The following is a 57,671-nucleotide window of genomic DNA, read 5'->3' on the forward strand; positions in this document are numbered from 1 at the left end:
AAGTTCATGTCCCACACCGACGAGGCGATCAGCGAGCGCGGCAGCACCTCGCCTCGGCGGCGCAGGAAGAGCTCGAGCAGGGCATACTCCTTGGCCGTGAGCTCGATGCGCTGCCCCGCGCGCGTCACCCGGCGACGCAGCAGATCGACCTCCAGATCGGCGGCCCGCAGCACGGACGGCTCGCTCGGCGCGCGGCCGCGGCGCAGCAGGGTGCGCACGCGGGCGAGCAGCTCGGCGAAGGCGAAGGGCTTGACCAGATAGTCGTCGGCGCCCAGCTCGAGCCCCTTGACGCGATCCTCGACCTGATCGCGCGCGGTCAGGAAGAGCACGGCGAGATGCGGATGGCCGCGACGCAGCCCCTGGAGCACCTGCCAGCCATCGAGACCGGGCAGCATCACGTCCAGCACGACGAGATCGTACTCGCCGCTCTCGGCCTGGTGGAGCCCATCGAAGCCGTTGTCGACCAGATCCACCACGTAGCCGGCCTCTCCGAGGCCCTGACGCAAGTAGCTCCCGGTCTTCGGCTCGTCCTCGACAATCAAAATCTTCATCGTCTCTCCGATCTGTGACGCGGCGCCGCGGGCCGTTGCGGGCACGCGGCGGGGTCCGTCCGGATGCGTCCAAGGCTCGATGACAGCCTTGTCATCCTCCTGTCATGGCGTTGTGCGGGGTCGCGTCCAAGACTCTGAGACGACGATGACCGGCCGCTCGATCAGGGACGCCGGTCATGTCCGGGGCGAGCCCCGCACGACGAGACGGCGCCGCGGCCCGGACGACAGACCGCGCACCGCTCGGCTTCCATCCTATGAGACCTCGGGAGAGACCGATGAACGCATTCCGATGTATCACCCCCACTGGCCTCGCGCTGACCACCGTCCTGATGCTGCCCGGACTTGCCGCGGCCGAGGCGAGCGCGCCGGCGGCGAGCGCCGCGCCCGCCGCGCAGATGCCCGCCATGATGCAACGAATGACGGCGATGCAGGAACGGATGCAGACGATCCGCGCCACCCAGGACCCCGGCAAGCGGATGGCGCTGATGCAGCAACAGATGCACGACATGCAGGCCAACATGGACCAGATGTCGACCGCCATGAGCGGATGCAACATGGTGCAGAAGCGCGGCCACATGGACATGATGTCGGGCGGCATGTCGGGCGGCATGGGACCATCCGGCGCCGGACGGGGACCTCACGACCACGCGGGAGCGGGCGCCTCCGAGTGATCGCCGCGCGGGCGGAGGCGATACCGCGTCCAGTCGCCCGGTGGCACTGAGTCGCGCCGAGCGACCCGGCGCTCGCGCCCGGCCCGACGCACGGGGTCGGGCTCGGGCGGAACGATGTCCGCGTGACCACGCCGTGCCCGGCGGGCACGGCTCATCCTGACGCCCCGGCCCCGAGCAACACGCCCCTTCCCCACCAGTCGACCGCACACCCGCCCCGGCCCCACACCGATGACGGGCCCCGCCCGCGCGACAGGCACCCGCGCGCAGGCGCAACCGGCGCGCCGCCGGTTTCCCGCAGCGATCCTCGCGCCCCGCCCCGCGGCGGCTCGATGACAACCTTGTCATGCTCGCGTCATCCGCGCGTTTGCGACCGAGCGGCAGACTGTTCCCCAACGACAGGACGTTGACCCTGGGCCATCGGCCATCACGGGACATCCGGGACACCTGTTCATCTCGTCTGCAATCGCAAGGGGCTAAACCCGATGAAGACTCAACTGACCGCACTCACGCTCGCGCTCCTCGCCGGCCAGGCATCCGCCGGGCACAGCTATGGCGCCTTCGGCACCGGCAACCCGGACCTCGAGGTCGGACATCCCCAGCCGGTGGTCCAGACCGCCCGGGCCGGATCGGACCAGGCGCCCTTCGACTTCCACCAGGGAATGTCCAGCCCGGACATCTCCCCAGTGCCGCAGCGGGCAGATGCCTCGGCGCGGGCCGAAAGGGCATCGTTCGACGCCTATCAGGGCCTCTCCAGCCCCGACATCGCGCCCTGAGGTTGGCTGGCCGTCGAGGCGTGCGGCTCCCTGCCCCCGCGCCGTGCCCGCGGCCCCTGCGACCGCCACCCTTCGGGCTATGCTCACCCCGGCGCAGCGCGCCCGGGGCGATGGGCGAATCAGGCGAAGGCCGGTGGCGGCGCGCCGTCACACACCGACTGGAGCGGGCGGCCATCGTCCGGTCGTCGCTCCGCGACACCACTCGAAACGGAGGAGATCACCATGATAGGCAGCGGATTTGGCGCGGGCGTCGGGATTCACGGGCTGGGCATGGTCCTGTTCTGGGGCTTGCTGATCCTGGGGATCGTCTGGCTGGTGCGGGGCCTCTCGGGACGGGGACCGGCCACGAACCGCGGTGAGCGCAGCGCCCGCGAGATCCTCGACGCGCGTTTCGCCCGCGGCGAGATCGATGCCGAGGAATACGGGCGCAAGCGCAAGCAGCTGACTCGGGACACGCGCATGACCGGCGCGGATCACTGAACTCGACACGGGGGAATCGAATGAGCCAGACCTTCACCTGCCCGATGCACCCCGAGGTGGTCCAGGACCACCCCGGAGACTGCCCCAAGTGCGGCATGGCGCTGGAGTCCGTCGGGGCGCCGCCCGCCCACACCCGATACGTCTGCCCGATGCACCCCGAGGTGGTCCAGGACCACCCCGGGGACTGTCCCAAGTGCGGCATGGCGCTGGAGCCGAGCACCGCCGCGCCCGGGGAGACGGCCAACCCCGAGCTCACCGACATGACCCGGCGGTTCTGGGTGAGCACGGCCCTCGCCCTGCCGCTCTTCGTGCTGGCCATGCTCGCCGACCTGGCGCCGCAGTGGCTCCCCGCCGGCGTCACCATGCGCCAGGTGCAGTGGATCGAGCTGTTCCTCGCCACGCCCGTGGTGCTCTGGGGCGGCTGGCCGCTGCTGGCGCGGGGCTGGCGCTCGCTCGTGACCTGGAATCTCAACATGTTCACCCTGATCGGGCTCGGCGTCAGCGTCGCCTGGTCCTACAGCCTGATCGCACTGCTGCTGCCCGAGCTCTTTCCCGCGCTCATGCGCCGCGCCGACGGCACGGTCGCGGTCTATTTCGAGGCCGCCGCGGTCATCACCACCCTGGTACTGCTGGGACAGGTGCTGGAGCTGCGCGCGCGCTCACGCACCAACGACGCCATCAAACTCCTGCTCGGTCTGGCGCCCAAGACCGCCCGCCTGATTCGCCCGGACGGGACCGAGGAGGACGTCCCCCTGGATCGGATCGCCCGAGACGACCGGCTGCGGGTGCGCCCAGGCGAGAAGATCCCGGTCGATGGGGTGGTGCTGGAGGGCAGCAGCCGGGTCGACGAGTCGATGATCTCCGGCGAGCCCGTCCCCGTGCCCAAGCAGGCCGGCGACCGGCTGATCGGCGCCACGCTCAACGAGACCGGCGCCCTGGTGATGCGCGCCGAGCAGGTTGGCGGCGACACCCTGCTGGCGCGGATCGTCGCGCTGGTCAGCGAGGCGCAACGCTCGCGCGCGCCCATCCAGGGACTGGCCGACCGGGTCGCGAGCGGGTTCGTGCCGGCGGTGGTACTGGTCGCGCTGATCACCTTCGGCGTCTGGTCGCTGTGGGGACCGGAGCCGCGTCTGGCCCATGCCGTGGTCAACGCGGTGGCGGTGCTCATCATCGCCTGCCCCTGCGCCCTGGGACTGGCCACGCCCATCTCCATCATGGTCGCCACCGGACGCGGCGCGGGGCTCGGCATCCTGGTCAAGAACGCCGAGGCGCTCGAACTGATGAGCAAGGTCGACACCCTGGTGATCGACAAGACCGGCACCCTCACCGAGGGGCGCCCGAGTCTGGTCTCGATCGAGGCCACGGACGGATTCGATGAGGCGGAGCTGCTGCGCCTGGCCGCCAGTCTGGAGCAGGCGAGCGAACATCCGCTGGCCGCCGCCATCGTGCGCGGCGCCCAGACGCGCGAACTCACGCTCGAACCGCCGGAGGACTTCGCCTCCCACACCGGCCAGGGCGTCACCGGCCGGGTCGCGGGACGCATGGTGGCGGTGGGCACCGCGGCACTGCTCGAGGGGCTGGGCATCGACGGACGTCCGCTCCGGGAGGCGGCCGAGACGCGGCGCGGACAGGGGCAGACGGTGATGCTGGTGGCGCTCGACGGCCGCGCGGTCGGTCTGCTCGGCGTGGCCGACCCGATCAAGTCGACCACCCCCGAGGCGCTCGCGGTACTGGCCGCCGAGGGCGTCGAGGTGATCATGCTCACCGGCGACCACCGGGCCACCGCCACAGCGGTCGCCGAGCAGCTCGGCATCGCACGCTTCGAGGCCGGTGTGCGGCCCGAACGCAAGGGCGCGATCGTCAAGGAGCTACAGGCCGAGGGGCGGATCGTGGCCATGGCCGGGGACGGCATCAACGACGCCCCGGCGCTGGCCCAGGCCCAGGTCGGCCTCGCCATGGGCACCGGCACCGACGTCGCCATGGAGAGCGCCGGCATCACCCTGGTCAAGGGCGATCTGCGCGGCATCGCCCGCGCCCGCCAACTCTCGCACGCCACCCTGCGCAACATCCGCCAGAACCTGATGTTCGCCTTCGGCTACAACGGCCTCGGCGTGCCGATCGCCGCCGGCGCGCTCTATCCGTTCTTCGGGCTGCTGCTCTCGCCGATGATCGCCGCGGCCGCCATGAGCTTCAGCTCGGTGTCGGTGATCACCAACGCGCTGCGGCTGAGCCGGGAGCGGCTGTGACATGCGCAGGGAGCTGTGACATGCGCCGGGATTGGCGCGATTGCCGCGGGGCAGGCGCATCGGGCGCTCGGCCCGACCTGGGCGACCGGGCCGCCTCTCCCGCTTCCTGTTGGAACGGGCCCCGTGTGACAGGCGGGGTGTTCCAGCGCGGCGCTTGTCCGGCCTCCCCTTGGGACTTCGCACTGGGACAATGCCGGCGTGCAGGGATGATCCGCGCATAGGTGTCCCAGAAATCGGGGTAGACGGGAGCGGAAGTCTGATATTGCGTCGGGATGGAATCCCACAGAGCCTGTGCGGAGCGCTCTGTACGATCGCCAACATGGACCCCGACGATACGCCGAGTCGGGCGATCCATGGCGAGCCAGATCCACTGTTTGTTCAGACGTTTTCCGACAAGGGACCACAGCTCGTCGCACTCCAGGATCACTCCGCGAGGGTGTGGTGTTTTTTTAGCTGTTACGTCCCGTGTGATCATATTCCCCGTCGAAGCTATCCATTGTTCCGAGCCCGCGAGGTGCTTGAGCTTCTGCTTCACGAAGCAGCCACCGCTCGCGCAACAGTCCACAGCCCGGGAGCCTGATCGTCGAGGGACATCCGCCTGCACCACCCCGGCGATTCGTCGTGAGCTGCAGACCTCGACGTTGCCGACCATGGTCTTGGCTGAGCGCTACAACCTCTCGCCCCTGACGGTGCACAAGTGACGTCGAGGACGCCTCGCACCGCCCGCACCGACTCTCCACGACGCTCTCGCCGGCGCAGGAAGCTTTGGCGCACTGCGGCCAACGACTGGCGCAGGAAATCGAAAGGGCCGCCAAGGAGAAGGATCGCGAGGCGCTCGCATCCAGCCTGCTCGAGCTGCCGAACGTCGCCGAGACAAGCTTCCAGCTGCTGCGCCAGGCATGCGAGCAATGGCGCACAAAATCCCCCGCTGTTCGGGGCGGGGAGACATAGCGCCGGGATAGACATCACCTTGCAGAGCAGAGCTTCATCGCCTCACCGACAACCACGGTGACAGGTATCTTTCATCGTCGAGACGTAACGGCCGTCTCTTGCGATCGGCGCCTTCCATCGGCATTTCGTGCTGATGGAGCGCGGCCCCGGGAGCCAATCCGACGGGATGGCGTCCTGGCCCGAAGACAGCAAAGCGCTGTTCGTCTGGAACGGATCATCGGAACGTGCGGACATCAGGATGCGAGACAGAACCCACCCCTCCCCGAAGCGCCTCGCCCGGTCCGCGCGGCCCAGCAGCACGAACAGCCGTCGCTATCTCGCCTGGATCGTGCTGCTGGCGGCGCTGCTGCCGGTCCTGCTGGCCTGGCAGGGGCTGATCGAGCAGCGCCAGCTGATCGCCGACCGGCAGTTCGATCTGCTTAGCCAAGAGATCCGCGAGGCGATCGACGAGCGTCTGCACGACCACGAGCAGATCCTGCTCGGCGGCGCCGGACTCTTCGACGCCAGCGAGACGGTCTCTCGCCAGGAATGGCATACCTATGTGGAGCGCCTGCGCCTGACGGAGAACTATCCCGGCATCCTCGGCGTCGGCTACAGCCAGCTCGTCCGACCCGACCAGCTGGCCGCCCATGTCGCCGCCGTGCGCGCCGAGGGCTTCCCGGACTACCGGCTCAAGCCGCCCGGCGAGCGTGCGCTCTATACCGCCATCGTCTATCTGGAGCCCTTCTCCGGGCGCAACCTGGCGGCCTTCGGCTACGACATGTTCTCGCAGGAGATCCGCCGCGCGGCCATGCAGGCGGCCGTGGACACCGACGCCACCACCATCTCGGGCAAGGTCCGGCTGGTGCAGGAGACTCACGGCAGGGAACAGGCCGGATTCCTCATGTACGTCCCCATCTATCGGCCCGGTCTGCCCCTCGACACGGCGGCGGAGCGCTGGGCGGCGCTGCGGGGTTTCGTCTACAGCCCCTATCGGGTCGACGACCTCATGGCCGGGATCCTCGGCAAGCGCAGCCTGGCGATCGACTTCAGGATCTACGATGGCGAGGGCACCGATCCGGACGCCCTCATGTACGACTCCGTCGAGCAGCACGACCCGGAGCCGAACCCGAACCCGAGCCACACCGGCCTGCAGCGGATTCAGGCCTACGGCCGCACCTGGACCCTGAACCTCTACAGCCGGCCGGGCTTTGCCGCCGAGACCGACCTGGCGACCATCTGGCTGGTGCTGGGACTGGGTATCGGCATCAGTCTGGCCCTGTTCGCCGTGACCCGGCTGCTGCTGGACCGCCGCGCTCAGGCGCTGGCACTGGCCGAGGAGATGACGGCGCGACGCCAGGAGTCCGAGGAGCGCTTCCGCTCGGTCTTCCTGCACCTGGGCCAGGGTGTGGTCATCCACGACGCCGAGGGCCGCATCCTGGATGCCAATCCAGCCGCCCAGCGCATCCTCGGCGCCGCCCTGGAGCAGATGCGCGAGCTCACCTCGATCGACTCGCTCTGGCAGGTCGTTCGCGAGGACGGGGGCGCCTTTTCCAGCATCGATTACCCGGTCATCCAGGCCCTGCGGCTCGGCGCACCCGTCACCGGCGTGGTGATGGGGATCCGTCACGCCCGCGCCACCCCCTGGCGCTGGGTCCAGGTCGACGCCTACCCCAGGCAGGACGCCTCCGGCGCCGGGGTGTACCAGGTCTACGCGGTCTTCACCGACATCACCGCGCGCAGGCAGGCGGAGTTGGCGCTCAGGGACCAGTCGCAGCACACCCAGGCCATCCTCGACAATGTGATCGACGGCATCGTCACCGCCGGTCCCGACGGCACGGTGATCTCCTTCAACCCGGCCGCCGAGCGCATCTTCGGCTATACCGCCGCCGAGGTGGTGGGCGGCAACCTCAGCATGCTGATGCCGGAGCCCTATCGCAGCGGCCACGACGGCTACATGAGCCACCACCTGCGCACCGGTGACAAAAGGGTCATCGGCGTCACCCGCGAGCTCAAGGGACGGCGCCAGGACGGCACCGTCTTCCCCATGGAACTGGCGGTCTCGCGCATCGAGCGCGGCGGCCGGCCCTTCTTCATCGGCATGATCCGCGACATCACCGAGCGCAAGCAGCTCGAGCGCATGAAGAGCGAGCTGATCTCGACCGTCAGTCACGAGCTGCGCACGCCCGTCACCTCCATCCGCGGCGCGCTCGGGCTGGTGGTCGGTCGCTACGCCGAGACCCTGCCCGAGAAGGTTCGCACCATGCTCGAGATGGCCGAGCGCAACAGCGCGCGCCTGACCCTGCTCATCGACGACATCCTCGATCTCGAGAAGATCGCCTCCGGGCGCATGCACTTCGATCTCCACCCCACCGATCTCGCCGCCCTCGCCCGCCAGGCACTGGAGGCCAACGAGGGCTACGCCCGCCAGCTCCAGGTGAAGCTCACGGGTCGTGTGGAGCTCGAGCGCGCCCCGGTGCTGGCGGACGACAATCGCATGCTGCAGGTCTTCGCCAACCTCATCTCCAATGCGGTCAAATACTCGCCTCAAGGCGGGGAGGTCCAGATCGGGCTGCGGCGTCACGCACAAGGATTCCGCGCCCTGGTCGAGGACCAGGGCCCAGGCATTCCCGAGTCCTTCAAGGATCACATCTTCCAACGCTTCGCCCAGGCCGACAGCTCCGATAGCCGCGAAAAGGGCGGAACCGGCCTGGGGCTCTCGATCACCAAAGCGATCCTGGAGCGACACCATGGATGCATCGGCTATACCTCTCGGGCAGGCGGGGGCACGACCTTCTACTTCGATCTGCCCGAATGGAGCGAAGACCGCGCGGATAGCCCCGCACCGACAAACGAGGACGATCCGAATCCCAGGAGCACGCCATGACACTGCACATTCTGCACATCGAGGACGAGTCCGATATCCGGCAGATCGCCGAGTTCGCGCTGGAGGAGGATTTTCGGCTGACCCAGTGCGCATCCGGGGACGAGGCGCTGAGCCGCGCGCCCGAACTCGCGCCGGACCTCATCCTGCTCGACGTCATGATGCCGGGCATGGACGGTCCGACCACGCTCCAACGGCTGCGCCAGCTACCCCATCTGGCCCAAACCCCGGTCATCTTCATGACCGCCAAGGTCCAACCGAAAGAGTGCGAGCAGCTCGCAGCGACAGGGGCGCTCGGAGTGATCTCCAAGCCTTTCGACCCCATGCGCCTGGGCGATGAGATTCGCGCCCTCCTGGGGCACTCGGCTGCCTGACCCCATCTCTTAGCCATCATGGAGGCGCTCATGTCGACATCTCAGACGAGCCGTGGCGAGAGACTGCGCCGAATGCGGGAGCGCTTCCTCGCGGAGCTTCCGGAACGAATCGATGAACTGGAGCGCGGCTGGTCGCATGTGCTTGAGACAGCAGGCCGCCCGGCCGCCCTGGAGGCATTTCACCGGCCGGTGCACAGCCTGGCCGGAACCGCGGGGACATTCGGGCAGCCCGGGCTCGGCGACCAGGCCAGGGAGATCGAGGACGTGCTCGAGCGCCTCGACCAGAGCGAAGAAGAATCCGTCCGGTTGGAGCTGCTCGAGCGCATCGGTGCCCGCCTCAAGGCCTTGAGACGGTATGCGTTGCAGATCCCGGAGGCCCTCGAGACCGCCGCAGCGGTCGAGCCGGCACGCCTCGAACCGATCCCGGCGGAGACCAGGGGGGAGGCCCCCTCCTGTCTGCTGCTGATCGAAGAGGATCGGGCGAGTGCCGAAGACCTGGTGGAGCAACTTGGCTACTACGGCTGGGATGTCATCTGGTGCGAGTCATTAGCACGGGCTCGAGCGGTGTTGGAGACGCAGCGGATTCGGGCGATCGTCTCGGATTGCTCGCCCCTTCCCGAAGGGGGGGTATCGGCAACCCCATCCAGCACCTCGCCAAACCGGACCGGCACCGAGCCTCCACTCATCATGGTGTCCAGTCACTGGAACTGGGACAGCCGCCTGGCCGCGGTGCGCAGCGGCGCCGATGCCTGTCTGTCCAAACCGATCGACGTCCATAGTCTGGCCGACCTGCTCGACAAGCTGACCTGCACGCACGCCTCCGACCCCTACCGTGTGCTGATCCTCGACGACTCGGTGCCACTGGGAGACTACTACGTGGCGGTGCTCAGAGACGCGGGCATGCTGGCATACGCGATCAGCGAGCCGAGCGCATTGCTCGACAGCATCGCCACGTTCGAGCCCGAGCTGATCCTGCTGGATCTCTACATGCCCGACTGCAATGGCATCGAGGCCGCACGCGTCGTACGGCAGGAGGAGCGCCATGCCGGCATCCCCATCGTCTTTCTGTCCGGCGAATCCGATCGCCAGCAGCAACTGTCCGCGATGGGGACGGGTGCCGACGACTTCCTCACCAAGCCCATCCCGGACGTCGATCTGGTGAGGGCGGTCGAGCTGCGTGTCTCACGCTTCCGCTCGCTCACCGCGCTCATCCGTCAGGACAGTCTGACGGGACTGCTGAACCGCATCGCTTTCGACCTGCATCTCGAGACCGAGGTCGCCCGCTCGAGCAGAAGCGACGCTCCACTTGTGCTCGCCATACTCGACATCGATCATTTCAAACAGGTCAACGACACCTATGGTCATCCCGTTGGCGACCGGGTCATCAGAAGTCTGGCGCAGATGTTGCGCAAACGTCTGCGACGCCACGACGTCATCGGCCGCTATGGCGGCGAGGAATTCTCGGTGCTGATGCCCGACACCACGATCGCCGCGGCCGAGAAGGTCATGAACGCCCTGCGCGAGCAATTCGCCCTGCTGCGTCTGCCCAACGCAAGCGGCCATTTTCAGTGCACCTTCAGTGCCGGACTCGCCGAGCTTGACGACCATTATTCCAGCATCGCATTGACCTCAACCGCCGACGCGGCGCTCTACCAGGCCAAGCGACTCGGGCGCAATCGCGTCGTGTGCGCCAACGGAGACAAAGAATTAGCGGCGCCTCTTTGACGGCACGAATCCTGAAACCGATAGCCTCAGGGTTCAGCGACGCGACAACGCTCACAACAGCGCCCATCGAGCGGCATGAGCCGGCTTCATGCTGAATCTGTCGCGTACCTTCGCATCCCGTTTGGAGAGCACGCGGCAGAAGATCCCGCAGCGGAGATACGCGCGGGAGTGCAAGGAGCAGGTGGTCAAGCCGGTGTAGTCGGGGCGCACGCGAGATGGGCCTGGTGGAGCAGAGGGTGCGCAACTGGGCGCAGCAAGGCCGGCAAGCCGGTGGCGAGCGCAGGCAAGGCGGTGATACCCGAGGAAATGGCGCTGTGACGGCTACGCGCCGAGGTTGCCGAGCTTTGCGAGGAGAACACGCTCAGACCGGACGAAACACCGTCTTAAGTTCGCTAACGCACTGAAGAAGCTGCCTATTCGGCATAGCGTCCACATCACGGGTTGCGATCCTTGGCAGACACCAACCCCGCAGATGCCCCCGAGTCCCCTCGGAGTGACTTGCACACGCCCCAACCCGCGACGCAAGAAACCGATGCCTGAAGGTCGTCGATAGGCCTGCGCCGCCCCCTTGGAAACCGATGGCAACAGGATTGACCGACGGTGGCTCAACACCAACGGATGGCATAGACACACAAGAGGTGATGGTGATGGAAAAGCTCGTAGCACTGATTCTTCTGATCGCGCTGGTCGGCTTGCCCGGCTGTAATACCATCGAGGGCGCCGGCAAGGATATCCAAAGCGGCGGTGATGCCGTGAGCGATGCGGCCAGGGACGTCAAGAAAGAGATGTGAGTCGGCACGGAGGCCAAGATTGAGCTTCCCCGCTTTTTGGTCCGTCCCCCAAGGGGTTGGGCTCATGCGGTCGTCTGGTCGTGACTCTGGCTCGCCTGCCAATGCTGCATGAACTCGACGAGGCAACGATCGCCGAGTGTCGAGTGCAGTCGCTTGCGCCTGTAGAAGGCATCGATGCTGGAAGGCGTGGCTGACGTACTGGCTACCCCGGCCGGAGTGCCCCGGTGGCGGTCGGCGCCGGGCATCGGCCATGTCGAGGGCGCTGATGACCCGCCGACGACCTCGCGGTTGAACAGGTCGAGGACGACGGCCAGATAGCGCCAGCACTCGTCAGTGCAGAGTTCAGTGATGTCGGCGGGTTCGGGGCATTGGGCCGGAAGTCACGGGCGAGCACGCAGGTTCTTGGCCACGGGAAGACGGTAGCTCAAGTCGGTCGTGACGCGGTCGCGATGCCGGTGACACCCCCGTCGCCCGTCGTGCGCACGCAACAGCCATTCCACGCGCGCCTTCCCGGCGCTCAGGACATGGGCGCGAAGTGCCCGCGCTATCCGCGGACTGCCGTAGGCGCCACCAGTCTCGGCGTGGATGCCCTGCGGCAGCAGCGCCAGCTGCGCGTCACTCACCCCCCTGGCGCTGGCCGCCGCGCGGCCAGGCCCGATAGCCGCTGACGCTCATCCCCAGCAGCGCACAGCCAACGCAGACCGTGCGCGCCGCGATACACGTCGATCCGGAAATGGTGGGGTGCGACCAGGATGCGTGGTGACGAAGACAGCCGGGGCCGGTCAGCCCCGCCGCCCACTGCAGAATCTCAGCTCGACCGCATGCTCCAGACGGTCGTCCAACAAGGGGATGACGGCATCGTCGCGCGGGATTCCGTCCACGATCACTCGTGGTCCGTCTTCCCCTTCGGGCGTCTGTGTCACAGCGATGCGGTAGAGCGTCTCGCGATAGCGGTACTGCAAGGTGAACCCCTCCCAGTCCGCGGGCAGACAAGGCTCAATGCGCAGGGTCTCCCCTTCCAACCGCAACCCCAATAGGGATTCCAGGATCAATCGGTACATCCAGCCCGCCGAGCCGGTGTACCAGGTCCAGCCGCCGCGCCCAACATGCGGGGAGACCGCATAGACATCGGCCGCGACCACATAGGGCTCGACCTTATAGGTCTTAACCTCCGCGGGAGAGCGTGCATGATGGATCGGGTTGATCAGGTCGAAGAGCTCCCAGGCGCGCGCCCGATCGCCCAGTTGCGCAAAGGCCATCGTCGCCCAGATGGCCGCATGGGTATATTGCCCGCCGTTCTCGCGCACGCCGGGGACGTAGCCCTTGATGTAGCCGGGATTCAAGGCCGACTGATCGAAGGGTGGATCCAGCAATTGAATCAGCCCGGCATCCCGACGCACCAGACGCGCATCCAGCGCATCCATCCCCAGCCGCGCCCGCTGCCGACCGCCGGCCCCGGAGAGCACCGACCAGCTTTGGGCGATGGAATCGATCTGGCAGTCGGCCTGACCCGCCGAGCCCAGCGGGGTCCCGTCGTCGAAGTAGGCGCGCCGATACCAGCCACCGTCCCAGCCATGCGCATCGAGGCTCTGGCGCAGTTGCTCCGCCTCCCGCTCACAACGCTCGACGAAGGGCTGATCGCCCCGCAGTCGCGCAACCTGGCTAAAGCCCATCAGCACCTCGTAGAGGAAAAAACCCAGCCAGACGCTCTCGCCCCGGCCCTTGATCCCCACCCGGTCCATGCCATCGTTCCAGTCGCCCGAGCCCATCAGCGGCAAACCATGCTCGCCAAACCGCAGGCCGTGCAGAATGGCGCGCACGCCATGATCGTAGAGGCTGGCGGATTCGTCCGACAGACCGGGAAGGTCGTAGTAGGCGTCGTCCTCGCCGCCGACCAAGCGGCCTTCCAAGAACCGCGCCGACTCCTCCAGCACCCCGGTATCCCCGGTGGCCACGACATAGCGAGAGGTCGCCAGCGGCAGCCAGAGATAGTCGTCCGAGCAACGGGTCCGCACCCCTCGGCCCGAGGGCGGATGCCACCAGTGCTGGACATCACCCTCGCGGAACTGGCGGCTGGCACAGAGCAGCAATTGCTCGCGCAGGCGCAGCGGCTCGGCATGGATGAGCGCCATGGCGTCCTGCAACTGGTCGCGGAAGCCGAAGGCGCCGCCGGACTGATAGTAGCCGCTGCGCGCCCATAGCCGGCAGGCCAGGGTCTGGTAGAGCAGCCAGCCGTTGGCCAGGATGTCGAGCGACGGATCGGGAGTCTGCACCCGCACGGCGCCCAGGGTGTGCGTCCACTGCTGGCGCACCTTCTCCAGCGCCGCCCGCGCGGCGCTCGCCCCCCGGCAGCGATGCACCAGGGAGCTGGCGTCATCCATGCCGCGGCGCCCGACCACGCCGAGGCGGAAGACCGTCTCGCGCGTCTGCCCAGGCTCCAGCTCGAGCGTCGACTGAAGCGCCGCGCAGGCATCCAGCGCGGCCCCGACCTTGCCCGAGAGGCGCACGCGCTTCAGCGCGGCCGGAGCGCGCGGGGTGCCATTGCGCCCGAGGAACTCAGTCCGGTCGCCGCTGACGGCTCTGGTCGGATCGTCCACGTCGAAAAAGGCGATGCGGTCGGCGAACTCGGTGTTGTAGGGATTGCGCGCGAACAGAGCGCCGCTGGTCGCATCGACTTCGGTGATGACATGGAGGTTGGTCTTGGGGCGCAGATCGCCGAGCACCCACTCCACATAACCGGTCACCGAGAGCCGGCGCGACTGATTCGACCGATTGCTCACCTTGAGCACCGAGAACTTGATGGGTGCATCCACCGCCACGTAGACCCAGAGCTGCGAGTGGATGCCGTCCTCGGTGTGCTCGAAGACGCTGTAGCCGAAGCCATGCCGGCAGACGTAGTCGGACCGGCCGCCGGCGGGCAGCGGCGTCGGCGACCAACAGTGGCCGCTCTCCTCGTCGCGCAGATAGAAGGCCTCGCCGCTGGCGTCGCTCACCGGGTCGTTGTGCCAGGGCGTGAGGCGAAATTCGTGAGCGTTCTCGCTCCAAGTGTAGGCCGTGCCGCTGGCGGAGATGACCGTCCCGAAGTGTGGATTCGCCAGGACATTCACCCAGGGCGCGGGCGTCGTCTGGCCGGGCGCGGTGGTGATGACGTACTCGGTCCCATCCGGGCTGAAGCCTCCCAGCCCGTTGTCGAACAGACGAGCGGGACGATCGTCACTGTCCGCTGCGCGCTGCCCACCGCTCACTTTCTCGTCCCCCCGGCTCCATTCGGAAAAGCGGGTGCGGGTCGGGCGCAGACGCGGCACGCTCGGCTCCATGGGGCCGCGCCGGTTGAGCTGCTCCGCCAAGGTGCCCCGGGTATCGCTCAGGATCACCCGCGCCACCGTCTGGAAGAGGATGCGGTCCTCCTGGCTGATCTGATCGGCCGGGCGGATGAAGATACCGCCGGGCCGGTCGATGACATGCGCCTCGACGCCTGCCGAGATCAGGCCCAGGATCTGGTCGTGGAGCTGCTGGCGATATCCGGCGCGATCCTCGTTCCAGATCACCAGGTCCACAGTCAACCCCTTCAGGCGCCAATAGGCGTGCGCCTGCACCAGCTGATGGACCAGTTCGATGTTGGCCGGATCGCCGATCTGCACCAGCACTAGCGGCACATCACCGGAGACCGCGTGGCTCCAGAGCCCGGATTGGCCGCGGCGGTTCTGGCCGAGGATGCTCGGCTCGGCCCGCAAGGAGGCGTTGGCATAGAGGATGGAGTTGGCCAGGCGCCCGTAGAGCTGCACGTCGGACTGGCTGGCATTGATCTGGCGCAGCACCACCTGGCTGTGGGTCCAGGCGAGATCGAAGACGCGATCGGCCAGGCGCTGATCCTGGTACTTCTCGACCAGACTCAGGGCGATCGCACGACTCTCGCCGATGCCGGTGACCCGGTCGAACGTCGCGGTCTGGTCGGGATCGAGGGTCATCGAGCAGCGGATCGCGACGATGGGATCGAGCACCGAGCCGGCGCTGCCAGAGAGGGTCGTATCCCCCTCCATCGCCCAGGGATCAGCGACCGTGCGGTCGCGTCCGATGAAGCGCATGCGGTCGGTTTCATAGGACATGGCGTCGCAGGGTGTCCCGCGCAGCACCATCTGGTGAAACATCCAGGGCACGGCGTCGCCGCTGGAGCGTGGCCGACGGGTACAGAGGATCGCCGGTTGCGGATGCAGGATCTCGGTCTGCACGAAGAGGTTGCTGAAGGCCGGATGCGCGGCGTCCGCGGCCGGCGGGGCGAGCACGACCTCGGCGTAGCTGGTGACCTCGATGACCCGGCGCACCCGTGAACGGTTGGTGAGGCGCACCCGGCACAGCTCGATGTCGTCCTCGGGCGAGACGGAGATCTCGGTATAGGACTCGATCTCGTGGTCGTGGCGGCGGAACTCGGCGCGTCCCTCCGAGAAGATGGCCTCGTAGCGTTCCGGTGTTTTGAGCGTGGGCTGATAGGCGGTCGACCAGAGCGCCCCGCTCGCCAGGTCGCGAAGATAACAGAAGCTGCCCCAGGCATCGCGGGTGGTGTCTTCGCGCCAGCGGGTCACGGCGAGATCCTTCCAGCGGCTGTAGCCGCCACCGGCGTTGGTGACCATCACGTGGTAGCGCCCGTTCGACAACAGCTTCACCTCGGGGGTCGGGGTGTGCGGGCTGGTGAACACCCGCATCTGCGACTCCTGACCGCTGGCGGTAGTGCGGATGTCGGTGGGCTCGCCGCTGGCGTGGGTGTAGAAGGTCGGCGTTTGGGGGATACGCTCCTGCAGCAGCAGGGCGGTCGCCTGGAACAGTGGCGCCGAGGCGAAACGGCGCTGCATCGGACGCTCCAGCAACAAGTAAGCCAGGGAGAGGAAGCTCATGCCCTGGTGATGGGCCATGAAGGAGCGCACCACGGAGTTTGCCTGGCCACGGGGCAGGCGCGAGGGGGTGTAGTCAATAGCCTCGTAGAAGCCGTAACGGCCTTCGAAACCGCTGTTCGCGAGGCGTTGGAGATTCTGGCAGGCGGCCTCCGGCGCGACCATGAGCGCGAGCGCCGAGGCATAAGGAGCGACCACCAGATCCTCCGCCAGCCAGCGCTTGAGCCCCAGTCCTGGCACGCCGAAGGCGCGGTACTGGTAGTTGAGCTGCAGGTCGACCATGTTGAAGCCGGACTCCGAGACGCCCCAGGGCACGCCGCGCTCCTTGCCATAGGCGATCTGTCGCGCCACCGCCGTGCGATAGGTCTGATCCAGCAGGGTGTGCTCGTAAGTCGGCATCACCAGCAGCGGCATCAGGTATTCGAACATGGAGCCGCTCCAGGACAGCAGCGTCGGCTCGCCGACGGCGAGGGTCAGCAGACGCCCCAGGGCGAACCAGCTCTCCTGCGGCAACTGCCCCTGCGCGATCCCCACGAAACTGGCCAGACGCGCCTCGGAGGCCAGCAGGTCGTAGTAACTCGTGTCCTGGCGGCGTTCGCTGACGTTGTAGCCGATCGCCAGCAGCTGACGCGCCTCGTCGAAGAGGAAGTCGTAGTCCATCGCCGCCAGCTCGCCAGCCTGCTGAGCCAGCCCCTCGATGACCGCAATCCGTTCCCGGGCGCGCCGACCGGCGACCTGGATCTTGTCGTCCTGACTGTGCTTACTCTCCTTTGCATCGTCCGAAACCAACCCTGCCCGCCCCAACTCCCGCAGAGTCGGAATCGCACCAAGCCCAGCCACCGCATCAACCGGCCCCAAACCCGGCTCATCCTCGAGCCAAGGCACCAGAAACAGCAGATCTTCCAGGATTCCCCGACACTGCCGGGCCAAGGACCCCGCCCAGGCGATCACATCAGCCTCGGTGCGCGCGCTCAGATCCAGTGCCGCCGCCTCGGCCGCCGTCGCCAGCGCCCCAAGACAATCACGCGTCGCCACCAGCCCGGTTGGCCGCGCCTGGATGGCCGACTCCAGCCGCTGCCGGAAAGGCACCAACGCATCGGGCAAGGCCAAGACCGGCTTCCTGCGATGCTCGGAGCCCGCTGCCAGCGCCTCCACCAGAATGCGGAAGCTGTCGTCGATCCCCTCCAGCCAGCGCGGGCTGAGGATGGGTGCGTCGATCAGCCCCAGCAGACCCGGTTGCAGAGTCAGCAGATGACCCGCGAGGTTGCCGCTGTCCACCGAGGAGATATAGAGCGGCGGCAGTGGCTTGAGCGTCCGGGTGTCGTACCAGTTGTAGCAATGACCGCGATAGCGCTCCAGAGCGGACATGGTGCTCAAGACACCGCTCGTACGCGCGATGAGCCCGCCAACGGTCGAATATCCGAAGTCATAGGCCGCCAGATTCGCGAGCAGCGAGAGCCCTATATTGGTCGGCGAGGTGCGATGCGCCACCACGGGCGCGGGATGCTCCTGGTAGTTGTCCGGCGGCAGCCAATGGTCATCCGGGCCGACGAAAGTCTCGAAGAAGGCCCAGGTCTTGCGCGCCACCCGGCCCAGAAACTGGACCTGCTCGCACGTCAGGCGGGCCTCGCGATGCGTCAGCGGCTGACTCAACCACCAGGCAATCGCCGGCGAACTCAGCCAAAGCGCCAAGATGGGTCCCGCCGCCCAGAGCACGGCTGGCCAGACAGCGACGGGGTTGGCCATCGCCAGCCCCAGGGCGGTGACGGCGGCCAGCGCGGGGCCGACCCACATTCGACGATAGAAGGAGGCGACACCCCAGCCCTGGTGATCCTGATCGGCGGAGGAGACCCATTCCAGCAGCCCGCGGTGGGAGATCCACAATCGCCAGAGGGTGCGCAGCATCGCGTCCAGACCGAGAAAGGCCTCATAGGGGAGACAGACGAGCGAGAAGAGCGCCTGCGCGACTTGCCGCACCACCGCGCGGAGACCCGCTGCGAGATGGGTGTGCCAGTGCACGTCGCCCGGCTTGCGCACCAGGTTCAGCAGCGCGGTCATGAGCGCCGGGAGCAGCAGGATGCCGATCACGGCCAGGGTCCAGAGAGCGGGCGCCGGCAGCACGACCCAGCCCAGGACCAACGAGAGGGTCAGGGCGGCGGGCACCAGACTGCGCCGCAGGTTATCGGCCAGTTTCCAGCGCGACAGGGACGAGAGCGGATTGCGCCGCGCACGTCCATCGACCCCGGGAGCCCACGGCAGCAACCAGTGCGCAATCTGCCAGTCCCCGCGCATCCAGCGATACTGGCGGCTCGCGTCGGCGCCGTAGCAGGCAGGGAAGTCCTCGTACAGCTGCACGTCGGAGAGCAGCCCGGAGCGGGCGTAACAGCCTTCAAGCAGGTCGTGACTGAGGATGCGGTTCTCGGGAAAGCGCCCCGCCAGCGTCTGCTCGAAGATATCGACGTCATAGATGCCCTTGCCGATGAAGGAGCCTTCCTGGAACCAGTCTTGGTAGACGTCGGAGACGGCGTGGGTATAAGGGTCGATCCCGGCATCGCTGCCGTGCAGGCGCGCATAGCGCGAACGGCTGACGCCGGGCAGGCTCACGGCCACCCGGGGCTGCAGGATGCCGTAGCCTTCGCGCACGCGCTGGCGGTCGCGGTCGTAGACCGCCCGATTGAGCGGGTGCGCCATGGCGCCCACCAACTGGCGGGCTGCGTCACGCGGAAGCTGGGTATCGGTATCCAGGGTGATAACGTAGCGCACGTCGGCAAGGATCGCCGTCTCGCCCACGATCGAGTCGAAGCGCTCTCCCGCGTCGCCGCGCAGCAGCGCGTTGAGGTCGGCGAGCTTGCCGCGCTTGCGCTCGTAGCCCATCCAGATCCGCTCGCGCGGATTCCAACGGCGCGAGCGGTGGAAGAGGAAAAAGGTGTCGCCGCGCGCACGCGGGTACTTGGCATTCAGCGCGGCGATGCGCTGCGCGGCCAACCCAACCAGCGCCGCGTCTTCCGGCTGCGTTGCCGCCGGCCCATCGCGAAAATCGGTCAGCAGGCCAAAGTGCAGACCCTCGTCGCGATTGGCCAGAAAGCGCACTTCCAGCGCCTCGACCAGTGACTCGATGCCCCCGGCGCTGGTGAGCAGCGTCGGGGTCACGACCAGAGTGCGCCGATCCGGCGGAATGCCGCCCGAAAAGTCCATGCGCGGCAGGGGCTCGGGGGTCGCCAGCAGCGTGGCCACCCAGTTCACCAGGGCCACCGCCAGTTGACTGGTGCCCAGCAGGGCGGGCAACCCCAGCACCGCGAGCACCCAACCCGGCAGTCCCTCGGCCCGCACGGATGCCAGCAAGCCCGTGGTGAAGAGGACCGTGAGCAGCGCAATCGCCCCCAGATACAGCGACAAGGGGAACTGGCGTCCCTGTCGTCGCAATGACTCCAGGGGACCGGGACTGGCCTGCATCCGGCGTTCGAGCAAGGGCAATCCGCGACCGATCAGGTAGAAGCCAACATGCGCCTCGCGCGCGGCCGCGTCGGGACCGCGCGCACCCTCGCGCGCCAGCTCGACCGCCGCCTGGGCCACCTCGGCCTCGGCGCTTTGGCTGTCCTTCGCGACCGTCTCCACTACATGGCGATAGCGATCACGCGCGGCGAACTCCATGTGGGTATAGACCCCGCCGGGATCGCCGCGCAACGTCTGCTCGACCACACTCATGGTCTCGACGAAGGCGCGCCAGTCCGTCGCCCCGAGGGCGCGCAGACTGCCGATGCTGTTGCCGATGGAGACTTGGTCGGCGGCCTGTTGCTGGTTCTCGGCCTGCACCAACTGCTCGATCGTGCGGTCCGACTCCGCGAGCTGCTGCTCGATCCAGGTCAGCGGCAAGGCGAGTGCGGCGCTCTGGCCCTGAAGTCGGCGCGCCAGCTCCGCGACGAACGTGCCGGACATCGGCGGATCGGAGCGTGCCATGTCCGCGATCACCAGGATCAGGTTCTTGGGATCGCGCTCGGCCATCGCGAGCATCCGGTCGGCCCAGGCGTCGGCCAGATTCTGATCGGTGCGGCTGGCGGCGATCCACGACGCGACACGCCGGAGATTCTCGATCAGCGCCAGACGCAGCATGATGGGGATCGCCCAGAGCTCTCCGAGCTTGAGTGTGGTGACCCTCTGATAGGCGGCGACAAAACGGTTGAGGTTCTCCAGGTCGACCCGGCCATCGCCGTGGGCGATGCTCTCCAGCGCCAGGTCATAGACGCGCGGCAGACCCGCCGCGAAACCCTGGCGTAGACGCGGCAGCGCCCGGCTATAGCCCTTGGGGAGATGTCGCTTGGCGGTGCGGATCTGGTCTTCGATCAGATAGAAATTATCGAGCAGCCATTCGCCGGCCGGGGCGATCCGACGATTCTCCGTGACCGCAACCATCAGGAGCCGGCAGACATCCTGCAGAACTCTTTCATTCGCGGTGAGACGTGCCAGCAGCCGGTCCGGCGGATGCCCTGGCATCAGGAGGTGTGCGGCGGCAAGCTCCTTGCCATGCTGCTCCATCTGAACGGCACTGAACAATTCCGAGCGCAAGGGTGGCTCCGCGCCGATGGATTGACCGATCACGCGGCCATCGGGGAGCCGCACCCTCAGGTTGAGCAGGACTTCACGCAGGGACGGGCTGCTCAGATTCAAGGTGCAGACTCCTTTTTCGAGGGCATGCCCTCTCCGGACCCGATGCCCGGAGAGATATTCAGAACCTGCGCGCTCTCTTCAGGTCGGCTTGCCGCAGGGGGGGCTATTTGAAATGCGCCGCGAATGCCTGATAGGAGTCCTTGAACGCCTCCCAGACATTGTCGCTTTCCCGCTTGACCTGTTCCCAGGTGTTTTCGGAGGCGGCCTGTACCTCCTTCAGCTTTTTCTCGCCTTCCGCACGCTGAACGCGCAGCGCAGCGAGCTGTTCCTGATATTTCACCTTGGCTTCTCCCTTGATTTCATCCCCCTTCTCCTCCATGGCAGCAATGCTCGCATTCCATTCATCGAGCTGCGACTTCATTTTTGCGACATAGTCATCTTTTGACGAAAACATGAGAACCTCCTGTTTTTGATCATTCGCCCGGCGGGCTGCCGGAATACAACGACCTAGTCATCGCATGGGCGCGGCATCTGCATCGCCGCCATTGGCTTACCGTGCCCTGATACAATCACCACGCTATCGGTCCAAAAAACCCAAAGGCGCCAAGCACGAATGGCACCGCGATGACGACGACGATCGTATTCGCGACCTTCCTGACGGTCGCGTTCATTGGGATATGCACATTCACTGCCCAGAGGATGGCTGAGAAGGCGATCAGGTTGATCATGAGCTGGATGTAGGCCACGACGTGACTCCTTATCAAATCCATTTAGAGGAACTCTATGGCACACCAGCAGCGGCGTCTGTTCGCCAGCGTACAGAGGACGAAAAAGGCAGCAGGATCGATTTTCGAATCGCACGCCGTTCCCACCGACTGGCCGCACTCATGGCCAAGGCCGAGCCCTCTCGCCCCTATCTTTTCCAGTAGAAATCCAACTTGGATGGATTCGCCCCGTCGAGATGCACGGCCTTGCGCTGGATCTGGTCTTCGCCTCGCTCGCCGGAGGGGATAACCTCCACGCTGTAGTCCCCAGGCGGCAGTTGTGCGTAGAACCAGGGACCTTGAGAAACGGCCGTCAGCACAGAGCCATGACGCCCATCAAGAATGTTCACCCGCATCGCCGAGAAAGACTCACCGCTGCCCTGCGTCGCAAACATCAGGTGCAGGTTGAACTGGCTGGACAGGGCATTGAGCTCACTGCGCTCGCTCTCGCCCACGCCGCCCGAGACGTAGCGAATGCCGCCATCGGTCTTGATCTGTGACGACTGCCCGTCTGTCGGCACCCCCTGGGCCTGGCGGCATCCGCGCCCTGCGAGATGGGATTCGCTTCTACGACCGGGCGAATAGCCCATTCGCGCGAGGCATCCGCCAACTGCACCTCTCCTCCACCGAGGGTTAGCTGGGCCGGTGCTTCATACCCCGGATGCGCGCCGACCGGCTGACAAAGGCCAGCGCCCAAGACCAATCTCGTTGCCATCAAATTGATTCCGTGCAGATGGAACATGGTGATATCCGCCCGTGGTTGATGGATTTTGGTTGTTTCACCGTGACATGCGCGAGCCGTCCAACGGACACTCTATTTCAAGCCATGACTCAACCCTGCTGCAACAGACTGCGCAGATCGGTGATCGCGGCATTGACCCGTGAGATATAGGAGGCGCTCACCAGCGAATGATTCGCCATTGGCCCGTATCCAGTGCCGTTGAGAATCAGTGGGCTCCAGATGGTGTTCTGGGTATTTTTCAATTCGCGGGTGATCTGCTCCACCGAAACCACGGCATTCTTGTCCTTGAGCACCGGGGCGAAATCGATCTGAATCGCCTGCAGCACATGTAGCAAGGCCCAGGTATAGCCGCGCGCCTCGAAGAAGATGTCGTCGATCTTGGTCCAGGGGGTCTTGGTCCGCGTCTGAGTGGGAACCGGCTTTGACTGACGAGCACTAGGATCGCCGGCCAATGCGGTATCGAGACTGGCCTGGCCGACCGCGTAGGACAGACGCTGCGCGAAGCTGCCGAGGCGCTTTTCGACCACTTCGAGATAGGTGGTCAGATTGTCGGCGCGGGCATAGAACTGGGAATGGGTGACTGCGGTGTCTGAGAGTCCCTGGTTATACCGATAGAGAGCGGCGATGCCTTTACGGTACTCGGACTCGGTGGAGGGTAGGATCCATGAATCCGATTGGTAGTTGGACTGGGGTTGCGCGATGGCCAGATCCTTTTCCTCGACCGACTGCGACTGAGCTCGACTGAAGTCGTTGCGCAGGGCGTTGAGCAGATCGCGCCACGCGGTCAGGGCACCAAATTCCCAGTTGGGCATGTTATCCAGGTAGAGACCCGGAGGACTGATGTCGTTGGTCAAATAACCGCCGGGCTTGTCGAGCAGGGTCTCGCCGATGCGGATAGCGGTGGCCGTGGTGGCCGTCCCGGTCACCAGTTGGTTCTCGTCCTGATTCACCAAAGACAGCGCCTGCTCGCGCACGTCATAAACGCCTGGCGAGCGCGACCAATAGATTCCAAGGATGAAGACGACAATCAGATAGGTAACCAGAAACAGCCCGCCGGTCCACCAGACACCCTTCTCCTTCCAGGTGCGGGGATGGTAGTAAGTGGCGACCTTGGCGGCTTTCTTGGTCAGCACCTGACTTTTAGATAATGTATCGGCGTTCACGGCAATCTCCATGGCCCTCCCAAAGGAAGGCGTGATGTGTTCTATACCATCAGTCGCGCCTGGATTTCTTGGGCACCACCAGCAACCACGGTAGCCGCCATGCCCGCCCAAATCGCAATGCCGCTCTACTACTGGCTATTCACATTCAACTCGACTGACCCCACCATGGCCTGCTGCGATTCCCGCGTATAGCCGAATCCGTCACAACCCAAACTCAAGCCTGCGATGATGATCAAGACAATCGCGGCAATCTTGATGGCATTCGCTTTGCTACCTTTTCAATGGCTGAAACGTCACTCACCAAGCGCTACCCGATCCGCATTCCCGATATCGGCGTTATGAGTCCAAAGACCGACAGCAGCCAAAGGATCACAACAACCACGACAATCAAATTCAAGATCTTTTTGATCTTTCCATCCATCGGGATGTAGTTGTTGATTCCCCAAAGAATCAGGCCTACGACGACGAGCGTAACGATCAATGTTATTAAAGACATGGCGCTTCCCCTGTCAGACGATATAAGCATTGGGTACGCGTCACGATGGCCCCTGCCATTGGCCAGCGTCTGTTCGCTAACACACAAAGCCATGTACTTTCGGTCAGGTGCGCCCTCGCCTGTCCGACCCTGGTATCAAGCGTGCGCTATGTTTGCCAGCGTACCGACTGGACGGATCATTGGGCGTATTGCTCACCCATCACAGCCGATTTGCGAACAATCCGTCCTCTGGTGTTGGCTGTTCTTCGACCATCGCGGATCAACAAGGAGCGCGCACGTGCCACCGGATTCCGAGAAGACACCCGCCCGCCTTGAGAATCGGCTCCTGGCCGCGCTGCCAACACGCGATCGGCGACTGATCCTGTCACGCAGCGAGCCTGTCGAGCTGCGTCGTGGCGAGGTGATCAGCGAGCCGGGCGAGCGGATTCGCAATGCCTATTTCCCCACCGACTGCTTCCTCTCCCTCGTGACCCCGCCCGCGGATCACAGTGGCCTGGAGGTGCGACTGGTCGGCAATGAAGGCATGATCGGGACACCGCTCATACTGGGGGTCGAGATCACCCAGATCCGAACCTTCGTCCAGGGCGCGGGGCCGGCTTGGCGTCTGTCTAGCGAAGGATTTCACGAGGCGCTGCGCCAGAGCGAAGCCCTAGAGGCGAGGCTCCACTGTTATCTCGACGTGTTGATGAACCAGTGCACGCAGTTGCTCGCCTGCACACGCTTCCACCTGGTGGAGGCACGCCTCGCCCGCTGGCTGTTGATGTCGCAGGATCGGGCGCATTCGGACCACTTCCATGTCACCCATGAAATCCTGGCCCTATTGCTGGGGGTGCGCCGCGTTGGCGTCACCAAGGCGGCGAGCGCGCTGCAGGCGCGCGAGCTAATTCACTACCGGCGCGGGGAGATCACCGTACTCAACCGCGCCGGCCTGCAAGGCACTGCCTGCGGCTGTTATGGCGCGGCGGAGGCGTTGTATGAGCAGGTCTTGGGTTGAGGCTGCAGGGCGCGGAAGCGCGAGCGGGCGAGTCTCTTGTTGAAAGGGCAGCATGAGCTGCGATGCCCCCTTCCTGACGGTGTTCACCGTGACGACTGCGCAGACGGGCGCCAACGACCAGCGCGATTCGGCGACCTCGGGCACGGACACAGTCTCCCGCGTGGCGCCGCGCCCGTCTCGCCGTCGATGTACAAGGTGTGGCGGTGGTTGCCATGGCCTTGTTCGCGCGCAAGAAGAGCACCGTGCAGGTCCTCGGTGATATCAATCGTTCGTCCAGCGCTATATGCACATGCTGCTGATCACCAACCTGTTGGTCGCGCTGCTCGGCTGGATCGCATTCCGCTGGCTCGCTCTGGACAACGCCGGGGCCTGGATCGTAGCGCCGGGATGACCGGGCGGATCGCCCGCATGAATTCCGCGGCAGTGTTCATCTCGCTGCTTTTCTGGGGCATCTGGAGCATGCAGCTCAGCGTGCTGATCATCGTCAAGGTCGTGTCCAAGCATGTCGAGCCCTTGCAGCCGATGGCGGAGTTGCTGGGCGAGTAGCGGACGCTACCGGCGACCTTCGGTCTGTACGCCTGCGTACACACTGACCGTATTGACAACGCGCCGTCACCAGGGATGCAATACACGCCGTCCGATCCTGGAGTTGACGCATGGCCAGCACGCCTGATCGACCACCTCCCAGCCCACGCCAAAACCATCTGCTCGCCGCCCTGCCCGAGGGCGAATACACGCACATGAGCGCCGAGCTGGAGCTGGTCCAACTACCACTCGGCATGGCCCTCTACGAGCCGGGCGTGGAATTGAACCATGTCTATTTTCCCACCGACGCCATCGTCTCGCTGCTGTACGTCATGGAGAACGGCGCCTCCGCCGAGATCGCCGTGGTCGGCAACGAGGGCATCGTCGGCATCGCCCTCTTCATGGGCGGCGGCACCGTGCCGAATCGCGCCGTGGTGCAGAGCGCGGGCCACGCATATCGCCTGAAGGGACGGGTGCTCAAAGAGGAATTCAGCCGCTTCGGCGGGCGTCGTCATGGGGCGCTGCAGCCGCTGTTGCTGCGTTACACCATGGCCTTGCTGACCCAGATGGCCCAGACCGCCGTCTGTAACCGCCACCACACGGTCGACCAGCAGCTCTGTCGCTGGCTCTTGCTCAGCCTCGATCGCCTGCCCGCTAACGAGCTGCACATGACTCAGGAGTTAATCGCCAACATGCTGGGGGTCCGGCGCGAGGGCGTGACCGAGGCGGCCGGACGTTTGCAGAAGGCCGGGTTGATCCGGTACAGCCGGGGGCACATCACGGTGCTGGATCGACCGGGTCTGGAGGCGCGCGTGTGCGAGTGCTACGAGGTGGTCAGAAAGGAGTTCCAGCGCCTGCTTCCCGAAACGCCCGGGAAATAGGGCGTTTTACTGAAGGCACTCAGCGGGACGACGTCTTCAACCCGTGCCGCACGTGACCGCTGGCGGCAAGGCGGCGAAGTTCAAACCCTTTCCGACGAGGCGACAGGCAAGAGATTTTCCCCTTCCTGCAATGGCCTTGCCTCTCGTGCCTGCTCCTCGATGACGATCGATTCGCTGTACAAGCCCGCTTCCGCTTTCGTCGACACCACTTCAAACTCTTCGGGCAGCGATTCGGCGGGGAGCCGCTGTCCCGGCACGGGACTCTGAGCGTCCGCCGGTTTCTCGGCGAGCATGGCGACAGAGCAGCCGCGAGGAAAGGCGACCTCTCGGGCCTCGGCGGGCATCGAGATGCCTTGGTTCTGAAAGGCTCGCTTCACCAGCCGGATGACCGAAGATCGCACCTTCAGCCAACTGTGCGCGCGCCCGTTCAGCCAAAAGTAAACGCGCAGGTTGACTGTCACGCTGCCGAGGCTGTCCGCCAGCACCGAGGGCTCCGGGTCTTTCAGCACCGCCGGGTGGTTCGCCAGCACCTTGCGCGCGATCTCCTGAGCCTCGTGGATCGCATCGTCGTAGCCGATGCCGACAACGAAGTCCTCGCGCCGGTTGGCGTTGGTCGTGAAATTGCTGAGGATGCTCTTGTAAACGGTGGCGTTTGGGATCTGCGCGAGGTTGCCATCGAGGGTCATCACGATGGTCGTGCGCATATTCAACTGCTGCACATACCCGGTCACGCCGGAGATCTCGACCAGGTCACCCGCCTCGAACGGCCGCTGGATGCTCAGGAAGATGCTGGACAGGAAATTCTCGGTGATGTCGCGGAATGCGATACCGAGGACCAAGCCGATCAATCCGGTCCCTCCGACCAGCGTCAATGCCAGTTGAGTCAGGCCGGCGACCCGCAGAATCAGATAGGCGCCACAGAGGATCACGAGCCCGCCTACCGCGCGCGCGATCACATTTTGCAAGAGGTTCGTTCGAACCCTTTGGCGGAGCAGTGCGCGGACGCCTCGTGTCACCAACAGAGCGATCCCCACCGACAGCGCCAGGATGAGCAATCCGAAAAGGACAAAGGGGATCGCGCGAATGAAATCACGCCAGAGAGCGGAGATACCGCTAGACGCTTGGCGAAAATCCCAGGCCGAGGGCTCCGGTACCTCGAGCCGGTTGGCAACGGCGACGACGTCCTGAATATTGCGCGCCAGATCGCCAGCCCATGCTCTGAGCTCCTCCGACGCTACCTGACCATTGAGAAAGACGACGCCTTCCTCAACCCTGACCCGAGGGTCGGTGAACCAGTCGGTCGCGTTCAACACGGTTTGCAGCCGTTTGCGAATCTCTTCGTCTTGCGCAACGGGTTTGACGTCAACCTGGGCGGCTGCTGGGGAAAGCTCCTCCTTGGTGGGGGTGATGAGTTTGTGCGGCGACGCTCCGTTGTCGACCGCTGCCTGCGCCATGACGGCATCAATGCCTCCGCTGCACATGGATCCGAGCAATATCGCCAGCACACAGGACCTAGCCCCGCGACAGCGCCATCGTCGCACTTGAACGCCCTCCATCGGACGCGGGGGATCCCAGAGACCCCGAGGGTACTTGCCCGCCAACGTCTTGCTGTTTCTGCGGTCGGCCGGGCATGGATTCGTGTGTGCAGATCCATGCGTCGCGGATTACGCTGGGATTGCTCGTTCTGGCACCTCGGTGAGCACGCGTCTGGTCGGTGCCTGAGCCTACGGGCGTCCCTGCCGATTCTGATCTCCCGCCGATCCCCGTGAGGACCAGCCGAAAAAGTCCAGCCCCTATTTGACAACCAGGTTGTTCTCCACCGATTTCACACCCTGATGATTGCGTGCCACTTCCGTCACCCGCTCACGACTGAGCGGCGAATCGACGGTTCCGCTCAGCGTCACCACGCCGTCGGTGGTGGTCACGTCAATCTGCAAGACCTTCAGCGCCGGCTCTCGAAGGATTGCGGCCTTGATCTTGGCGGTGATCGCCGCGTCTTCCAGATAGCTGCCGCCGCGGGCGGCCTTTTCGTCCATGGACTCCTTGGTCGCCTCAAGCTGATCGCCCATTCGCTCCGCGGCCAGATCCATCTTGCGGCCGGCCTCCTCGGCGCCGCCCTCCTTTTCACAGCCAGCGAGCCCGAGACTGACCGACAGGCAGGCGGCCACGACCACGATTCCCGATAGGGTCAGCAACGACGAGCCCCTGGCTGCTTCGTACCGGCCTTCAATCTGAAGGTTGCTGATCTGTTCTTGGTTCATCTGTTTATCCTGTCAATGCATTGCGCCATCACATCGGCGTGAAATCTGATTTCCCTTTACCGAGGATAAAAATACGCGAACGACGGATGGCGTTCGGTTCGGCAACGAACATAGACGTCACATTTCTTATGTTCGCGACCGAACAGACGAACAAGAACGTCTCGGGCAGGCTCGAGGTGGAATCGAAATCCACGACACCCACTTGACGGCCGTGACCGGGCAGAGCATCTGGCCGCGGGCTGACCAAGCGGGTGCCGGCCCTACCCTGCGGAGGCACCCTCGATGAGCCAATGCGCAACCTTTTCCGGGGCTTCGGCCCACGACCGACTCGCTCGCCTGATTCAGAAACGGGTCTTCGGCGACCGGGTCAAAATCCCCTTGGAAATTCGCCTGTGGGGCGGCCGAACCTATCGCTTCGGCGATGCCGAGCCGGCGGTGAAGATCCTGGTGAAGGATCGCCAGGGCTTGAGCGCGCTGCGCCGGCTCGATGAGCTACGCATCTGCGAGGCCTATATGAACGGGAGTCTGGATGTCCAGGGCGACATGCTGGGCTTCGCCAGTCTGCGCCCCGGCTTGCATGACCGTCACCCGGTCCACCACCTGTGGCAACGGGTCGCCCCCTGGCTCGCCGGCAGGATCACGACCGACCGGCACGCCATCGCCGCGCACTATGACTTCGCCAGCGACTTCTATTTCCAGTTCCTGGACCCGACCCGCTGCTATTCGCAGGCCCTGTTCGAGCGCGATGACGAGCCCCTGGAGACGGCACAGCGCCGTAAGCTGGATGTCGCGATCGACACCTGTCGACTCGCGCCAGGGGATCGTGTGCTGGATGTCGGCGGCGGCTGGGGGAGCTTCACGGAACGGGCCGGCGCCCGCGGGATTCAGGTCACCTCACTGACGATCTCCCGCGAGTCGGAGGCCTTCCTGACGGAGTTGATCGAGCGGCGCCAACTGCCCTGCCGAGTCGTCAACCAGGACTTCCTGGCCTACCGCTCGCCCGAGCCCTATGACGCCATCGTCATTCTGGGCGTGATGGAGCATCTGCCCGATTATTCGGCGGTACTGCGACAGTTCCGGCGGTTGCTGAAACCGGGTGGGCGCGTCTATCTCGATGCCAGCGCCTCGCGGGAGAAGTACGACAAGCCCAACTTCATCGCCCGCTATATCTTTCCTGCCGACCACGCCTTCCTCTGTCTGCATGACTTCCTGCGCGCGGTAGCGAAAAGTCCGCTGGAGGTGCTGAAGGTTGACAACGACCGCTACAACTATTTCCTCACATGCAAGGCATGGGCAGAGAATCTGGAGGCTGCCCGCACGGACATCATCGCCCGCTGGGGCGAGACGCTCTACCGCCGCTTCCGACTCTATCTCTGGGGCTCGGCCCAGGCCTTTCTGAGCTGCGGCGCGGAGGCCTTTCGAGTGGTGTTGGAGCTTCCGCGGGAGACATAAGGGTCGGGCGGACCGCTTCGGGTGACGGCTCCACGGCGGGACGGAGCATCCTACGACAGCCGCACGTCACTTTGTGTTGTGATCCCCGCACTCAACAGCTTGATTTGCAAACACACTGAAGCACAGTGAGGCCTCTGCCTGGGAGGCAGAATTGGATGTGCTCCATCAGCGGTTGACGGAATGTGTTCGTCGCCCCGAGCCGTGCGCCCGCGCCGGGGTTATCTGCAAGGGCTGCTGACGACGACGGTGTCGCGCAAGAACGGTTGGCAGCTGACCGAAACCTTGGGCGAGCGGCGTCCGGGCAGGGTGCAAGGTTGCTCAATACGGCGCGTTGGGACGCCGAGGCGGCGCGCGAGGTACTGCTGTGGCGCGAACGCGCCCCGCCGGAGGCCATCATCGCCTAGTCGGATCGGCGACGACGGCATCAGGCGCATGTCAGGGCGTGTCATTATCGAGCGCGTGGGGCTGGGGCGCCGTGAAAATGTGCGACTGTAGTACTAATATTTCTTGGGGACACAGCCAGGAGCAGCACGCGCTTCTCGAGTTCGCAGAGACGAGAACGTAACCCCGCAACAGAAGCGTATGCGAAGGCTAGAAACAAGCAGGAAGGCAGGCCGTGGAGATCTTGATCGAGGGATCTAAAGGCTGAGCACCAATCCAGGTACCACCGCAGGACGCGGTTTGAGACAACTGACGCGCATCCATGCGCGTCTAAGTCTTTGAAATTTGGTGGCTACGCCCTGACTCGAACAGGGGACCCTCGCATTATGAGTGCGATGCTCTAACCAACTGAGCTACGTAGCCTCAAGAGACCGAGAATGTTACGGACCCCGGCCTCTGCTGTCAACCCCTTTTTCAGACGTTGAAGCGGAAGTGGACGATGTCGCCGTCCTTGACCACGTACTCCTTACCCTCGGAACGGAGCTTGCCCGCCTCCTTGGCGCCCTGCTCACCCTTGCAGGCGACGAAGTCGTCGTAGGCGATCACCTCGGCGCGGATGAAGCCGCGCTCGAAGTCGGTGTGGATCACCCCGGCGGCCTGCGGGGCCTTGGCGCCGGCGGGGATGGTCCAGGCACGGGTCTCCTTCGGGCCGGAGGTGAAATAGGTCTCGAGACCCAGCAATTGGTAGCCGGCGCGCACCACGCGGTTGAGTCCGGGCTCGTCGAGTCCCAGCTCGGCGAGGAACTCGTCGCGCTCGGCGTCCTCCAGCTCGACCACCTCGGCCTCGATCGCGGCGCACACCGCGACCAGCTCGGCGCCCTCCTCGGCGGCCAGTCCACGCACCGCGTCGAGCAGCGGATTGTCCTCGAAACCGTCCTCGGCGACGTTGGCGATGTACATGGTCGGCTTGGCGGTGAGCAGGAAGAGGTCGCGCAGCTCCAGCTGCTCGTCCTCGTCGAGCCCCATCGCACGCACCGGTGCACCGCCGTCGAGCTGCGCGCGCACGCGCTCGAGCAGCTCCTTGCGCGCGAGCACCTTCTTGTCGCCGGTCTTGGCCATGCGCTGGGCACGATCGAGCCCACGCTCGACCGATTCGAGGTCGGCGAGCGCCAGCTCGGTGTTGATGACCTCGATGTCGCGCAGCGGATCGACGCCGCCGGCGACGTGCACCACATCGTCGTCGACGAAGCAGCGCACCACATGGGCGATGGCGTCGGTCTCGCGGATGTTGGCGAGGAACTTGTTCCCCAGCCCCTCGCCCTTGGAGGCGCCGGCCACCAGACCGGCGATGTCGACGAACTGCATGGTGGTCGGCAGCACCCGCTCGGGCTTGGTGATGCCGGCGATCACGTCGAGCCGGGGGTCGGGCAGTGGCACCACGCCGACATTGGGGTCGATGGTGCAGAAGGGATAGTTCTCGGCCGCGATCGATGCCTTGGTCAGGGCCTTGAAGAGGGTCGACTTACCGACGTTGGGCAGGCCGACGATACCGCATTTGAATCCCATGGCGAGGTCTCGCTGGAAAACCGCTCATTTTACACCACCCATCAAGGGGATTGAACCGCGATCAGCCGCCAGCCGCCAGCCGCCAGCCGCCAGCCGCCAGCCGCCAGCCGCCAGCCGCCAGCCGCCAGCCGCCAGCCGCCAGCCGCCAGCCGCCAGCCGGGAGGATTGAACCGCGAGGACGCGAAGAGCGCAAAGGCATGGGATATTCAAGACTCCGGCGCCGGCGTTGCGCTCCACTGGAAGCCGGCGGCTGGCGACGGCTGGCCGACTCAGCAATCGCTGGCGTCGCGGTTGTAGCGGTCCTCGTAGCGGACGATATCGTCCTCGCCGAGATAGCTGCCGGACTGCACCTCGACCAGCTCCAACGGGATGGTGCCGGGGTTCTCGAGGCGGTGGCGAGTCCCGACGGGGATATAGGTCGACTGATTCTCGGTGAGCAGGAAGGTCTCCTCGCCGCACGTCACCCGCGCGGTGCCGGAGACGACGATCCAGTGCTCGGCGCGGTGGTGGTGCATCTGCAACGAGAGCGACTCGCCCGGCTTCACCGTCAACCGCTTGACCTGGTAGCGCGCGCCCTGGTCGATCGACTCGTAGGCCCCCCAGGGGCGGTGGACACGCTGGTGATGACGGTACTCGTTGCGCTGATCACGGCGCAGCGACTCGGTCACCGCCTTCACATCCTGGGCGTGCGCCTTGTCGGCGACCAGCACCGCGTCCGGGGTCTCGACCACGATCAGGTCGTTCACACCGATGACCGCGAGCATGCGATGCTGGGCGATCAGCAGATTGTCGGCGGCCTCGTGGACGAAGGTGTCGCCGTCGCGCACATTGCCCTCGGCATCGCGCGCGCGCACCTCCCACAACGCCGGCCAGGCACCGACGTCCGACCAACCGACGTCGAGCGGCAGCACCACCGCCGGCACCGACTCACCCTCGGCGGTGAGGCGCTCCATCACCGCATAGTCGATCGAGTCGCTCGGACAGGCGGCGAACAGCGCCGGATCGACGCGCTGGAAATCGCCGTCATCGCTCACCGCCGCGCAAGCGCGAGTCACCGCCTCGGCGATGTCGGGGCGGAAGCGCTCGATCAGCGCCAGCCAACGCGAGGCGCGGAGCACGAAGATGCCGCTGTTCCAGAGATAATCGCCGCTGGCCAGATAGGACTCGGCGGTGGCCGCATCAGGCTTCTCGACGAAGGCATCGAGCCGGTAGGCCGCCCCATCGAGGCCGTCACCGTGATAGGGTTGACCGCGACGGATATAGCCATATCCGGTCTCGGGCTTGCCGGGGACGATGCCGAAGGTGACCACGGCCCCGTCGCTGGCCAGCGCGAAGGCGTCGGAGACCGCAGCGCGGAACCCCGGCTCGTCGGCGATGGTGTGATCGGCCGGCATCACCAGCAGCACCGGATCGGCGCCCTCGACGACGGCGATGCGTGCGGCCAGGGTCAGCGCCGGGGCGGTATTGCGGCCCTCGGGCTCGAGCACGATCGCCGCGGCGCGGCGCCCCACGGCGCGGAACTGCTCGGCGACGAGGAAGCGATGTGCCTCGTTGCAGACGACGATGGGGTCGACCAGGCCCGCCCCCTGACGCGGATGCTCGCGCTCGAGCCCGTCGAGACGGCGCACCGTCTCCTGGAGCATGGTGTGCTCGCCGGTGAGCGGCAGGAACTGCTTGGGGTAGGCCTCGCGCGAGAGCGGCCAGAGCCGTGTCCCCGAGCCTCCAGACAGGATGACGGGTTGCAGAAGCATCAACGGGTACCTGTTGCTGAAGTTGAAGGACTTGGCCCGTAAGATTACACCAATCCGGGCCAGACTGGGCCAGACCGGGCCAAACCGACGGACGGAGAAAGGAGGTCGCATGAGACCCGATCCGATACGACTGGGCGCGCTGCTGCGCGAGGTCGCCGGCACCGAGATCCTGCCCCGCTGGGGACGGATCGAGGCCGACACCAAGGGTGACGGCAGCCTGGTGACCAGCGCCGACCTGGCCGTGCAGCAACGCCTGACCGAAGCGCTGGCGGCGGAGTATCCGGGCATCCCGCTGCTCGGCGAGGAGATGTCGGAGGCGGCGCAGCAAGCGCGCCTGAGCGAGTCGCCCGAGGGCGTCTGGGTGCTCGACCCGATCGACGGCACCGGCAACTACGCCTGCGGCTTCCCCGGTTTCGCCATCTCCCTGGCACTCGTCCGTCACGCCCGGGTGGAACTCGGCGTGGTCCTCGACCCGGTGCGCGACGAGTGCTTCAGCGCGGTGCGCGGCGCCGGGGCCAAGCTCGACGGCACCCCGATCGCGCCCTTCGCCCCCGGCCCGGCACTGGGCGACTGCATCGCCATGGTCGACTTCAAGCGCCTGCCGCCGAAGCGCGTTCCGGCGCTGCTGCGTCCCGGCGGCTTTCGCTCGCAGCGCAACCTCGGCGCGGTGGCGCTGGAGTGGTGCTGGCTCGCCTGCGGGCGCTACCAGCTCTATCTGCACGGCGGGCAGAAGCTGTGGGACTACGCCGCCGGGCGGCTGATCGCACACGAGGCCGGCGTGGCCGCGCGGCTCTACCGCCCCGGCGGCGTCAGTCCGGTCGAGACGCTCGATCTCGAGCCGCGCGTCGCCCTCGCCGCCGCCGATCGGCGATTGTTCGAACTCTGGCACGCGTTCGTCGCCCTACCCTTGATCGAGACCTGATCCCCCAACAACCGAGGTGTATCCAGGGCTGGCATCACACCTCGGCTTGCGTCAGCATTGCTGCTCGGGATCGCGTCCACCGAAGACAGGGCGCGACTCGGACCCGAGCGCGGACAGTCACGGAGTCTTTCAGCATGAGCGATCGAGACGACATGCAAGGGCTGGACATGGATCTGGCCAGCGGTATCGCCGCCTTCGAGGCGCGCCAGTTCACCAGCGCCACCAGCCTGCTCGCCCCGCTGGCCGAGGGCGGCAACCCCGAGGCCCAGTACCGGATGGCGATCATGGCGCAGAACGGGCTCGGCATGGCCGCCAACAGCGCGCTCGCCTATCGTTATATGCACGCCGCCGCCGAGGCCGGCCTGGGGCTGGCGCAGCACGGGCTGGGCTTCATGTACATGCAGGGCGAGTGCGCCGAGCAGGATCACGCCGAGGCGGCGCGCTGGTTCCGCAAGGCTGCCGACCAGGGCCTGATCGGCTCGATGACCACCCTGGCGATGCTCCACGAGGAGGGGCTCGGCGTCGACAAGGACCCGGAGGAGGCCAAGCGGCTCTATCGGCTGGCGGGCTTCGAGGAAGGCGGCTAACAGGGACTGGCGCGCACGCGCATTGCGCCTTATAATTGTCCGCTGCGTTGCCGGGGTGGCGAAATTGGTAGACGCATCAGACTCAAAATCTGACGGTGGCAACACCGTGCCGGTTCGAGTCCGGCTCCCGGTACCAGACCGATTCCGAAAAAGGCCAGACGCCCGTCTGGCCTTTTTTGCGTGAGCGCCCGCGTCGGCGCCTCATCCGTGGACAGCGCGCGAGGGACCCCGTGAGCACCACCGCCACCATCGTCACCGTCCTGCTCTATCTCCTCCACCTGTCGCTGCAGATCACGGTGCTGGTCCGGGTGCTGCTGCGCCCACACCGTCAGCCGGCCTCGCGCGTGGCCTGGGTGGTGGTGGTGCTGGTCTTCCCGGTAGTCGGCATGCTCGCCTATCTGTTCTTCGGCGAGGTCGGTATCGGCCGCAGCCGTGTCGCACGGCTGCGCGCGGTGCTCGCGCGCCTGCCCGCCCCGCCCCCCGGACATCCGCCCGACGTACCGGAGCGCTACGCGCACCTCTTCCGACTCGGCGAGTCGATCTGCGACTATCGCGCCGTCGGCGGCAATCGTGGCCAGCTGATGGCCGACTCCGACGCCACCATCGACGCCCTGGTCGCCGACATCGACGCCGCGCGCGATCACGTCCACGTGCTCTTCTATATCTGGCTGGCCGACCGCAACGGTTGCCGGGTCGCCAGCGCGCTCTCGCGCGCCGCCGCGCGCGGCGTCACCTGTCGGGCGATGGCCGATGACCTCGGCGCGCGCGCGCTGATCCGCTCGCCGCACTGGCGCGCGATGCGCGAGGCCGGGGTGCGGCTGGCCACGGCGCTGCCCATCGGCAACCCGCTGATGCGCCCGATCAAGGGCCGCATCGACCTGCGCAACCACCGCAAGATCGTCGTCATCGACGACCGCATCACCTACTGCGGCAGCCAGAACTGCGCCGACCCCGAGTTCCGCGTCAAACCGCGCTACGCCCCCTGGGTCGATGCGGTGATCCGCTTCGAGGGACCGATCGCGCGCTACAACCAGCACCTCTTCGCCAGCGACTGGATGAGCCATGTCGACGACCCGCTCGACGAGCTGCTCGCCCGACCGCTGCCGCAGGCCCATCCCGACGGCTTCGCCGCGCAGGTGATCGGTACCGGACCGACGGTGCGCTACTCGGCGATGCCCGAGGTGTTCGAGACGCTGATGCACACCGCACGGCGCGAGCTGGTCATCACCACCCCCTACTATGTCCCCGACGAGTCGATGCAGGATGCGCTCTGCGCCGCCGCCTACCGCGGCGTGGCCACCACCCTGATCCTGCCGGCGCGCAACGACTCGCTGATCGTCGGCGCAGCCAGCCGCAGCTATTACGCCGGACTGCTCGAGGCCGGGGTGCGGATCTTCGAGTTCGAGCCGGGGCTGCTGCACACCAAGTCGCTGACCCTCGACGGCGCGGTGGCGCTGATCGGCTCGGCCAACCTCGACCGCCGCAGCTTCGAGCTCAACTACGAGAACAACATCCTCTTCCACGACCCCACGCTCACCGCCGCGCTGCGCGCGCGCCAGCAGGACTATCTCGCCCAGTCGCGCGAGATCACCCGCGCGGCGGTCGCCGCCTGGTCGCTGCCGCGCCACCTGGTCAACAACGCCGTGGCGATGTTCGGCCCGGTGCTCTGAGGGCCGGCTCAGCGCCCGGTGTCGAGCTCGAACATCGGTCGGCTGGCCGGACCGGGCTCGTGGAGGCGGGGGCTGAGCGAGGGCAGGTCGAGCGTCGGCTTGACCTTGAGCGAGAGCAGCGAGGGGTCGAGATAACGCTTCATCAGCCGTCGCGCGCCCCCGGCGTGACGCATCCCGCGCAGCGCGCGCACCTGACGCAGCGCCGCCTGGGTCGGCGCCCGACCGCCGTTGCGGACGTACTGCAACAGCACCGCCTCGGTATAGTTGAGGGTCTCGAGATAGGTCACCCGGCTGTTGGTGCGATCGACCACGCCCTCGCCGGCGTTGTAGGCCATCACCGCGCGCCCGTAATCGTTGTCGTACTTGTTGAGCAGGCGCTTGAGATGGCGGGTGCCGACACGCAGGTTGGTGCGCGCGTCGAACAGCGACTCGACCGAGCCGACGCCGTAGTCGGCGGCGGTCTCCGGCATCAGCTGCATCAACCCGACGGCGCCGGCGTGGGAGACGGCATGGGCGTTGAAGTTCGACTCGGCGGCGATCACCGCCAGCACCAGCGCCTCCTCGACCCCGCGGGCCTTGGCGATCTCGGGGACCATCGCCTCGACCTCGGCGCGGCTCGGACGCGGCACGTCCGGCGCCACCGGCAGCAGACGCTGGCCATCGGAGAGCGAACACCAACCGGCAGACGGCAGGATCAGCAACAGCACCAACAGCAACGGCATGGGTGGAACTCCCCCGAGCGGATGATCTCGGCCAAATGCATGCGGCTAGGTTAACAGAGCCCGGACACGCGGGCAGCGTCACCCATCCGGTTACAATGACCGCCTTTTGCGCCCCGACCCGACACGCCCGATGAAGCTCAGCACCCGTCGCGACCTCTTCGAGCGGCTGCGCGCCGCCAACCCCCACCCCACCACCGAGCTGATCTACGCCAGCCCCTTCGAGCTGCTGATCGCGGTGCTGCTCTCCGCCCAGGCCACCGACAAGAGCGTCAACCGCGCCACCGCCGGGCTCTTCGCCGCGGCCAACACCCCGGCGGCGATGCTCGCCCTCGGCGAACAGGGCGTGCGTGAGCACATCCGCAGCATCGGCCTGTTCAACACCAAGGCGCGCAACATCATCGCCACCTGCCAACGGCTGATCGAGCACCACGCCGGCGAGGTGCCGCGCACCCGCGCCGCCCTCGAGGCCCTGCCCGGGGTCGGGCGCAAGACCGCCAACGTCGTCCTCAACACCGCCTTCGGCGAGCCGACCATGGCCGTCGACACCCACATCTTCCGCGTCGCCAACCGCACCGGCCTCGCCCCCGGGCGCACCCCGCTCGCCGTCGAGCGCGGCCTGCTCGAACAGGTGCCAGAGCCCTACCTGCACGACGCCCACCACTGGCTGATCCTCCACGGCCGCTACACCTGCACCGCCCGCGCCCCCCGCTGCCCCACCTGCCCCATCGCCGACCTCTGCGAGTATCCGGAGAAATCGGGAGGGGTGAACCACGAAGGCGCGAAGGACGCGAAGGGGGATTGAGCGGTCAGGCGACAGCGACCAGCCACCAGCGATCAGCCTCCAGCCACCAGTGGGCGCGATCATCCGACGGCAGCGCGGACCCGCACCGGACCCGCACCGTCCACGACCGCACGCCGTCATCACGCATCAGTCTCTTTGCGCACTTCGCGGCTTTGCGGTTGAAAAGACGTAGGCTGGGCAAAGCGCAGCGTGCCCAGGAGCCGCCAGTCGTCAGCAACCAGCCACCAGTGGGCGCAACCACCCGACGGCGGTGCGGACCCGCGCCGTCCGTGGTCGCACTCCGTCATCGCACCTCATCCCCTTTGCGCACTTCGCGGCTTTGCGGTTGAAAAGACGTAGGCTGGGCAAAGCGCAGCGTGACCAGGAGCCGCCAGCCGTCAGCGACCAGCCACCAGTGGGCGCAACCACCCGACGGCGGTGCGGACCCGCGCCGTCCGTGGCCGCACGCCGTCATCGCACCTCACCCCCCTTTGCGTACTTCGCGGCTTTGCGGTTGAAAAGCCAAGGGACGTAGGCTGGGCAAAGCGCAGCGTGCCCAGGAGCCGCCAGCCGTCAGCAACCAGCCACCAGTGGGCGCAACCACCCGACGGCGGTGCGACCCCGCACCGTCCGTGGCCGCACGCCGTCATCACACATCATTCCCTTTGCGCGCTTCGCGCCTTTGCGGTTCAATCCTGGCGGCTGGCGGCTGGCGGCTGGCGGCTGGCGGCTGGCGGCTGGCGGCTGGCGGCTGGCGGCTGGCGGCTGGTACAGCGCTGGGCACGCTGCGCTTTGCCCAGCCTACGAACGGCGCCTTGCCCGGCCGCGCTTCCCTTGTCCCCCAGTCCTATGTGAAATTATTGGGTTGGACCATAAGAGCCAGGACAGATCCCGCCATGTTCTCCAACGATCGACAGAGCTATCGCAGTGCCTTCGTGACCGCCTGGCGCAAGGCCGCCGAGGAGCAGCCGCTCGACCCCACCGAGACGCAGATCGTCACCGTCGCGCGCAACCACCCCGAGTACCACGCCCTGCTCGAGGCCGGCGAGGACGCGCTCGATCGCGACTTCCTCCCCGAACACGGGGAGACCAACCCCTTCCTCCACATGGGGCTGCACATGGCGGTGCTCGATCAGTTGAGCACCGACCAGCCGCGCGGCATCCGCACGCGCTACCAGACACTGGTCGCCAGGCTCGGCGACACCCACGCCGCCGAGCATCGCATCATGGAGTGTCTGGCGCAGACGATGTGGCGGCTGCAGCGCGAACCCGGCGCCACCTTCGACGAGACGGTCTATCTCGACTGCATCGGCAGGTCGCCCAAGCCCGGCAAGTCGCGGAAATCCCGCAAGTCCCGCAAGTCCCGTAAGTCCCGCTGAGTCTTCGCGCGGGGACGCGCCACCCACTCTCGATTTCCTCGAAATCCATGCGTTGAATTCGCGTTCGACGCAGCCACTCTCTTAATCCCGACCTTGAAGGTCGGATATAACGGTCGTTCCCGACCACCCGCAGACGCGACGCTTCATCCACGATCGAGGATCGAGACCATGTCCGACATCAAGACCAAGACCACCCTGACCACCGCCACCGGCCTGCTCGGCGCCGCCCTGGTCGGCAACCTCGCCGCCATCGCCCCGGCCAGCGCCGAACAGAACCCCTTCGCCGCCACGGTGATGGAGAGCGGCTACATGCAGCTCGCCTCGGCCGACAGCGAGGGCAAGTGCGGTGGCGCCGGTGGCGACAAGGATGGCGAGGGCAAGTGCGGCAGCAGCGACGACGGCAAGGACATGGAGGGCAAGTGCGGTGAGGGCAAGTGCGGCGGCGCGAGCTAGCCGATGATCACCGGACCCGCGAGCCTCCACGGCGCCGGTCTGGGGCTGCGGCGCGCCTTCGTGCGCGCCCTGCTCGACACGCCCCCGGCGGCGGTCGACTTCTACGAGATCGCCCCCGAGAACTGGATCGGCATGGGCGGGGCCAACGCCCGGCGGCTGCGCGCCCTGACCGAGCGCCACCCCTTCGTCTGTCACGGCCTGTCGCTCTCGCTCGGCGGCCCGGCGCCGCTCGACCTGGAGCTGGTGCGCGCGATCGGCGACTTCCTCGATGTCCACGACATCGCGGTCTATTCCGAGCACCTGAGCTACTGCAGCGACGACGGTCAGCTCTATGACCTGCTGCCGATCCCCTTCACCGAGGCGGCCATCGATCATGTCGTCGCCCGCATCGGTCAGGTGCAGGATCTCCTCGGGCGGCGCATCGCCGTCGAGAACGTTTCCTACTATGCCGCGCCCGGCCAGGAGATGACCGAACTCGACTTCATCGGTGCGGTGCTCGAACGTGCCGACTGCGAGCTGCTGCTCGACGTCAACAACCTCCACGTCAATGCCGTCAATCACGGCTACGACGCCCTCGACTTCCTCCGCGCCCTGCCCGGCGAGCGCATCCGCTACGGCCACGTCGCCGGACACCGGGTGGTCTCGCCGGAGCTGTGCATCGACACCCACGGCAGCGCGGTGATCGACCCGGTGTGGTCGCTGCTGGCGGCGGCCTATGAGCATTTCGGCGTCTTCCCCACCCTGCTCGAACGCGATTTCGACATCCCGCCGCTGGCACAACTCGTCGAAGAGGTCGAGCAGATCGCCACGATCCAGCGTCGCGCCCAACCGGAGCAACGCGCTCATGGCTGAGTTCGCGGTCCAGCAACAGGCCTTCTGCGCCCATCTGCGCGACCCCGCGCGGGCGGACGCGCCGGCCGACGTCGCCCCCGAGCGGATGCGCGTCTATCGCGAGCTGATCTTCAACAACCTCGACGCACTGCTCGCCGGCAGCTTCCCGGTGCTCCATCGCATCCTCGACCCGGCGCGCTGGCGCGCGCTGGTGCGCGACTTCCTCGTCGGGCATCGTGCGCGCACGCCCCTGTTCCACCGTCTCCCCGGCGAGTTCGTCGACTTCCTCGGCCAGCGCCCGGCCAACGCCGACGACCCGCCCTTCCTGCTCGAACTGGCACACTACGAGTGGATCGAGATCGCGCTGCACAACAGCGAGGCCGAGCCCGACCTCGAGGGCATCGACCCCAACGGCGACCTGCTCGCCGCCACCCCGGTACGCAGCCCGCTGGCCTGGCCGTTGAGCTACCGCTTTCCCGTCCATCGCATCGCCCCGGATCACCTGCCCGAGACGCCATCCGCCGAGCCGGTACAGCTGGTGGTGCTGCGCGACCGCACCCAGCAGGTGCGCTTCATCGAGATCAACGCCGTCACCCAGCGCCTGCTGCAGCGCATCGAGACCAGCCCGACACCCAGCGGGCGCGAGGCGCTGCTGGGCATCGCCGCGGAGCTGCGCCACCCCGAGCCCGAGCGGGTGGTCGCATTCGGCGCCGAGACCCTTGCGCGTCTCCGCGCCGAGGGCGTGCTCCTCGGCACCCGCCCCACGCCCGTCGCGCACCCCGCCTGAGCGCCGGTGAGCGGCCCCTTCCCGCCTCGCCGCCCCATCCATGACCAAGCTGTTACACTCAGTCCGGACGGGACGGCGTGTCTGGCAGGCAGCGCCCGGCGCGATTCGGCAGCCAACGCATTCGCGCACGCCCCCGTCATCACCCATGGCCGATGCCGGGCAACAACCTGGAGGAAGGTGACACCATGCCAACTTGGGTTCTGGTCGCTGATACGAGCCGTGCTCGAATCTTCCACGCCGAGAAGGCCGCAAGCCCGATCGAAGAGGTTCAGACCCTGGCCTTTCCCGAGGCCCGATTACGCCAGGGGGATCTGAACACCGACCGCGGCGGTCGCGGACACGACCCCAGCACCGGAGGACATGGCATCAACGGCGAAGGTGGAGTCAAGCAGGAACACGCCGAGCGCTTCGCCAACCTCATCTGCAACGCACTGGAGACGGCGCGACTCGAAGGCGCCTTCAAGAAGCTCTACGTGATCGCCGCACCCAGCTTCCTCGGCGTGCTGCGCAAGCAACTGTCGACATCGCTGCGCCAGTTGGTCGCCGGCGAGGTCGACAAGAACCTCACCACCCAAAGCCCCACCAACATCCGCAAGAACCTGCCCGATTTCCTCTGAACACGGGCTCCCGTCGCTAACCGATAGGGACACTCGAGCAGGGCGCACAGGGAGGTGCGCCGCGCCCTCAGACGCCCGGCTGTGCTACCCTGTAGCACCCTGCAAGACGACACAGCCGGAGCCTGCATATGACCACGCGCGAGTTCGACACCATCGTCATCGGGGCCGGTCCCGGCGGCGAGGGCGCGGCCATGAAGCTGGCCAAGACCGGTCAGCGCATCGCCGTGGTCGAGGCGCACAACCGTGTCGGCGGTGGCTGCACCCACTGGGGCACCATCCCCAGCAAGGCGCTGCGCCACTCCATCCAGATGCTCGCCGACTATCGCCGTAACCCGCTGTTCCAGCACACCCAACACCAGATCGAGGTCGAGTTCCCCGACCTGCTGCGCGCCGCCGACAGCGCCATCGACGACCAGGTACGCACCCGTTTCCGCTACTATCAGCGCAACCGCGTCGAGGTGGTGTTCGGCCGCGCGGTGTTCCTCGAGCCCGACCTGATCGAGGTCCGCCGCGCCCGTGGACCGAGCGAACGACTGCGCGCCAAGCACTTCGTCATCGCCACCGGCTCGCGCCCCTATCATCCGCCCGACCTCGACTTCTCCCACCCCCGGGTGCTCGACAGCGACTCGGTGCTCGGGCTGCAGCAGACACCGCGCTCGCTGACGATCTACGGGGCCGGTGTCATCGGCTGTGAGTACGCCTCGATCATGGGCGCGCTCGACGTCAAGGTGAACCTGGTCAACACCCGCGACCGTCTGCTCTCCTTCCTCGACGACGAGATCACCGACGCGCTGAGCTATCACCTGCGCCAGCAGGGCGTGGTGATCCGTCACGACGAGGTCTACGAGCGCGTCGAGCCGGAGGCCGACGGTGTGGTGCTGCACTGCCGCTCGGGCAAGAAGTTCAAGACCGACTATCTGCTGTGGGCCAACGGGCGCACCGGCAACACCCAGGACATGGGGCTCGAGGAGATCGGCCTGGCGCCCAACAGCCGCGGCCAGCTCGAGGTCAACGCCAGTTACCAGACCGCGCTGGAGCATATCTATGCCGTCGGCGACGTCGCCGGACCGCCGGCACTGGCCAGCGCCAGCTACGACCAGGGTCGCTTCGTCGGCGCCCACATCGCCGATGGCGAGTGCGGCTGGTCGCTGATCGACGAGTTCCCCACCGGCATCTACACCGTCCCCGAGATCAGCTCGGTGGGTCGCACCGAGCGTGAGCTGACCGCCGCGCAGATCCCCTACGAGGTCGCCCAGGCCGACTTCAAGAGCATCGCCCGCGCCCAGATCACCGGGCACACCGTGGGCATGCTCAAGCTGCTGTTCCATCGCGAGACGCTGGAGATCCTCGGCATCCACTGTTTCGGCGAGCAGGCCGCCGAGATCGTCCATATCGGACAGGCGATCATGTCGCAGCAGGGCTCGGCCAACAACATCCGCTACTTCACCGAGACCACCTTCAACTACCCGACCATGGCCGAGGCCTATCGCGTCGCCGCGCTCAACGGACTCAATCGGCTGTTCTGAGCGCGGGCCGAGGAGGCCGCGACGGGCCGCCACAAGGGGGTGTGTCACGGATGTCGGGGATGCTTGATAGTTTAGCAAACGCTTATATAATCAACACCTGATCCGGAACTCGCCGCCCCGTCCGCCGGGCGCGGTGCGCAGACGGCAAGAGACGACCGAGGGCGCGGATCGCCTCGCGCCCCGCGAGCGCAGGCGTCAAGCCGCTGACCCGGATCCGGCGCGACGCACGCACAAGAAGATCGACACGACAGGGATGTCCGAGCCAGTCCCGAGGATGCGCGCCGAGCAGCGTGCCCACGACGATTGCGCTTGCCGAGCCTGTGGTGTCCGGGGGACACCCCGCGCCGGCCACTGGCCGAGGGCACGGCCTCCCCGCGATCGACTCGACTCAATCTTCGCAACCAAAGGTGTGTTCAATGTCCAGACTCGTCACAGCAGCCTCCATCCTCGTCCTCGGGGCCACCGCCACCGCCGCCAACGCCTGGTACGGCGCGCCCTACTACCCGGCGCCCATGACCCCGCAACAGCAGCAGGCGCTGGCCGAGCAGCAGCAGGCCTTCGCCGAGCGCCAGGCCCGGGCGATCGAGCAGGCGATGGAGGCACAGCGCCGCTTCATGGAGCAACAGGCGGGCGCCTTCGCCATGCCGCAGCAGCCCCCGGGCTTCGCCGACATGCCCGAGCCGCCGGCGATGCCCGCCTTCGGCGAATACCCGGAGATGCCCGAAATGCCCGGTATGCCGGAGATGCCGGGCATGCCCGAGATCCCCGGCATGGCCGACCTGCCCGAGCCGCCGGCCTTCGATCAGTACCCGAGCCCGCCGGCCTACGGCCAGCGCCCCGAGATGCCCGCGCGCGACGCCGACATCGAGGCCCGTCGTCAGGCGATCGAGACCTACCGCACCAAGGTGCGCGAGGCGATGGAGGCGCGCCGTGCCGCGATCCAGGCGATGATGCCCGCCTATCCTCAGCGTGCGCCGATGTACCCCGCCGCACCCGCGGCAGGCGCACAGGCGCCGCAGGACGCCCAGCCCGCGGACTGACCGGCACTCCTCCCGTCCCTGGTCGCGTCCCGACGCGGCCGGGGGTCAGCTCGTCCTTCCCTCCTCCCGACCCTGGGCGAAATAGCGCGCCAGGAAGTCGTCGAAACTCTCCTCCTCTCCCGCTTCGAGCGCCCGCTGCTGCTGGTGCGAGTCGTGCGCCAAACGCTCGAACAGCGCCTGATGCGCGGCGCTCGGCCGCCGCTGCTGAAAATACGCGCGATGCGCGTTCGACATCCGCTGGGCGAAGGCGAAGAAGCCCTCGCCGTGGGCGCGCATCTCGGCGAGCACCCGCGCCGAGGGCGTGGCATCGGCATCGGCCACCTTGTCGCGCTGCGCGCGCAGGCTCGCCGCGCGCGGTCCGTCCTCGCCGCCGTCGAGCAGGAGCGCGAGCGCGGCGAAGCGATCGAGCAGCTCCTCGGCCCAGTCACGCAGTCGCGTCTCGCGCCCGGCGCGCACCAGGGTCAGTCCCGGCTCGCGCCCGCGGTGCGCGGTGAGCACCAGGTTGGTGTCGATCGCGCGACGCTCGGCGGCATCGATCAGCGGGCTCTCGGCGAGCACGCAGTGGAGCATCAGCAGCTCCATGAAGTGGAGCTGGGCGAGGCTCGTCCCGGTCGGCTCGAACACATCGATGTCGGGCGAACGCAGCTCGACATAGCGGATACCGCGACGGGCGAGCGCCAGGGTCGGGCGCTCCATCCACTCGGTGAGCTGCTTGGGGCGTACCGTGCTGTAGTACTCGTTCTCGATCTGCAGCACGTTGGCGTTGAGCTGCTCGTAGCGATCACCGACCTTGACGCCGATGCGCTGATACTCGGGACAGGGGGTCTCGATCGCCCAGGTGAGGGTGCGTACATACTCGGCGAGGCTGTCGTAGCTCGCCTTGATGCCGGTGCCCTCCTCCTGCTGGTTCTGATAGCCGATATCGCCCATCCGCAGCGAGGTGGCATGCGGATAGTAGAGGGTGGTGTCGTCGAAGTACTCGAGGTCGGTCTCCTGACCCTGCACGAAGCTCGCGCAGATCGCCGGCGAGGCGCCGAACAGATAGGGCACCAGCCAGCCGATGCGCTGCAGGTTGCGCAGCATCCCCATCTGCATGCGATCGCGAAAGGCGCGCGGGTCGCCGCGCTCGCCCTCGATCGCCTGGAGTCGGTCCCAGAACCCCTCGCCGAAGGAGAAGTTGTAGTGGATCCCGGCGATCACCTGCATGGTGCGCCCGTAGCGATTACCGAGCCCACGCCGATAGACGGTCTTCATCCGCGCGGCGTTGGAGCAGCCGTAGCGCGCCAGCGGGATGCGGCGGCCGCCCTCGAGCACGCAGGGCATGCTGGTCGCCCACAGCAGTTCGTCGTCGAGATGCTGGTGGACATGGGCGTGGAGGTCGGCGAGGAAGCCGAGCGCCTCCTCCGCGTTGGCCAGCGCCGGGGTGATCAGTTCGAGCAGCGCCTCGGAGAAGTCGGTGGTGATGTAGGGATGGGTGAGCGCGGCGCCGAGCGCTGCCGGGTGCGGGGTGGCGGCGAGCTGGCCACCGGCGGAGACGCGCAACCCCTCCTTCTCCAGTCCGACGCGGTTGCCGGCGAACAGCGGGACGGTGGCGCCGGCGAGTCGCTCGACACGGCGCGCGTAGATCGATCGGGGGTCGTTCAAAGGGGGTGTCCTTGAGTCTTGCGAGGAATCGGCCGGACGCCGTCGGCGTCCGGCCAGGAGGTGCTGCGGCGTCAGTTGGTCATCGCCGCGCGCGGCTGGGCATGACGGCCGAGCAGGATGCCGTCGGCGAGGATGCGCGCGGCCTCCTCGACCTGGATGCGCGAGATCGCCTCGCGCTGGGCCTCGAGCGCCTCCTCATCGATCGGGTCCGCGTCCTCGTCGACCGGGGTGATGCCCTGGGCGCGCAGGAAACGGTCCTGATGCCCCTTGAAGGCCGACTCCAAGCGCTCGTCCTCGGCGCGCCGCTGCGCCTCGTTGAGCGAGACCTGGGTGCGCTCCTCCATCTCGCGCAACAGCTTGCCGCGCTCGGTGAGCATGCGGAAACCGAGATCGTCGGCGATGCGCCCCTGCGACTTGCGCACCAGGGTCTCGACCCCGCCGGCCATGTCGAGATGACGGTAGTCCGCGGGCGAGATCCGCGTCCACGGCAGCGGGTTGTCGAGCGCACGCTCGCCGTGGTCGATGACGGTATCGGCGGTGGGGAAGCGGATATCCGGCTCGACCCCGCGCAGCTGGGTGCTGCCGCCGCTGATGCGGAAGAACTCGGCCATGGTCAGGCGCAGTCGACCGAGATCGGCCTGCTCGCCGGGGACATAGCGGTTGAGATCGATCAGGGTCTGCACCGTGCCCTTGCCGAAGGTCGGCTCGCCGATCACCCAGCCGCGACCGTAGTCCTGGATGGCCGCGGCGAAGATCTCCGAGGCCGAGGCGCTGTCACGATCGACCAGCACCGCCAGGGGGCCGGTGTAGAGCACCCCGGACTCGGGATCGGACTCGACCTCGACGCGACCGAAGGCGTCCTTGACCTGCACCACCGGCCCGGTGTCGATGAACAGCCCGGTGAGCGCGGTGGCCTCGGCCAGCGAGCCGCCGCCGTTGGCGCGCAGATCGATCAGCAGGCCGCTGACGCCCTGCATCACCAGCTCGTCGATCAGCGCGCGCACATCACGGGTGGTGCTGCGGAAGTCGCGTCGGCCCTCGCCCTCGGCCTGGAAGTCGCGATAGAAGGCGGGGATCTCGATCACCCCGACGCGCACCCCCGGGGTGGCCGCGAGATCGTCGATGACATAGCTCTTGGCTGCCTGGTCCTCGAGCTTGATCTCATTGCGCACCAGCGCGACCTCGCGCGCCCGCGCGCTCACCCCGGCGCCCTTGGAGAGCAGCTGCAACCGCACCACCGAGCCCTTGGGGCCGCGGATCTTCTCCACCACGTCCTCGAGACGCCAGCCGACGACATCCTCGAAGGCCCCGTCGAGCCCCTGGCCGACGCCGACGATCTGATCGCCGCTGTGCACCTGACCCGACTCGCGCGCCGGGCCGCCGGGGACCGTACTCTGCACCACGGTGTACTCGTTGTCGGCGCGCAGCACCGCACCGATGCCCTCGAGCGAGAGCTTCATGCTGATGTCGAAGTTCTCCGAGGTGCTCGGCGACATGTAGCTGGTGTGCGGCTCCAGCGCCAGGGTGTAGGCGTTCATGAAGGCCTGGAAGACGTCGTCGCGGTCGAACTGCTCGATGCGCCGTGCCAACCCCTCGTAGCGTTTGCGCAGCCGCTCGCGGATATCGGCGTCGTCGCGATCGGCCAGGCGCAGCACCAGGAAGTCGTTCTTCACCCGCTTGCGCCAGCGCTCGTCGAGCTCGGCGCCGTCCTCGGCCCAGGCGTCCTCGGGCGGCTCGAGGGCGTAGTGTTCGTCGCGAGTAAAGTCGAATTCGCCCTGCAGCAGCCGCAACGCGTAGTCGACGCGGTCGTCGACGCGCATGCGATAGAGCCGGAAGACGTCGAAGGCGGTGTCGAGTTCACCGCGGCGCAGTCGCTCATCGAGCCGACGGCCGCCGTCCTCGAAGCGACTCACGTCGCGGGCGAGGAAGAAGGACTTGCTCGGATCGAGGGCGTCGAGATAGTTCGCCAGCACCGCCTGGGCGAAGGCCGGATCGAGCGAGAGCTTGCGATAGTGGTAACGCTCGAGCACCTTGTTGATGACCACCGCCGACTTGGTCTGCTCGGGGACCGGATAGAGGTCGGCGAGCGCCACCGGTCGCGGCGAGGCGACGGCCAGCCCTGCGGTCAGCAGCAAGGCGATGAGGAAGGGATACCGGAGGGGACGCGGTCTCATGAGCGGTACTCGTGTTCTGACCCCCGCCTGGCGGGGGCTGACGGTTGGCGGAGGGGTGGCGCGCCGCGCCGGGGAGGTGCGGCAGCGACGACGAGAGCCGCGCGGACAGCTCCCGACACCCCGTCCCATGGGGTCGAATTAAGGCCGATTATCGAGGGCTTCAACGCGCCGGCGCAACGTCGCCGCCGGCGCGCCCCCGTGATCGCCACCGACGCGCTCAGGCCGCCGGCTTGGATTTCTTCTTCTTGGCGTAGGTCTTGCGCTGGTACAGATCGGTGCGTCGGCTCACCACCCGGTCGACGAACAGCATGCCGTCGAGATGGTCGATCTCGTGCTGCACCGCGCGCGCCTCGTAGCCCTCCATCTCGTACTCGTGGACCGCGCCCTCGGGGTCCTGGGCACGCAGCCGGATCTGGGTGGCGCGGATCACGTTGCCGGTGTAGTCGGGTACCGACAGACAGCCCTCGCGGCCCATCTCGTAGCCTTCCCAGTGGACGATCTCGGGGTTGACCAGCACCAGGTTGCCGTGATTCGGGGTCTTGGGTCGCGACGAGCAGTCGACGATCACGATGCGTTCGAAGCGCCCCACCTGGGGCGCGGCGATGCCGACGGCGGCGGGGCCGTCCTGACGGGTCTCCTCGAGATCGGCGACGAAGTCGCGCAGCGCGGCGTCGAAGTGCTCGACCGGGGTCGAGACCTGCTTGAGCCGCGGGTCCGGGAGTTTCAGTATGTCGAGTATCGCCATCGTTCAGCCGATCATCAGGTCGATGGCGGCGACGTCGACCGAGACGCCGCGCGCATCCAGTCCGGCGAGCGCCTCGACCAGCCTCTCCACGGGCCGCTCGCTGTGACCCTGGATGTTCATGATGTAGAGCGGGCTGGCGCTGTCGCCGGCGACGTCCGACTCCAGCTCGAGGATGTGGAAGCCCTCGGCGGCCAACGCCTCGGTGACGTCGGCGACGATGCCGGTACGATCGGCCCCGCTCACCCGCACCTGGACGTTGGGCAGCAGGTGCTGGTGCAGCTCGCCGTTGACGGTATCGATGTGCAGGCGCAGCCCGAGTTCATCGGCCACCGGCGCAAGCGCCGCGCGCAGCGCCGACTCGGGCTGCTCGGTGGCGACCATCATCATGATGGTGAAGTTGCCGCCGAGACGCAGCATCGAGGCCTCGCCGAGGTTGCAGCCGACACCGCAGAGCGCGCGGGTGACGCGCGAGACGATCCCGGGGCGGTCGGCACCGACCAGGGTCAGCATCATCCAATCAGACATGTTCAGGGTCTCCAGTGGACGCGGCGGCGGTCGGATCGAGCCAGATCAGGCTCGCCTGCCGACCGGTGACACCGTCGCGCCGGTAAGAAAAGAATCGTTGGGGATCGATATGGGTGCACAGATCGCCGCCGTAAACCGCCGTGACTCCGGCGCCCACCAATCGTTGACGGGCAAGCACGAACAGGTCGGCCAACCAGCGGTCGTCGCGTCCCCGGCGGAAGGCGTCGGCGGCGGCCGGATCGAGGTCGACGAAGCGCTCGCGTACCTCGGGGCCGACCTCGAAGGCATCCGGGCCGATCGCCGGTCCCAGCCAGGCGAGCAGCCGCGAGGGCGCAATCGCCAGCGCCGCGACCGCACGCTCGATCACCCCGTCGGCCAGACCGCGCCAACCGGCATGCACCGCCGCCACCCGGGTGCCCTCACGATCGCACAGCAGCAACGGCAGACAGTCGGCGGTGAGCACCGCGCAGACCCGTCCCGGGCGCAGGCTCACCGCCGCATCGGCCCGGCAGCCGGGCGCGGCTGTGTCGTCGGCGACGACACAGCCGTGGACCTGTTCGAGCCACAGCGGCTCCTCGGGCAACCCGGCCTGGTCGCGCAACAGGGCGCGGTTGCGCGCCACCCGCGCCGGATCGTCACCGACATGGGTGGCGAGATTGAGCCCGGCGTAGGGGGCTTCGCTGAGGCCACCGGCGCGGGTGGTCGAGAACGCCCGCACCCGCGCCGGGGCGGGCCAGTCAGGTCGGATCGGCGTCATCCTCGCTCTCCTCGCGCAGCTGCGCGAGCAGCGCCTCCAGATCAGCGGCCATCGCCACCTCCCAGTGCAGCTCGCGCCCGTCCTCGGGGTGGCGCAACCCGAGCCGGATGGCGTGCAGCGCCTGGCGCGGGAAGTGTTGCAGTGCCTCGCGCAGCGCCACGCTGCAGCCGCGCGGCGGGCGCGGGCGACCGCCATAGAGACGGTCGCCGACCAGGGGATAACGCAGGTGCGACATGTGCACGCGGATCTGGTGGGTGCGCCCGGTCTCGAGCTCGACGGCGAGCAGGGTGTGGCCGGGGAAGCGTTCGAGCACCCGGTAGTGGCTCACCGCCGGACGCCCGCCGGCGACCACCGCCATGCGCGTGCGCTGGGTGGGGTGGCGCCCCACCGGGGCCTCGACCCGAGCGCCGGCGACACACTCGCCGATCACCAGGGCGCGATACTCGCGATGGACCTCGCGCAGCCGCAGCTGCTCGACCAGCGAGCGATGGGCGGCGAGCGTCTTGGCCACCACCAACAGCCCCGAGGTGTCCTTGTCGAGACGGTGGACGATCCCGGCGCGCGGCAGCGCCGCCAGCCCCGGATCGTGGTGCAGCAGCGCGTTCTGCAGGGTGCCGTCGGGGTTGCCGGCGGCGGGGTGGACGACCAGCCCGGCGGGCTTGTTGACCACCAGCAGGGCGTCGTCCTCGTGGACGATGTCGAGCGCGATCGGCTGCGCCACACAGCGCTCGTCGAGCGCCAGGGTGGCGGCGAGCCGGATGCGCTCGCCGCCCCAGACCTTGTCGCGCGGACGCCGACGCTGGTCGTCGACCACAAGCTCGCCGGACTCGATCCATTGCTGCAGGCGGCTGCGCGAGAACTCCGGCAGCAGTTCGGCGAGCACCTGGTCGAGGCGGCGTCCGGCGTGGCCGGGCCCGAGCACCAGATCACGCTCGATGCGTTGGTGTGCGACTCCGACGTTCACGCGCACACCGCCCGGCGCCGGGGACGGCAAAGGGGGGCGCTGGCGTGGACGCCTTCGCGTATACTGGGATGATTTTCGAACAGGTATTCCACGGACATGCCAAGAACGTTAACACGACTTCCCGCGCTGCTGCTCGTCGCGCTGCTCACCGGCTGCGGCGTGTTCGGCGAGGAGATCGACCAGACCGCGAACTGGGGTGCGTCCAAGCTCTACGCCGAGGCCGCCGCCGAACTCGACGCGGGCAACTACACACGGGCGATCGAATACTACGAAAAACTCGAGGCGCGCTACCCGTTCGGGCGCTACGCCATGCAGGCCCAGCTCGATGCGGCCTACGCCAATTATCGCGCCGACGAACCGGAAGCGGCGCTGGCTGCGGCCGATCGCTTCATCAAGCTCTACCCGCAGAACCCCTTCGTCGACTATGCCTACTACCTCAAGGGCATCGTCAACTACAACCGCAGCGTCGGCTTCCTCGACCGCTATATCCCCACCGATCCGTCGCAGCGCGACCCCGGCTCGGCGCTCGACGCCTTCGAGGACTTCGCCATCCTCGTCGAGCGCTTCCCGCAGAGCCGCTACGCCGCCGATGCCCGTCAGCGCATGCTCTATCTGCGCAACAACCTCGCCAAGCACGAGGTCAACGTCGCGCGCTACTACATGAAGCGGGGTGCCTATCTGGCGGCGGCCAACCGCGCCGAATACGTCATCCAGCGCTTCCAGCGCACCAGCGCGGTGGAGGGTGCCCTGGAGGTGATGATCGACGCCTACGAGGCGCTCGGCAAGGAGGCGCTCGCCGCCGACGCGCGTCGGGTGCTCGAGGTCAACCGCGAGGCCGGACGCTTCATCGACGACACGCCCAAGCCCGAGGACATCAGTCTCGCGCGCAAGGTCTGGGACTATCTCAGCCTCGACGAGAACTGAGCCCGCCCCTCGGGACGCCCTCCCCTCACACAGCGTCAGCGATCGGCCGTAACCCCCGACGGTGTGCAGGGGCGCGGCGGGCGCCCCTCGGCAAACCGGCTAGATCGCCGCCTCGTCCTCCTCGCCGGTGCGGATACGCACCACCCGCTGCACGTCGGAGACGAAGATCTTGCCATCACCGATCTTGCCGGTGCGCGCGGCGGTCATGATGGCGTTGATGCAGTCCTCGACCTGATCGTCGCCGACGATCAGCTCGATCTTCACCTTGGGCAGGAAATCGACCACGTACTCGGCGCCACGATAGAGTTCGGTATGTCCCTTCTGACGCCCGAAGCCCTTGACCTCGATGGCGGTCATGCCGGTGATGCCGGCCGCCGACAGCGCCTCGCGGACGTCGTCGAGCTTGAAGGGCTTGATGATCGCTTCGACCTTTTTCATGCAATCTCTCCAGAGTTTGGATCACGGCCTGGCCGTGAGTATACGTTTGCGTCCGGGCAAAAGACAGCGAGCCCCGGGCGCGGCGCGGGGCTCGCAGGCGTTCGCATCGGGGTTCAGAAACCGCTGGTGATGGGGTAGCGCCGATCGCGACCGAAGGCGCGCGCGGAGATGCGCACCCCGGGCGGGGCCTGACGGCGCTTGTACTCGCTGCGATCGACCAGGCGCGCGACGCGCTCGACCTCCTCGCGCGCATAACCGGCGGCGACGATCGCCGCGACGCCCTCGTCGCACTCGATATAGCGGCGCAGAATCTCGTCGAGCCGGTCGTAGGGCGGCAGGCTGTCCTGATCGGTCTGATCCGGGCGCAGCTCGGCCGAGGGGGGACGGGTGATCACCCGTTCCGGGATCACCTCGACCTCGCGATTGCGATAGCGGGCGAGACGATAGACGAGCTGCTTGGGCACGTCCTTGATCGGCGCGAAACCGCCGGCCATGTCGCCGTAGAGGGTGGCGTAGCCGACCGCCATCTCGCTCTTGTTGCCGGTGGTGAGCAGGATCGAGCCGCGCTTGTTGCTGATCGCCATCAGCAGCACGCCGCGACAGCGCGCCTGGAGGTTCTCCTCGGTGACATCGGCGGGGGCGCCGGCGAAGACCGGCTCGAGCATCCCGAGAAAGGTGTCGAAGGCCGGACCGATGGGGAGCTGATAGGCCTGGACCCCGAGCCGGCGCGCCTCCTCGAAGGCATCCTCGTTGCTGATGTCGGCGGTATAGCGCGAGGGCATCAGCACCGCCTCGACCCGATCGGCGCCGAGCGCATCGACCGCGATCGCCAGGGTCAGTGCCGAGTCGATTCCGCCCGAGAGTCCGAGCACCGCCCCCGTGAAGCCGTTCTTGCGCACATAGTCGCGCACCCCCAGCACCAGCGCGCGGTAGATCGCCGCCTCGTCATCGAGCGGTTGCGGCCGGGGCACATCGGCACGGGCCGCAGCGGGCGCGCCGGCGGCATCGAGCACCAGGTCGAGCGCCGCCTCGTCGAAACAGGGCGCGCGCGCCACCTGCCTGCCCGTGGCGTCGACGGCGAAGGAGGCGCCATCGAACACCAGCTCGTCCTGGCCGCCGACCAGGTTGGCATAGAGGATCGTCACCCCGTGCTCGCGCGCGCGGCGCGCCACCAGCGCCTCGCGCTCGGCGCGCTTGCCGGCATGGAAGGGCGAGGCATTGATATTGACCAGCAGCTGGGCGCCGGCCTCGACCGCCTGACGGGTCGGCTCCTCCTGCCAGATGTCCTCGCAGACGCTCAACCCGACGCACAGCCCGCGGTGCTCGAACACCCCGGCCAGGGTGCCGGGCTGGAAATAGCGCTTCTCGTCGAACACGCCGTAGTTGGGCAGCGCCTGTTTGGCGTACTCGGCGACCGTCTCGCCGTCGCGGATCACCCCGGCGACGTTGAACAGACCGCCGACGGCGGTGCGCGGGTAACCGAGCACCAGGGTGATGCCGGCGCTCGCGGCACGGATGCGCGCCAGCGCCGCCTCCACCCGCTCGGCGCACTCCGGGCGCAGCAGCAGATCCTCGGGCGGGTAGCCGGTGAGCGCCAGCTCGGGGAAGACCACCAGGTCGATGCCCTCGGCGCGAGCGGCGGCGAGCGCCGCGATCACCTGTTCGGCATTGCCGGCGATGTCGCCGACCAGTGGGTTGAACTGGACGATCCGGACCCGGCTCGTCGGCTGCGATGCGTTCATCGATTCATTCATCACGGGTTCAGATCAGCTCGGCGATACGCGCGCCCATCAGCGCCGGTGAGCGCACCACCGCCACCCCGGCGGTCTCGAGCGCGGCGAACTTGCCCTCGGCGGTGCCCTGCCCGCCGGTGACGATCGCCCCGGCATGGCCCATGCGCTTGCCCGGGGGGGCGGTGACCCCGGCGATGTAGGCCACCACCGGCTTGCTCATGCGCTGCTCGATGAAGCGCGCGGCGGCCTCCTCGGCACCGCCGCCGATCTCGCCGACCAGGATCACGCCCTCGGTCTCCGGATCGTCCTCGAACAGCGCCAGACAGTCGACGAAGTCGAGGCCGTGGATGGGGTCGCCGCCGATGCCGATGCAGGTGCTCTGACCGAGCCCGACCTGGGTGGTCTGCCACACCGCCTCGTAGGTGAGGGTGCCCGAGCGCGAGACGATGCCGACCCGGCCACGGCTGTGGATGTCGCCGGGCATGATACCGATCTTGCATGCCTCCGGAGTGATCACCCCGGGACAGTTGGGGCCGATCAGACAGGCCCCGGTGCCGGCGAGCACGGTCTTGACCCGCAGCATGTCGTGTACCGGGATGCCCTCGGTGATGCACACGATCACCCGGATGCCGGCGTCGGCGGCCTCGAGGATGGCGTCGGCGGCAAAGGGCGCGGGCACATAGATCATGCTCGCATCGGCACCGGTGGCGGCCACCGCCTCGTGGACGGTGTCGAACACCGGGCGGTCGAGATGACGCTGCCCGCCCTTGCCCGGGGTCACGCCACCGACCAGGTTGGTGCCGTAGGCGATCGCCTGTTCGCTGTGGAAGGTGCCCTGACGACCGGTGAACCCCTGGCAGATCACCCGGGTGTCGGCATCGATCAGTACGCTCATCGCCCCTGCTCCTCGCGGGCACCGCCCGCCAAGGCGACCACCCGGGCCGCCGCATCGTTGAGACTGCTCGCCGGCTCCAGCGCCAGCCCACTGGCGGCGAGCAGCGCCCGCCCCTGCGCGGCGTTGGTCCCCTCCAGGCGCACCACCACCGGGACGGCGACCTGGACCTCGCGCACCGCCTGCATGATGCCCTCGGCGATCAGGTCACAGCGCACGATACCGCCGAAGATGTTGACCAGCACCGCCTCGACCTTGGGGTCGGACAGGATCAGCTTGAACGCCTCGGCCACCCGCTCGGCGGTGGCGCCGCCACCGACATCGAGGAAGTTGGCCGGGGCGCCGCCGTGGAGCTTGACCAGGTCCATGGTCGCCATCGCCAGCCCGGCACCGTTGACCATGCAGCCGATGTTGCCCTCGAGGCTGATGTAGTTGAGCGCGTGAGCGCGCGCGGCGGCCTCGCGATCGTCCTCCTGCCCGGGGTCGCGCAGCGCGGTGAGCGCGGAGTGACGATAGAGCGCGTTCTCGTCGAGTTCGATCTTGGCATCGAGCGCGACCAGCTCACCGTCCTCGGTGACCACCAGCGGGTTCATCTCGATCAGGGTGGCGTCATGATCGATGGCCAGGGTGTAGAGCGCGGCGAGCAGCCGACCGAGCGCGGCGATCTGGTCACGCTCGAGCCCCAGCCCGTAGCCGAGTCGGCGCGCATGATAGGGCCGCAACCCGGTGGCCGGGTGGACGGCGAGCCGGAGGATGCGCTCGGGGGTGGCCGCGGCCACCGCCTCGATATCGACCCCGCCGGCGGCGCTGGCCATGAACACCACCCGCTCGCTGGCGCGATCGACCAGCACCCCGAGATAGAGTTCGCGGGCGATCGCCGTCGGACGCTCGATCAGCAGGGTCTCGACCGGCAGTCCGCGCGGACCGGTCTGCGCGGTGACCAGACGGCTGCCGAGCAGCCGCTGCGCCTCGCGCGCGACCGCCTCGGGGTCGTCGCACAGCACCACCCCCCCGGCCTTGCCTCGGGCACCGGCGTGGATCTGCGCCTTGACCGCCCAGCGCGCGCCGCCGAGACGCTCGCAGACGGCGCGCGCCTCCTGCACGGTCCGCGCCTCGCCGCCGTCGGGCACCGGGATTGCGCGCTCCCGCAAGAGCCGCTTCGCTTGGTATTCGTGTAGATTCATCGAAACTCGTCGTCACGCTGATGACAGAAGACGCCGCCCGCCCCGGGGCGCCGCGATGACAAGGGGGCGCAACCGATGGTGGCGGACGCCGCCGAACGCGGCGCGCCATCATGCCTACCATGGTCGCAACGCGACAATTCTGGTCTAATTCCAGCGGCTTTGGCAAAACGCCGCCCGCCTCCCGACAGCATCCCGATGCCCAAGCACGCCTCGTCCCACGCCAGCACCGCCCCCCTCGACCCGGCATCCTATCCCACCTGGGGGGCGCTGCGCTGGCTGCTGCTGATCCGGCTGCTGCTGGTCGTCGGGCTGACCCTGGTGTTCTCGCCCAACGCGGTCGATCCGCTGCTCGCCAGCGCCGACACCGAGCTGGCTTGGTCGGTGCTCCTGGTCTACACCCTGCTGGTACTGCTCAGTGGGCTGAGTCTCTACGGTCAGTGGCCGGCGCGCAAGCAGCAGGTCTATCTCGCCATCCTCGTCGACA

At 67.2% G+C, this 57,671-nt stretch carries 48 protein-coding genes, 2 tRNA genes and 2 pseudogenes (2 of these 52 cut by a window edge); 27 read left to right on the plus strand and 25 right to left on the minus strand.

The genetic code is table 11. The annotated features are described in order from the left end of the window. Positions 1-551 carry the 5' portion of a heavy metal response regulator transcription factor gene (locus EDC29_RS12685; protein WP_123140484.1) on the minus strand. It extends 127 nt beyond the left edge of the window, so the window shows 551 of its 678 coding nt (coding positions 1-551); its start codon is at positions 549-551; the stop codon falls past the left edge of the window. Between the two features lie 275 nt (positions 552-826). On the opposite strand from EDC29_RS12685, the gene EDC29_RS12690 reads away from it, so the two are divergent. From EDC29_RS12690 to EDC29_RS12705, 4 genes are all read left to right on the plus strand, one after another. Beyond that, on the plus strand, positions 827-1,222 hold the full coding sequence (locus tag EDC29_RS12690) for a hypothetical protein (protein WP_132230207.1): 396 nt from the start codon (positions 827-829) through the stop codon (positions 1,220-1,222). Between the two features lie 482 nt (positions 1,223-1,704). Further along, on the plus strand, positions 1,705-1,995 hold the full coding sequence (locus EDC29_RS12695; protein ID WP_123140482.1) for a hypothetical protein: 291 nt from the start codon (positions 1,705-1,707) through the stop codon (positions 1,993-1,995). A gap of 222 nt (positions 1,996-2,217) precedes the next feature. Beyond that, positions 2,218-2,475 carry an SHOCT domain-containing protein gene (locus tag EDC29_RS12700; RefSeq protein ID WP_190288018.1) on the plus strand — a complete coding sequence of 86 codons (258 nt, stop codon included), beginning with the start codon at positions 2,218-2,220 and terminating at the stop codon, positions 2,473-2,475. A gap of 20 nt (positions 2,476-2,495) precedes the next feature. Next, the gene (locus EDC29_RS12705; protein WP_132230209.1) at positions 2,496-4,721 is read left to right on the plus strand and encodes a copper-transporting P-type ATPase; all 2,226 of its coding nucleotides are present in this window, start codon (positions 2,496-2,498) and stop codon (positions 4,719-4,721) included. Here EDC29_RS12705 and EDC29_RS17695 read toward each other — a convergent pair. Beyond that, on the minus strand, positions 4,684-5,373 hold the full coding sequence (locus tag EDC29_RS17695) for an IS1 family transposase (protein ID WP_123140530.1): 690 nt from the start codon (positions 5,371-5,373) through the stop codon (positions 4,684-4,686). The two genes, EDC29_RS12705 and EDC29_RS17695, sit on opposite strands and share 38 nt — an antisense overlap. On the opposite strand from EDC29_RS17695, the pseudogene EDC29_RS17525 reads away from it, so the two are divergent. From EDC29_RS17525 to EDC29_RS12735, 5 genes and pseudogenes are all read left to right on the plus strand, one after another. Beyond that, a pseudogene (locus EDC29_RS17525) lies at positions 5,336-5,489 on the plus strand (IS481 family transposase); the annotation flags it as partial. The gene EDC29_RS17695 and the pseudogene EDC29_RS17525 sit on opposite strands and share 38 nt — an antisense overlap. Positions 5,490-5,910: 421 nt before the next feature. Then, positions 5,911-8,538, plus strand: coding sequence for a CHASE domain-containing protein (locus EDC29_RS12720; protein WP_132230211.1), 2,628 nt, complete (start codon positions 5,911-5,913; stop codon positions 8,536-8,538). After that, the gene (locus tag EDC29_RS12725; protein WP_123140479.1) at positions 8,535-8,909 is read left to right on the plus strand and encodes a response regulator; all 375 of its coding nucleotides are present in this window, start codon (positions 8,535-8,537) and stop codon (positions 8,907-8,909) included. The genes EDC29_RS12720 and EDC29_RS12725 overlap by 4 nt, the downstream gene beginning before the upstream one ends. 30 nt (positions 8,910-8,939) lie before the next feature. Further along, the gene (locus tag EDC29_RS12730; protein WP_132230213.1) at positions 8,940-10,634 is read left to right on the plus strand and encodes a diguanylate cyclase; all 1,695 of its coding nucleotides are present in this window, start codon (positions 8,940-8,942) and stop codon (positions 10,632-10,634) included. A 578-nt stretch (positions 10,635-11,212) separates the two neighbouring features. Continuing rightward, positions 11,213-11,425 (plus strand): entericidin A/B family lipoprotein, encoded by a 213-nt coding sequence (locus tag EDC29_RS12735; RefSeq protein WP_338086186.1) that lies wholly within the window; start codon positions 11,213-11,215, stop codon positions 11,423-11,425. Between the two features lie 171 nt (positions 11,426-11,596). On the opposite strand, the pseudogene EDC29_RS17700 reads toward EDC29_RS12735, so the two are convergent. From EDC29_RS17700 to EDC29_RS17530, 7 genes and pseudogenes are all read right to left on the minus strand, one after another. Then, a pseudogene (locus tag EDC29_RS17700) lies at positions 11,597-12,115 on the minus strand (transposase family protein); the annotation flags it as partial. A gap of 92 nt (positions 12,116-12,207) precedes the next feature. After that, positions 12,208-20,976 carry a glycoside hydrolase family 94 protein gene (locus EDC29_RS12740; protein WP_132230215.1) on the minus strand — a complete coding sequence of 2,923 codons (8,769 nt, stop codon included), beginning with the start codon at positions 20,974-20,976 and terminating at the stop codon, positions 12,208-12,210. 103 nt (positions 20,977-21,079) lie between these two features. Beyond that, positions 21,080-21,370: a sll1863 family stress response protein gene (locus tag EDC29_RS12745; protein WP_123140477.1), complete on the minus strand. Its 291-nt coding sequence runs from the start codon at positions 21,368-21,370 to the stop codon at positions 21,080-21,082. 115 nt (positions 21,371-21,485) lie between these two features. Next, a complete protein-coding gene (locus tag EDC29_RS17310) occupies positions 21,486-21,662 on the minus strand; it encodes a Thivi_2564 family membrane protein (RefSeq protein WP_165913519.1) in 177 nt (58 codons plus the stop codon). Positions 21,663-21,829: 167 nt separating this feature from the next. Then, positions 21,830-22,270 carry a hypothetical protein gene (locus tag EDC29_RS12750; protein ID WP_190287921.1) on the minus strand — a complete coding sequence of 147 codons (441 nt, stop codon included), beginning with the start codon at positions 22,268-22,270 and terminating at the stop codon, positions 21,830-21,832. Positions 22,271-22,511: 241 nt separating this feature from the next. Further along, positions 22,512-23,585 carry a DUF2333 family protein gene (locus tag EDC29_RS12755; protein WP_223806983.1) on the minus strand — a complete coding sequence of 358 codons (1,074 nt, stop codon included), beginning with the start codon at positions 23,583-23,585 and terminating at the stop codon, positions 22,512-22,514. A gap of 307 nt (positions 23,586-23,892) precedes the next feature. Then, the gene (locus EDC29_RS17530) at positions 23,893-24,081 is read right to left on the minus strand and encodes a Thivi_2564 family membrane protein (RefSeq protein WP_123140527.1); all 189 of its coding nucleotides are present in this window, start codon (positions 24,079-24,081) and stop codon (positions 23,893-23,895) included. Positions 24,082-24,358: 277 nt separating this feature from the next. Here EDC29_RS17530 and EDC29_RS12765 point away from each other — a divergent pair, with 277 nt between their 5' ends. The 3 genes from EDC29_RS12765 to EDC29_RS12770 all read left to right on the plus strand — a co-directional run bounded on the left by EDC29_RS12765 (position 24,359) and on the right by EDC29_RS12770 (position 26,481). Then, on the plus strand, positions 24,359-25,075 hold the full coding sequence (locus EDC29_RS12765; protein ID WP_243695649.1) for a Crp/Fnr family transcriptional regulator: 717 nt from the start codon (positions 24,359-24,361) through the stop codon (positions 25,073-25,075). 387 nt (positions 25,076-25,462) lie between these two features. After that, complete coding sequence (locus EDC29_RS17315) at positions 25,463-25,621, plus strand: hypothetical protein (RefSeq protein ID WP_165913520.1); 159 nt, start codon at positions 25,463-25,465, stop codon at positions 25,619-25,621. A 110-nt stretch (positions 25,622-25,731) separates the two neighbouring features. Further along, positions 25,732-26,481 (plus strand): Crp/Fnr family transcriptional regulator, encoded by a 750-nt coding sequence (locus EDC29_RS12770; protein ID WP_123140474.1) that lies wholly within the window; start codon positions 25,732-25,734, stop codon positions 26,479-26,481. Between the two features lie 80 nt (positions 26,482-26,561). Here EDC29_RS12770 and EDC29_RS12775 read toward each other — a convergent pair whose 3' ends face one another. Continuing rightward, positions 26,562-27,935 (minus strand): mechanosensitive ion channel family protein, encoded by a 1,374-nt coding sequence (locus EDC29_RS12775; RefSeq protein ID WP_223806981.1) that lies wholly within the window; start codon positions 27,933-27,935, stop codon positions 26,562-26,564. Between the two features lie 339 nt (positions 27,936-28,274). Further along, positions 28,275-28,742, minus strand: a complete 468-nt coding sequence (locus EDC29_RS12780; protein WP_123140472.1) for a BON domain-containing protein — start codon at positions 28,740-28,742, stop codon at positions 28,275-28,277. 282 nt (positions 28,743-29,024) lie between these two features. Between EDC29_RS12780 and EDC29_RS12785 the strand changes: the two genes are divergently transcribed. Next, on the plus strand, positions 29,025-30,194 hold the full coding sequence (locus EDC29_RS12785; protein WP_123140471.1) for a class I SAM-dependent methyltransferase: 1,170 nt from the start codon (positions 29,025-29,027) through the stop codon (positions 30,192-30,194). 727 nt (positions 30,195-30,921) lie between these two features. On the opposite strand, the gene EDC29_RS12795 is transcribed toward EDC29_RS12785, so the two are convergent. From EDC29_RS12795 to EDC29_RS12805, 3 genes are all read right to left on the minus strand, one after another. Next, positions 30,922-30,998 (minus strand) — tRNA-Met (locus EDC29_RS12795). 51 nt (positions 30,999-31,049) lie between these two features. Then, on the minus strand, positions 31,050-32,141 hold the full coding sequence (ychF, locus tag EDC29_RS12800) for a redox-regulated ATPase YchF (protein ID WP_123140470.1): 1,092 nt from the start codon (positions 32,139-32,141) through the stop codon (positions 31,050-31,052). Positions 32,142-32,410: 269 nt separating this feature from the next. Beyond that, positions 32,411-33,892 (minus strand): mannose-1-phosphate guanylyltransferase/mannose-6-phosphate isomerase, encoded by a 1,482-nt coding sequence (locus tag EDC29_RS12805; RefSeq protein WP_132230219.1) that lies wholly within the window; start codon positions 33,890-33,892, stop codon positions 32,411-32,413. A gap of 109 nt (positions 33,893-34,001) precedes the next feature. On the opposite strand from EDC29_RS12805, the gene EDC29_RS12810 reads away from it, so the two are divergent. The 4 genes from EDC29_RS12810 (at position 34,002) to cls (ending at position 37,071) form a co-directional block, all read left to right on the plus strand. Continuing rightward, the gene (locus EDC29_RS12810) at positions 34,002-34,814 is read left to right on the plus strand and encodes an inositol monophosphatase family protein (RefSeq protein WP_123140468.1); all 813 of its coding nucleotides are present in this window, start codon (positions 34,002-34,004) and stop codon (positions 34,812-34,814) included. 134 nt (positions 34,815-34,948) lie between these two features. Then, positions 34,949-35,401 (plus strand): tetratricopeptide repeat protein, encoded by a 453-nt coding sequence (locus EDC29_RS12815; protein WP_123140467.1) that lies wholly within the window; start codon positions 34,949-34,951, stop codon positions 35,399-35,401. Positions 35,402-35,450: 49 nt separating this feature from the next. Continuing rightward, positions 35,451-35,537 (plus strand) — tRNA-Leu (locus tag EDC29_RS12820). Between the two features lie 94 nt (positions 35,538-35,631). Further along, a complete protein-coding gene (cls, locus tag EDC29_RS12825; RefSeq protein ID WP_123141946.1) occupies positions 35,632-37,071 on the plus strand; it encodes a cardiolipin synthase in 1,440 nt (479 codons plus the stop codon). An 8-nt stretch (positions 37,072-37,079) separates the two neighbouring features. On the opposite strand, the gene EDC29_RS12830 is transcribed toward cls, so the two are convergent. Then, positions 37,080-37,793 (minus strand): lytic transglycosylase domain-containing protein, encoded by a 714-nt coding sequence (locus tag EDC29_RS12830; RefSeq protein WP_123140465.1) that lies wholly within the window; start codon positions 37,791-37,793, stop codon positions 37,080-37,082. Positions 37,794-37,923: 130 nt separating this feature from the next. Between EDC29_RS12830 and nth the strand changes: the two genes are divergently transcribed. The 8 genes from nth (at position 37,924) to EDC29_RS12875 (ending at position 45,207) form a co-directional block, all read left to right on the plus strand. Beyond that, positions 37,924-38,595 carry an endonuclease III gene (nth, locus tag EDC29_RS12835; protein WP_123140464.1) on the plus strand — a complete coding sequence of 224 codons (672 nt, stop codon included), beginning with the start codon at positions 37,924-37,926 and terminating at the stop codon, positions 38,593-38,595. Between the two features lie 875 nt (positions 38,596-39,470). Continuing rightward, complete coding sequence (locus tag EDC29_RS12845) at positions 39,471-39,953, plus strand: DUF1841 family protein (protein WP_123140463.1); 483 nt, start codon at positions 39,471-39,473, stop codon at positions 39,951-39,953. Between the two features lie 168 nt (positions 39,954-40,121). Beyond that, entirely contained in the window at positions 40,122-40,406 is a 285-nt protein-coding gene (locus EDC29_RS12850; protein WP_123140462.1) for an HvfA family oxazolone/thioamide-modified RiPP metallophore, read from the plus strand. 3 nt (positions 40,407-40,409) lie between these two features. Then, on the plus strand, positions 40,410-41,258 hold the full coding sequence (locus EDC29_RS12855; RefSeq protein ID WP_132230223.1) for an HvfB family MNIO-type RiPP peptide maturase: 849 nt from the start codon (positions 40,410-40,412) through the stop codon (positions 41,256-41,258). Further along, a complete protein-coding gene (locus EDC29_RS12860) occupies positions 41,251-42,024 on the plus strand; it encodes an HvfC family RiPP maturation protein (RefSeq protein ID WP_132230225.1) in 774 nt (257 codons plus the stop codon). Before EDC29_RS12855 ends, EDC29_RS12860 begins: the two co-directional genes overlap by 8 nt. A 152-nt stretch (positions 42,025-42,176) precedes the next feature. Then, complete coding sequence (locus EDC29_RS12865; protein ID WP_123140459.1) at positions 42,177-42,641, plus strand: host attachment protein; 465 nt, start codon at positions 42,177-42,179, stop codon at positions 42,639-42,641. A gap of 128 nt (positions 42,642-42,769) precedes the next feature. Then, the gene (gene sthA / locus EDC29_RS12870; RefSeq protein ID WP_062276403.1) at positions 42,770-44,167 is read left to right on the plus strand and encodes a Si-specific NAD(P)(+) transhydrogenase; all 1,398 of its coding nucleotides are present in this window, start codon (positions 42,770-42,772) and stop codon (positions 44,165-44,167) included. 416 nt (positions 44,168-44,583) lie between these two features. Beyond that, the gene (locus tag EDC29_RS12875) at positions 44,584-45,207 is read left to right on the plus strand and encodes a hypothetical protein (RefSeq protein WP_123141942.1); all 624 of its coding nucleotides are present in this window, start codon (positions 44,584-44,586) and stop codon (positions 45,205-45,207) included. A gap of 45 nt (positions 45,208-45,252) precedes the next feature. On the opposite strand, the gene gshA is transcribed toward EDC29_RS12875, so the two are convergent. The 6 genes from gshA to rluD all read right to left on the minus strand — a co-directional run bounded on the left by gshA (position 45,253) and on the right by rluD (position 52,016). Next, positions 45,253-46,851 carry a glutamate--cysteine ligase gene (gene gshA, locus EDC29_RS12880; RefSeq protein ID WP_132230227.1) on the minus strand — a complete coding sequence of 533 codons (1,599 nt, stop codon included), beginning with the start codon at positions 46,849-46,851 and terminating at the stop codon, positions 45,253-45,255. A 71-nt stretch (positions 46,852-46,922) separates the two neighbouring features. Beyond that, positions 46,923-49,025, minus strand: coding sequence for a carboxy terminal-processing peptidase (locus EDC29_RS12885; RefSeq protein WP_123141940.1), 2,103 nt, complete (start codon positions 49,023-49,025; stop codon positions 46,923-46,925). 217 nt (positions 49,026-49,242) lie between these two features. Continuing rightward, positions 49,243-49,770 carry a peptide deformylase gene (gene def, locus EDC29_RS12890; RefSeq protein WP_123140455.1) on the minus strand — a complete coding sequence of 176 codons (528 nt, stop codon included), beginning with the start codon at positions 49,768-49,770 and terminating at the stop codon, positions 49,243-49,245. 3 nt (positions 49,771-49,773) lie between these two features. Then, positions 49,774-50,295, minus strand: a complete 522-nt coding sequence (locus EDC29_RS12895) for a glycine cleavage system transcriptional repressor (RefSeq protein WP_123140454.1) — start codon at positions 50,293-50,295, stop codon at positions 49,774-49,776. Continuing rightward, positions 50,288-51,052 carry a peptidoglycan editing factor PgeF gene (gene pgeF, locus EDC29_RS12900; protein ID WP_123141939.1) on the minus strand — a complete coding sequence of 255 codons (765 nt, stop codon included), beginning with the start codon at positions 51,050-51,052 and terminating at the stop codon, positions 50,288-50,290. The genes EDC29_RS12895 and pgeF overlap by 8 nt, the downstream gene beginning before the upstream one ends. Continuing rightward, positions 51,033-52,016, minus strand: coding sequence for a 23S rRNA pseudouridine(1911/1915/1917) synthase RluD (rluD, locus tag EDC29_RS12905; protein ID WP_132230229.1), 984 nt, complete (start codon positions 52,014-52,016; stop codon positions 51,033-51,035). The genes pgeF and rluD overlap by 20 nt, the downstream gene beginning before the upstream one ends. Positions 52,017-52,112: 96 nt before the next feature. On the opposite strand from rluD, the gene EDC29_RS12910 reads away from it, so the two are divergent. Continuing rightward, positions 52,113-52,940, plus strand: a complete 828-nt coding sequence (locus EDC29_RS12910) for an outer membrane protein assembly factor BamD (protein WP_123140452.1) — start codon at positions 52,113-52,115, stop codon at positions 52,938-52,940. Positions 52,941-53,039: 99 nt separating this feature from the next. Here EDC29_RS12910 and EDC29_RS12915 read toward each other — a convergent pair whose 3' ends face one another. From EDC29_RS12915 to sucC, 4 genes are all read right to left on the minus strand, one after another. Continuing rightward, positions 53,040-53,378 carry a P-II family nitrogen regulator gene (locus tag EDC29_RS12915; protein ID WP_062276421.1) on the minus strand — a complete coding sequence of 113 codons (339 nt, stop codon included), beginning with the start codon at positions 53,376-53,378 and terminating at the stop codon, positions 53,040-53,042. Between the two features lie 113 nt (positions 53,379-53,491). Then, positions 53,492-55,120, minus strand: coding sequence for an NAD+ synthase (locus EDC29_RS12920; protein ID WP_242465980.1), 1,629 nt, complete (start codon positions 55,118-55,120; stop codon positions 53,492-53,494). Positions 55,121-55,139: 19 nt separating this feature from the next. Further along, entirely contained in the window at positions 55,140-56,006 is an 867-nt protein-coding gene (gene sucD, locus EDC29_RS12925; RefSeq protein ID WP_123140450.1) for a succinate--CoA ligase subunit alpha, read from the minus strand. Continuing rightward, complete coding sequence (gene sucC, locus EDC29_RS12930) at positions 56,003-57,187, minus strand: ADP-forming succinate--CoA ligase subunit beta (protein ID WP_132230233.1); 1,185 nt, start codon at positions 57,185-57,187, stop codon at positions 56,003-56,005. The genes sucD and sucC overlap by 4 nt, the downstream gene beginning before the upstream one ends. 195 nt (positions 57,188-57,382) lie before the next feature. Between sucC and EDC29_RS12935 the strand changes: the two genes are divergently transcribed. After that, a protein-coding gene (locus tag EDC29_RS12935) for a sensor histidine kinase (RefSeq protein ID WP_132230235.1) crosses the window boundary here: on the plus strand, positions 57,383-57,671 show its beginning. 1,331 nt of this gene lie beyond the right edge of the window; only the first 289 of its 1,620 coding nucleotides appear in the window; the start codon lies at positions 57,383-57,385; its stop codon lies off the right edge, out of view.

Origin of the sequence: Marichromatium gracile, from assembly GCF_004343155.1 — a bacterium.
Taxonomy (GTDB): domain Bacteria; phylum Pseudomonadota; class Gammaproteobacteria; order Chromatiales; family Chromatiaceae; genus Marichromatium; species Marichromatium gracile.

Coding starts and splice junctions, on each gene's coding strand:
- EDC29_RS12690 (WP_132230207.1), top strand. CDS start 827: ATGAACGCATTCCGATGTATCACCCCCACTGGCCTCGCGCTGACCACC.
- EDC29_RS12695 (WP_123140482.1), top strand. CDS start 1,705: ATGAAGACTCAACTGACCGCACTCACGCTCGCGCTCCTCGCCGGCCAG.
- EDC29_RS12700 (WP_190288018.1), top strand. CDS start 2,218: ATGATAGGCAGCGGATTTGGCGCGGGCGTCGGGATTCACGGGCTGGGC.
- EDC29_RS12705 (WP_132230209.1), top strand. CDS start 2,496: ATGAGCCAGACCTTCACCTGCCCGATGCACCCCGAGGTGGTCCAGGAC.
- EDC29_RS17695 (WP_123140530.1), bottom strand. CDS start 5,373: ATGGTCGGCAACGTCGAGGTCTGCAGCTCACGACGAATCGCCGGGGTG.
- EDC29_RS12720 (WP_132230211.1), top strand. CDS start 5,911: ATGCGAGACAGAACCCACCCCTCCCCGAAGCGCCTCGCCCGGTCCGCG.
- EDC29_RS12725 (WP_123140479.1), top strand. CDS start 8,535: ATGACACTGCACATTCTGCACATCGAGGACGAGTCCGATATCCGGCAG.
- EDC29_RS12730 (WP_132230213.1), top strand. CDS start 8,940: ATGTCGACATCTCAGACGAGCCGTGGCGAGAGACTGCGCCGAATGCGG.
- EDC29_RS12735 (WP_338086186.1), top strand. CDS start 11,213: ATGGCAACAGGATTGACCGACGGTGGCTCAACACCAACGGATGGCATA.
- EDC29_RS12745 (WP_123140477.1), bottom strand. CDS start 21,370: ATGTTTTCGTCAAAAGATGACTATGTCGCAAAAATGAAGTCGCAGCTC.
- EDC29_RS12750 (WP_190287921.1), bottom strand. CDS start 22,270: ATGGGCTATTCGCCCGGTCGTAGAAGCGAATCCCATCTCGCAGGGCGC.
- EDC29_RS17530 (WP_123140527.1), bottom strand. CDS start 24,081: ATGTCTTTAATAACATTGATCGTTACGCTCGTCGTCGTAGGCCTGATT.
- EDC29_RS17315 (WP_165913520.1), top strand. CDS start 25,463: ATGACCGGGCGGATCGCCCGCATGAATTCCGCGGCAGTGTTCATCTCG.
- EDC29_RS12770 (WP_123140474.1), top strand. CDS start 25,732: ATGGCCAGCACGCCTGATCGACCACCTCCCAGCCCACGCCAAAACCAT.
- EDC29_RS12775 (WP_223806981.1), bottom strand. CDS start 27,935: ATGGCGCAGGCAGCGGTCGACAACGGAGCGTCGCCGCACAAACTCATC.
- EDC29_RS12780 (WP_123140472.1), bottom strand. CDS start 28,742: ATGAACCAAGAACAGATCAGCAACCTTCAGATTGAAGGCCGGTACGAA.
- EDC29_RS12785 (WP_123140471.1), top strand. CDS start 29,025: ATGAGCCAATGCGCAACCTTTTCCGGGGCTTCGGCCCACGACCGACTC.
- ychF (WP_123140470.1), bottom strand. CDS start 32,141: ATGGGATTCAAATGCGGTATCGTCGGCCTGCCCAACGTCGGTAAGTCG.
- EDC29_RS12805 (WP_132230219.1), bottom strand. CDS start 33,892: ATGCTTCTGCAACCCGTCATCCTGTCTGGAGGCTCGGGGACACGGCTC.
- EDC29_RS12810 (WP_123140468.1), top strand. CDS start 34,002: ATGAGACCCGATCCGATACGACTGGGCGCGCTGCTGCGCGAGGTCGCC.
- EDC29_RS12815 (WP_123140467.1), top strand. CDS start 34,949: ATGAGCGATCGAGACGACATGCAAGGGCTGGACATGGATCTGGCCAGC.
- EDC29_RS12830 (WP_123140465.1), bottom strand. CDS start 37,793: ATGCCGTTGCTGTTGGTGCTGTTGCTGATCCTGCCGTCTGCCGGTTGG.
- nth (WP_123140464.1), top strand. CDS start 37,924: ATGAAGCTCAGCACCCGTCGCGACCTCTTCGAGCGGCTGCGCGCCGCC.
- EDC29_RS12845 (WP_123140463.1), top strand. CDS start 39,471: ATGTTCTCCAACGATCGACAGAGCTATCGCAGTGCCTTCGTGACCGCC.
- EDC29_RS12850 (WP_123140462.1), top strand. CDS start 40,122: ATGTCCGACATCAAGACCAAGACCACCCTGACCACCGCCACCGGCCTG.
- EDC29_RS12855 (WP_132230223.1), top strand. CDS start 40,410: ATGATCACCGGACCCGCGAGCCTCCACGGCGCCGGTCTGGGGCTGCGG.
- EDC29_RS12860 (WP_132230225.1), top strand. CDS start 41,251: ATGGCTGAGTTCGCGGTCCAGCAACAGGCCTTCTGCGCCCATCTGCGC.
- EDC29_RS12865 (WP_123140459.1), top strand. CDS start 42,177: ATGCCGGGCAACAACCTGGAGGAAGGTGACACCATGCCAACTTGGGTT.
- sthA (WP_062276403.1), top strand. CDS start 42,770: ATGACCACGCGCGAGTTCGACACCATCGTCATCGGGGCCGGTCCCGGC.
- EDC29_RS12875 (WP_123141942.1), top strand. CDS start 44,584: ATGTCCAGACTCGTCACAGCAGCCTCCATCCTCGTCCTCGGGGCCACC.
- EDC29_RS12885 (WP_123141940.1), bottom strand. CDS start 49,025: ATGAGACCGCGTCCCCTCCGGTATCCCTTCCTCATCGCCTTGCTGCTG.
- def (WP_123140455.1), bottom strand. CDS start 49,770: ATGGCGATACTCGACATACTGAAACTCCCGGACCCGCGGCTCAAGCAG.
- EDC29_RS12895 (WP_123140454.1), bottom strand. CDS start 50,295: ATGTCTGATTGGATGATGCTGACCCTGGTCGGTGCCGACCGCCCCGGG.
- pgeF (WP_123141939.1), bottom strand. CDS start 51,052: ATGACGCCGATCCGACCTGACTGGCCCGCCCCGGCGCGGGTGCGGGCG.
- EDC29_RS12910 (WP_123140452.1), top strand. CDS start 52,113: ATGCCAAGAACGTTAACACGACTTCCCGCGCTGCTGCTCGTCGCGCTG.
- EDC29_RS12915 (WP_062276421.1), bottom strand. CDS start 53,378: ATGAAAAAGGTCGAAGCGATCATCAAGCCCTTCAAGCTCGACGACGTC.
- EDC29_RS12920 (WP_242465980.1), bottom strand. CDS start 55,120: ATGAACGCATCGCAGCCGACGAGCCGGGTCCGGATCGTCCAGTTCAAC.
- sucD (WP_123140450.1), bottom strand. CDS start 56,006: ATGAGCGTACTGATCGATGCCGACACCCGGGTGATCTGCCAGGGGTTC.
- sucC (WP_132230233.1), bottom strand. CDS start 57,187: ATGAATCTACACGAATACCAAGCGAAGCGGCTCTTGCGGGAGCGCGCA.